The organism is Cryobacterium sp. TMT4-10, from assembly GCF_004403275.1.
Classification (GTDB): Bacteria; Actinomycetota; Actinomycetes; order Actinomycetales; family Microbacteriaceae; genus Cryobacterium; species Cryobacterium shii.
In genome coordinates, this window is record NZ_SOGU01000043.1 from 1 (window position 1) to 53,696 (window position 53,696).

General features: G+C 68.3%; 52 protein-coding genes and 1 tRNA gene. 21 read left to right on the forward strand and 32 right to left on the reverse strand.

Going from position 1 to position 53,696, the window contains the following annotated elements; all coding sequences use genetic code 11:
• Positions 1-310: 310 nt before the first annotated feature.
• The 10 genes from E3T42_RS06575 to E3T42_RS06615 all read right to left on the reverse strand — a co-directional run bounded on the left by E3T42_RS06575 (position 311) and on the right by E3T42_RS06615 (position 8,473).
• The gene (locus tag E3T42_RS06575; protein ID WP_134366005.1) at positions 311-1,195 is read right to left on the reverse strand and encodes a DMT family transporter; all 885 of its coding nucleotides are present in this window, start codon (positions 1,193-1,195) and stop codon (positions 311-313) included.
• A 109-nt stretch (positions 1,196-1,304) separates the two neighbouring features.
• Positions 1,305-1,766 carry a pilus assembly protein TadG-related protein gene (locus tag E3T42_RS06580; protein WP_241975888.1) on the reverse strand — a complete coding sequence of 154 codons (462 nt, stop codon included), beginning with the start codon at positions 1,764-1,766 and terminating at the stop codon, positions 1,305-1,307.
• 26 nt (positions 1,767-1,792) lie between these two features.
• The gene (locus tag E3T42_RS06585) at positions 1,793-2,257 is read right to left on the reverse strand and encodes a hypothetical protein (RefSeq protein ID WP_134366007.1); all 465 of its coding nucleotides are present in this window, start codon (positions 2,255-2,257) and stop codon (positions 1,793-1,795) included.
• Positions 2,232-2,642: a TadE/TadG family type IV pilus assembly protein gene (locus E3T42_RS06590; protein WP_134366008.1), complete on the reverse strand. Its 411-nt coding sequence runs from the start codon at positions 2,640-2,642 to the stop codon at positions 2,232-2,234. Before E3T42_RS06590 ends, E3T42_RS06585 begins: the two co-directional genes overlap by 26 nt.
• A 52-nt stretch (positions 2,643-2,694) precedes the next feature.
• Positions 2,695-2,871, reverse strand: coding sequence for a hypothetical protein (locus E3T42_RS16690; protein WP_166787107.1), 177 nt, complete (start codon positions 2,869-2,871; stop codon positions 2,695-2,697).
• A gap of 78 nt (positions 2,872-2,949) precedes the next feature.
• The gene (locus E3T42_RS06595; RefSeq protein WP_134366009.1) at positions 2,950-3,888 is read right to left on the reverse strand and encodes a type II secretion system F family protein; all 939 of its coding nucleotides are present in this window, start codon (positions 3,886-3,888) and stop codon (positions 2,950-2,952) included.
• Complete coding sequence (locus tag E3T42_RS06600) at positions 3,885-4,745, reverse strand: type II secretion system F family protein (RefSeq protein ID WP_134366010.1); 861 nt, start codon at positions 4,743-4,745, stop codon at positions 3,885-3,887. Before E3T42_RS06600 ends, E3T42_RS06595 begins: the two co-directional genes overlap by 4 nt.
• Positions 4,742-5,974, reverse strand: a complete 1,233-nt coding sequence (locus E3T42_RS06605) for a CpaF family protein (RefSeq protein WP_134366011.1) — start codon at positions 5,972-5,974, stop codon at positions 4,742-4,744. The genes E3T42_RS06600 and E3T42_RS06605 overlap by 4 nt, the downstream gene beginning before the upstream one ends.
• Positions 5,975-6,216: 242 nt before the next feature.
• Positions 6,217-7,023 (reverse strand): 3-hydroxybutyrate dehydrogenase, encoded by an 807-nt coding sequence (locus E3T42_RS06610; RefSeq protein WP_134366012.1) that lies wholly within the window; start codon positions 7,021-7,023, stop codon positions 6,217-6,219.
• 58 nt (positions 7,024-7,081) lie between these two features.
• Complete coding sequence (locus tag E3T42_RS06615; RefSeq protein ID WP_134366013.1) at positions 7,082-8,473, reverse strand: MFS transporter; 1,392 nt, start codon at positions 8,471-8,473, stop codon at positions 7,082-7,084.
• 147 nt (positions 8,474-8,620) lie between these two features.
• On the opposite strand from E3T42_RS06615, the gene E3T42_RS06620 reads away from it, so the two are divergent.
• The 4 genes from E3T42_RS06620 to E3T42_RS06635 all read left to right on the forward strand — a co-directional run bounded on the left by E3T42_RS06620 (position 8,621) and on the right by E3T42_RS06635 (position 11,292).
• A complete protein-coding gene (locus tag E3T42_RS06620) occupies positions 8,621-9,550 on the forward strand; it encodes a LysR family transcriptional regulator (protein WP_241975889.1) in 930 nt (309 codons plus the stop codon).
• Between the two features lie 85 nt (positions 9,551-9,635).
• Positions 9,636-9,717, forward strand: a tRNA-Leu gene (locus tag E3T42_RS06625).
• A gap of 1 nt (position 9,718) precedes the next feature.
• A complete protein-coding gene (locus tag E3T42_RS06630) occupies positions 9,719-10,408 on the forward strand; it encodes a DedA family protein (RefSeq protein WP_241975890.1) in 690 nt (229 codons plus the stop codon).
• 101 nt (positions 10,409-10,509) lie between these two features.
• The gene (locus tag E3T42_RS06635) at positions 10,510-11,292 is read left to right on the forward strand and encodes a DedA family protein (RefSeq protein WP_370261904.1); all 783 of its coding nucleotides are present in this window, start codon (positions 10,510-10,512) and stop codon (positions 11,290-11,292) included.
• Positions 11,293-11,341: 49 nt separating this feature from the next.
• On the opposite strand, the gene E3T42_RS06640 is transcribed toward E3T42_RS06635, so the two are convergent.
• The 4 genes from E3T42_RS06640 to murI all read right to left on the reverse strand — a co-directional run bounded on the left by E3T42_RS06640 (position 11,342) and on the right by murI (position 14,684).
• On the reverse strand, positions 11,342-12,253 hold the full coding sequence (locus tag E3T42_RS06640) for a cation diffusion facilitator family transporter (RefSeq protein WP_134402695.1): 912 nt from the start codon (positions 12,251-12,253) through the stop codon (positions 11,342-11,344).
• Between the two features lie 238 nt (positions 12,254-12,491).
• Positions 12,492-13,082 carry an RdgB/HAM1 family non-canonical purine NTP pyrophosphatase gene (gene rdgB, locus E3T42_RS06645; protein WP_134366016.1) on the reverse strand — a complete coding sequence of 197 codons (591 nt, stop codon included), beginning with the start codon at positions 13,080-13,082 and terminating at the stop codon, positions 12,492-12,494.
• A gap of 4 nt (positions 13,083-13,086) precedes the next feature.
• Positions 13,087-13,821, reverse strand: coding sequence for a ribonuclease PH (gene rph, locus E3T42_RS06650; protein ID WP_134366017.1), 735 nt, complete (start codon positions 13,819-13,821; stop codon positions 13,087-13,089).
• On the reverse strand, positions 13,818-14,684 hold the full coding sequence (gene murI / locus E3T42_RS06655; RefSeq protein WP_134366018.1) for a glutamate racemase: 867 nt from the start codon (positions 14,682-14,684) through the stop codon (positions 13,818-13,820). Before murI ends, rph begins: the two co-directional genes overlap by 4 nt.
• A gap of 231 nt (positions 14,685-14,915) precedes the next feature.
• Between murI and E3T42_RS06660 the strand changes: the two genes are divergently transcribed.
• The gene (locus E3T42_RS06660) at positions 14,916-16,148 is read left to right on the forward strand and encodes a beta-ketoacyl synthase (RefSeq protein ID WP_198415990.1); all 1,233 of its coding nucleotides are present in this window, start codon (positions 14,916-14,918) and stop codon (positions 16,146-16,148) included.
• A 49-nt stretch (positions 16,149-16,197) separates the two neighbouring features.
• Positions 16,198-17,520: a nicotinate phosphoribosyltransferase gene (locus E3T42_RS06665; protein WP_134366019.1), complete on the forward strand. Its 1,323-nt coding sequence runs from the start codon at positions 16,198-16,200 to the stop codon at positions 17,518-17,520.
• A gap of 65 nt (positions 17,521-17,585) precedes the next feature.
• Here the strand turns inward: E3T42_RS06665 and E3T42_RS06670 are convergent, their stop codons facing one another.
• Genes E3T42_RS06670 through E3T42_RS17270 form a run of 3 tightly spaced genes read right to left on the reverse strand, consistent with a single transcriptional unit; the run spans position 17,586 to position 21,055 of the window.
• The gene (locus E3T42_RS06670; RefSeq protein ID WP_134366020.1) at positions 17,586-17,879 is read right to left on the reverse strand and encodes a DUF3039 domain-containing protein; all 294 of its coding nucleotides are present in this window, start codon (positions 17,877-17,879) and stop codon (positions 17,586-17,588) included.
• 48 nt (positions 17,880-17,927) lie between these two features.
• Positions 17,928-19,502 carry a hypothetical protein gene (locus E3T42_RS06675; RefSeq protein WP_241975891.1) on the reverse strand — a complete coding sequence of 525 codons (1,575 nt, stop codon included), beginning with the start codon at positions 19,500-19,502 and terminating at the stop codon, positions 17,928-17,930.
• Positions 19,478-21,055, reverse strand: a complete 1,578-nt coding sequence (locus E3T42_RS17270) for an ABC transporter ATP-binding protein (protein WP_134366021.1) — start codon at positions 21,053-21,055, stop codon at positions 19,478-19,480. Before E3T42_RS17270 ends, E3T42_RS06675 begins: the two co-directional genes overlap by 25 nt.
• A 363-nt stretch (positions 21,056-21,418) precedes the next feature.
• On the opposite strand from E3T42_RS17270, the gene E3T42_RS06685 reads away from it, so the two are divergent.
• Genes E3T42_RS06685 through E3T42_RS06695 form a run of 3 tightly spaced genes read left to right on the forward strand, consistent with a single transcriptional unit; the run spans position 21,419 to position 23,717 of the window.
• Positions 21,419-22,111 carry an NTP transferase domain-containing protein gene (locus E3T42_RS06685; RefSeq protein WP_134366022.1) on the forward strand — a complete coding sequence of 231 codons (693 nt, stop codon included), beginning with the start codon at positions 21,419-21,421 and terminating at the stop codon, positions 22,109-22,111.
• Positions 22,112-22,170: 59 nt separating this feature from the next.
• Positions 22,171-22,971 carry an ABC transporter permease gene (locus E3T42_RS06690; RefSeq protein ID WP_241975892.1) on the forward strand — a complete coding sequence of 267 codons (801 nt, stop codon included), beginning with the start codon at positions 22,171-22,173 and terminating at the stop codon, positions 22,969-22,971.
• Positions 22,971-23,717 (forward strand): ABC transporter ATP-binding protein, encoded by a 747-nt coding sequence (locus E3T42_RS06695; RefSeq protein ID WP_134366023.1) that lies wholly within the window; start codon positions 22,971-22,973, stop codon positions 23,715-23,717. Before E3T42_RS06690 ends, E3T42_RS06695 begins: the two co-directional genes overlap by 1 nt.
• On the opposite strand, the gene E3T42_RS16695 is transcribed toward E3T42_RS06695, so the two are convergent.
• The gene (locus E3T42_RS16695; RefSeq protein WP_160141025.1) at positions 23,704-24,009 is read right to left on the reverse strand and encodes a helix-turn-helix domain-containing protein; all 306 of its coding nucleotides are present in this window, start codon (positions 24,007-24,009) and stop codon (positions 23,704-23,706) included. The genes E3T42_RS06695 and E3T42_RS16695 overlap by 14 nt on opposite strands.
• Before the next feature lie 88 nt (positions 24,010-24,097).
• Here E3T42_RS16695 and E3T42_RS06705 point away from each other — a divergent pair, with 88 nt between their 5' ends.
• Positions 24,098-25,006 (forward strand): hypothetical protein, encoded by a 909-nt coding sequence (locus tag E3T42_RS06705; protein ID WP_241975893.1) that lies wholly within the window; start codon positions 24,098-24,100, stop codon positions 25,004-25,006.
• A gap of 42 nt (positions 25,007-25,048) precedes the next feature.
• Here E3T42_RS06705 and E3T42_RS06710 read toward each other — a convergent pair whose 3' ends face one another.
• From E3T42_RS06710 to E3T42_RS16885, 10 genes are all read right to left on the reverse strand, one after another.
• Entirely contained in the window at positions 25,049-26,266 is a 1,218-nt protein-coding gene (locus tag E3T42_RS06710; protein ID WP_174776681.1) for an acetyl-CoA C-acetyltransferase, read from the reverse strand.
• Positions 26,263-26,943 carry a 3-oxoacid CoA-transferase subunit B gene (locus E3T42_RS06715; RefSeq protein ID WP_134366025.1) on the reverse strand — a complete coding sequence of 227 codons (681 nt, stop codon included), beginning with the start codon at positions 26,941-26,943 and terminating at the stop codon, positions 26,263-26,265. The genes E3T42_RS06710 and E3T42_RS06715 overlap by 4 nt, the downstream gene beginning before the upstream one ends.
• Positions 26,943-27,650 carry a CoA-transferase gene (locus tag E3T42_RS06720; protein WP_134366026.1) on the reverse strand — a complete coding sequence of 236 codons (708 nt, stop codon included), beginning with the start codon at positions 27,648-27,650 and terminating at the stop codon, positions 26,943-26,945. Before E3T42_RS06720 ends, E3T42_RS06715 begins: the two co-directional genes overlap by 1 nt.
• A gap of 72 nt (positions 27,651-27,722) precedes the next feature.
• Positions 27,723-29,024 (reverse strand): hypothetical protein, encoded by a 1,302-nt coding sequence (locus E3T42_RS06725; protein WP_174776150.1) that lies wholly within the window; start codon positions 29,022-29,024, stop codon positions 27,723-27,725.
• Positions 29,025-29,099: 75 nt separating this feature from the next.
• The gene (locus E3T42_RS06730; RefSeq protein WP_134366027.1) at positions 29,100-29,999 is read right to left on the reverse strand and encodes a glycosyltransferase family 2 protein; all 900 of its coding nucleotides are present in this window, start codon (positions 29,997-29,999) and stop codon (positions 29,100-29,102) included.
• The gene (locus E3T42_RS06735) at positions 29,986-30,798 is read right to left on the reverse strand and encodes a CDP-alcohol phosphatidyltransferase family protein (RefSeq protein ID WP_134366028.1); all 813 of its coding nucleotides are present in this window, start codon (positions 30,796-30,798) and stop codon (positions 29,986-29,988) included. The genes E3T42_RS06730 and E3T42_RS06735 overlap by 14 nt, the downstream gene beginning before the upstream one ends.
• Positions 30,795-31,856 carry a glycosyltransferase family 2 protein gene (locus E3T42_RS06740; RefSeq protein ID WP_241975894.1) on the reverse strand — a complete coding sequence of 354 codons (1,062 nt, stop codon included), beginning with the start codon at positions 31,854-31,856 and terminating at the stop codon, positions 30,795-30,797. The genes E3T42_RS06735 and E3T42_RS06740 overlap by 4 nt, the downstream gene beginning before the upstream one ends.
• Before the next feature lie 197 nt (positions 31,857-32,053).
• Complete coding sequence (locus E3T42_RS06745) at positions 32,054-33,724, reverse strand: S1C family serine protease (RefSeq protein ID WP_134402696.1); 1,671 nt, start codon at positions 33,722-33,724, stop codon at positions 32,054-32,056.
• Between the two features lie 120 nt (positions 33,725-33,844).
• Complete coding sequence (locus E3T42_RS06750) at positions 33,845-34,393, reverse strand: hypothetical protein (RefSeq protein WP_134366030.1); 549 nt, start codon at positions 34,391-34,393, stop codon at positions 33,845-33,847.
• Between the two features lie 302 nt (positions 34,394-34,695).
• Entirely contained in the window at positions 34,696-35,271 is a 576-nt protein-coding gene (locus tag E3T42_RS16885; RefSeq protein WP_174776149.1) for a hypothetical protein, read from the reverse strand.
• A gap of 92 nt (positions 35,272-35,363) precedes the next feature.
• Here E3T42_RS16885 and E3T42_RS06760 point away from each other — a divergent pair, with 92 nt between their 5' ends.
• Positions 35,364-36,563, forward strand: a complete 1,200-nt coding sequence (locus E3T42_RS06760; RefSeq protein ID WP_134366031.1) for a pyridoxal phosphate-dependent aminotransferase — start codon at positions 35,364-35,366, stop codon at positions 36,561-36,563.
• A gap of 560 nt (positions 36,564-37,123) precedes the next feature.
• On the opposite strand, the gene E3T42_RS06765 is transcribed toward E3T42_RS06760, so the two are convergent.
• A complete protein-coding gene (locus E3T42_RS06765) occupies positions 37,124-38,197 on the reverse strand; it encodes an alkene reductase (protein WP_134366032.1) in 1,074 nt (357 codons plus the stop codon).
• Between the two features lie 211 nt (positions 38,198-38,408).
• On the opposite strand from E3T42_RS06765, the gene E3T42_RS06770 reads away from it, so the two are divergent.
• Positions 38,409-39,416, forward strand: a complete 1,008-nt coding sequence (locus E3T42_RS06770) for an alpha/beta fold hydrolase (protein ID WP_134366033.1) — start codon at positions 38,409-38,411, stop codon at positions 39,414-39,416.
• A 41-nt stretch (positions 39,417-39,457) separates the two neighbouring features.
• On the opposite strand, the gene E3T42_RS06775 is transcribed toward E3T42_RS06770, so the two are convergent.
• Entirely contained in the window at positions 39,458-39,676 is a 219-nt protein-coding gene (locus E3T42_RS06775; RefSeq protein ID WP_134366034.1) for a hypothetical protein, read from the reverse strand.
• A gap of 271 nt (positions 39,677-39,947) precedes the next feature.
• On the opposite strand from E3T42_RS06775, the gene E3T42_RS06780 reads away from it, so the two are divergent.
• Positions 39,948-40,352 (forward strand): ATP-dependent DNA ligase, encoded by a 405-nt coding sequence (locus E3T42_RS06780; protein WP_241975895.1) that lies wholly within the window; start codon positions 39,948-39,950, stop codon positions 40,350-40,352.
• On the opposite strand, the gene E3T42_RS06785 is transcribed toward E3T42_RS06780, so the two are convergent.
• On the reverse strand, positions 40,349-41,176 hold the full coding sequence (locus E3T42_RS06785; protein WP_134366035.1) for a carbon-nitrogen hydrolase family protein: 828 nt from the start codon (positions 41,174-41,176) through the stop codon (positions 40,349-40,351). The two genes, E3T42_RS06780 and E3T42_RS06785, sit on opposite strands and share 4 nt — an antisense overlap.
• 252 nt (positions 41,177-41,428) lie before the next feature.
• Here E3T42_RS06785 and E3T42_RS06790 point away from each other — a divergent pair, with 252 nt between their 5' ends.
• From E3T42_RS06790 to adhE, 8 genes are all read left to right on the forward strand, one after another.
• Positions 41,429-42,895: a glycosyltransferase family 39 protein gene (locus tag E3T42_RS06790; RefSeq protein ID WP_134366036.1), complete on the forward strand. Its 1,467-nt coding sequence runs from the start codon at positions 41,429-41,431 to the stop codon at positions 42,893-42,895.
• 4 nt (positions 42,896-42,899) lie between these two features.
• On the forward strand, positions 42,900-43,667 hold the full coding sequence (locus E3T42_RS06795) for a polyprenol monophosphomannose synthase (protein WP_134366037.1): 768 nt from the start codon (positions 42,900-42,902) through the stop codon (positions 43,665-43,667).
• A gap of 82 nt (positions 43,668-43,749) precedes the next feature.
• The gene (locus tag E3T42_RS06800; RefSeq protein WP_134402697.1) at positions 43,750-44,442 is read left to right on the forward strand and encodes an NUDIX domain-containing protein; all 693 of its coding nucleotides are present in this window, start codon (positions 43,750-43,752) and stop codon (positions 44,440-44,442) included.
• A gap of 65 nt (positions 44,443-44,507) precedes the next feature.
• A complete protein-coding gene (gene nadA / locus E3T42_RS06805) occupies positions 44,508-45,848 on the forward strand; it encodes a quinolinate synthase NadA (protein ID WP_134366039.1) in 1,341 nt (446 codons plus the stop codon).
• Between the two features lies 1 nt (position 45,849).
• Complete coding sequence (gene nadB / locus E3T42_RS06810) at positions 45,850-47,562, forward strand: L-aspartate oxidase (RefSeq protein WP_134366040.1); 1,713 nt, start codon at positions 45,850-45,852, stop codon at positions 47,560-47,562.
• Positions 47,556-48,416 carry a carboxylating nicotinate-nucleotide diphosphorylase gene (nadC, locus tag E3T42_RS06815; RefSeq protein WP_134402698.1) on the forward strand — a complete coding sequence of 287 codons (861 nt, stop codon included), beginning with the start codon at positions 47,556-47,558 and terminating at the stop codon, positions 48,414-48,416. Before nadB ends, nadC begins: the two co-directional genes overlap by 7 nt.
• Before the next feature lie 11 nt (positions 48,417-48,427).
• The gene (locus E3T42_RS06820) at positions 48,428-49,573 is read left to right on the forward strand and encodes a cysteine desulfurase family protein (protein WP_134402699.1); all 1,146 of its coding nucleotides are present in this window, start codon (positions 48,428-48,430) and stop codon (positions 49,571-49,573) included.
• 244 nt (positions 49,574-49,817) lie between these two features.
• On the forward strand, positions 49,818-52,538 hold the full coding sequence (adhE, locus tag E3T42_RS06825) for a bifunctional acetaldehyde-CoA/alcohol dehydrogenase (RefSeq protein ID WP_134366043.1): 2,721 nt from the start codon (positions 49,818-49,820) through the stop codon (positions 52,536-52,538).
• A 102-nt stretch (positions 52,539-52,640) separates the two neighbouring features.
• Here the strand turns inward: adhE and E3T42_RS06830 are convergent, their stop codons facing one another.
• Positions 52,641-53,438 carry a maleylpyruvate isomerase family mycothiol-dependent enzyme gene (locus E3T42_RS06830; protein ID WP_134402700.1) on the reverse strand — a complete coding sequence of 266 codons (798 nt, stop codon included), beginning with the start codon at positions 53,436-53,438 and terminating at the stop codon, positions 52,641-52,643.
• Positions 53,439-53,696: the final 258 nt, after the last annotated feature.

A 53,696-nucleotide genomic window follows, 5' to 3' on the forward strand; every position in this document is an offset into this window, starting at 1 on the left:
ACCCCGTCATCCACGACCAAGTCAACGTGCTCAAGTTCCGTCGCGGGGAACAGGCCATCAGAATCGCTCATAAGCAATTTTCCCAGACCCCACGGCCAAAGACGGGAAATCCGGCGGCGTTTTAAACTTTGCCGTTACTGACCCACGCCCCTAGACGGTCAAGTCACAGGAGCCGGCTTCGTCCTGAACGAATTCGACGGAGATTCTGCCGGAATCGGCCCCAAACCGGCCGAAAGCGTGATTCTACAGCAGAATCTCCGTCGAATTGGTTAGCTGCCGAGGAGCGGGCGACGGATGCCCGGGGGCCCGGTCAGGGGACCGCGCCCCCGACGATCTCGAGCTCGGATTTAGGTGTCTCGCGCTGGCCGGCGATCGCGGCCCCGGCCGCGACGCACACCACGACGATGGCGATCTGTTGCTGTAACAGGAACGTCTCCCCCAGCACCAGCGCACCGAACAACGCGGCGATCACCGGCCCGAAGCTGGTGATGATCGCGTAGAGACGCGGGGTGATCCGGCGCAGGATGAAGGTGTCCAGCGTGTACGGGAAGGCCGACGAGAGCACCCCGATCGCCAGCAGAAGCCCGAGCACGCCCCAGTCGAGGCTGGACCAGTCGACCGTGATCAGCGCGAACGGCACCAGCAGAGTCAGGCTGACGACGCTGGCCACGGAGATGCCCTCCAGGCCAGGGAAGGCGGTGGCGACCCGCCGGGTCAGCAGGATGTACGCCGCCCAAGCCGCCGCCGCCGTCAGCGCATAGAGAACGCCGAGCACGTTCAGAGTGCCGTCTGACCAGGTCAGCAGAAACACCCCGCCCGCGGCCGCGGTGGCGTACACGAAGTCGAGGGGGCGGCGCGACGAGGCCAGGGCCAGGGCGAAGGGCCCCAGGAACTCGATGGTGGCGGCGATGCCGAGCCCGAGCAGGTCGACGGCCTCGTAGAAGGTCAGGTTCATCACCGCGAGCACGACGCCCAGGGCCAGGGCGGGCCAGAGGCGCCGCCAGCTGAGGCCGGCCAGTTTCGGCCGGTAGAACGGCAGCACGGCCGCCGCCATCACCAGCTGCCGCACCGCGACCACGACGGGCGAGCCGACGAGCGGGATGGCGAGGCCGGCGAGGGACGAGCCGAAGTTAATGCTGACCTCTGTGACGACCTGGGCGCCCGCACCGGTCAGGCGGTCGCGTTTCGCGGTCACAGCGCTCCTCCCCGCGGCCGGGGCAGGCGCGCTTTTCGAGAGTACCGGTTCGGCCGGGCACGGATGTTCCGCGCCGCGGGGTCATCTGCCCTACCGGAACACCGTCGCCCTACCGGAACACCGAGCGCGCCACCGCCGTGACCTCCATCGGCACCCCGGCCGGCAGCACGACGGCGAGCACCGGGGGCCGCCAGTAGGCAGTCAGCGTCACGGTGGCGCTCTTCCCGTCGACGGATGCCGCCCCGGCCAGCTCCAGCCCCGCGATGCCGCCGTGCGGGGCGGTGTCCAGATACTCCGCGGCGGCCGCGTGAACGTCGGCAGACACCAGGGCGGCCCGCAGCACCGGGCCGGAGCTGTCCGTCGTGACGGCCACCGCGCTGAGGTCGAAGGCCTCCGCCCCGGCCAGTGCTGCGCCGTCGGCGAGGGTCAGCAGCCGCTTCCGTTCGAGGTACAGGGACGTGGCCGCCACGGTGACGAGGATCAGCACCAGGGCCAGGAAACCGTAGAACATGGTCAGCAACAGGATCGAGCCGTCCTCGTCGCCGGGCCGCGCCGACGCTCGCCGGACCACCGCCCGCCGCCCCGGTCCCCCGCCGCTCATCCGGACCGCCAGAACCGGGACACCGTCTGCGTCGCCGAGGCCTCGAGCGGCACGCTGGAACCGTTCCGCAGCGACAGCACATCCGGCACCAGCGGCAGGGGCACCCGGATGCGCACCGTGACCGTGACCGTGCCCCGGCGGGTCAGGCATCCGTCGGTGTCGGCCCGGCAGTCGACGCTCATCTCGGCGTCCGCTGCGTCGATGCCGTAGTCCGCGAGCCCGAACTGCACCGCGCGTTCGGCCCGGGCGGTCGCCGTGGCCTCGTCGGGAGCCTGCACGTAGACGCGGGCGGCCTGGCGCGCGGCCCCCTCGACGGCGAGCGCGCCGCCCTGCAGCGCCGCCATCGCCAGGACCAGGTAGACCAGCGGCACGAGCAGGATCAGGCCCGCCGTGATGAATTCGAGGGAGGCCGAGCCGCGCTCCGACTCGGCGGGACTAGCGCAGGTCCTCGACGGCAGCATGCCCCACCACCTCCAGCCCGCGGCCCGGACCGAACAGTGCGATCAGCGGCAGAGGCGTGATCACCCGCACCTCCACGCTGGGAAAGCCCTCGTAATCGCCGTACCCGGCCTGCACGTCGGTCGCGAACGACGGACCGATCGCCGTGGTGATCAGTTCCCGGGTGCGGGCGGCGCCGTCGGAGAGGCCGCTGTCCGCGAGCGCGGCGTACCGGGCCCCCTCCGCCGCCGCGTCGAGCACGGTGTTGCGTACGTGCAGGGCGAGCCCCAGCTGCATCACGGCCAGCGTCAGCCCGGTGAGCAGCGCCCCGACCATCACGAACTCGGCGACCGCCGAACCGCTCTCGCCGGCGAGCGCGCCCGTCCGGCGTCGCCACGCCACAGTCATCCGGGGCCAAATCATCCGGGGTCCGGTCATCCGCGGCCAAGTCATCCGGGGCCTACATTCCACTGACCCTGTCGATGGCCTGTTGGAACACGCCGCTGAGGGCGGGGCCGGCGAGGCCCCAGATGATCATGACCAGGCCGGCCGTCATCAGGGTGATCAGCACCCAGCCCGGAACGTCGCCCCGCTCATCTGACCATCGCACCGGGAAACGCCGTCTCAGTGTGTTCATGATTGCTCTCCTTCTCGATGGGGCAGCTTCCTTGATCGGGCGGTCGCCCGGTGGGCACTTCGTTGAAGGGACGGCACGTCAGAACCCGCTCTGCAGGATGAACAGGCCGGGAAAGATCGCGAACAGGATCGTCATCGGCAGGATCAGGAACACCAGCGGCACGAGCATGGCGACCTCCTTCTTCCCGGCCACCTCGATCAGTCCCCGCCTGGCCTCGTCCCTCGCGTCCTGCGCCTGGGCGCGCAGCACGTCCGCCAGCGGGGTGCCGCGTTCCAGCGCTCCGACGACCTGGTCGACGAGGCGAGTCACCGACGGCAGCGCAATCCGGCGAGCGAGATTCTGCAGCGCGGCGGACAGCGGCACACCCGTGCGCACGTCGGCCACGACCCCCGCCAGCTCGCGGGACAGCTCGCCGGTGCTCGTGCGGGACACCCGGCCCAGGGCATCCAGAATCCCCTCGCCGGCCGAGAGCGACAGCGTCATGAACTCCAGCACCGTGGGGAACTCGCTCTGCATCCGGGCCAGGCGGGCGGTGGCCGCCCGCTTCAGCGCCCAGTCCCGGGCGAGGGCGCCGCACACCCCCGCGATGGCCGGCAGGCCGACCTGCATGAGCACGGGCAGGGTGCGGAGGGTCGGCACCGTGGTGACCGCGGCCGCCCCGGCGGCCAGGGCGATGAGTGACCAGACGACCTGCTCCGAACGGAAGGCATCGGCCGTGCGGCTGGATCCCGACTGCCGCAGGCGCCGTTCGATCGTGTCCGTACCGCCGAGAACGGCCGCGAACCCGCGTTTCAGGCCGCCGAAGGTCGGCGCGAACAGGGTGCCGAGTACGGGGATCGGGTGCACCGTGGTGCGCCCGACGAACGCCCGGGCCTCGGCCGAGACGTCGAGGATGTACGGCGCCAGTCGCTGCACCAGGCGCGGGCGGCTGAGCCGGGGCACCAGGCTCGCCAGCGACCACAGGCCGACGCCCAGCGCCGTGCCGCAGAAAAGTGCCCAGGCCAATGGAGCGCTCACCGGAACCACCGTCGTTCTTCCGGCAGCCGCCCCAGGGCCACCATCACCTGGTAGGCCACGACGGAGACCACCAGGCCGCCGACGATCACCACCACCCCGGAGGCGGTGTTGTAGGCGATTGCCGCCTCAGGCCGGGAGGCCAGGAGCAGCAGGATGATCCAGGGTGCTGCCACCCCGAGCCTCGCCGCGCTCACGATCCAGGACTGTCGGGCCTCGATTTCCGACCGGATGGCAGAATCCTGCCGCAGCCAGGCGGCCAGGCTCCGCAGCACGACCGTGAGGTCGGAACCGCCGACCTCCCTGGCCATCCGCAGGGTCTCGAGGATGCGATCGGCCACCGGGTCGGCCAGGGACGCCTTCAGCTCGTCCACCGCCGCGGAGAAATTGCCGCTCGCCCGGTACTCACGCGCGAACGCGGCGAACGACGACCGGGTCGACAGCGGTCCGGCCCCGGCCAGGCTGCCCACGCTGTCGGGCAGCGCCAGCCCCGATCGCACCGCGGACACGAGGTGGTCGACGACGTCGGGCCACACCGCCCGGTTCGCACGAAGGCGGGCCCGCGCCCGCCGGGACGCCGTCACCAGCGGCAGCGCCAGCCCGGAGAGCCCCGCGACAACCGACAGAGCAGCGATGCCGAGAATCGCCTGCGCCAGGGCGGCCACGGCCAGCCCCAGCACCAGCGAGATGGCGACGAAGGCCGCCAGCGGAAGCGAACCGAGTCCCGCCTGGGCGAGGATGCCCCGCAACCGGCCCCGCGCCGGGCTCCGCTCTGCCGCCTGGTCGGCCCGGGGCCAGAGTAACGGCGCCGCTACCAGGAGGAGCCCGGCGCCGAGCAGGCATCCGATCACCAGGATCATGCTGCCCCCGGCCGCAGCACGATTGCCGGGTCCAGCCCGGCCGCGCGGAACTTGGCGAGTTTGGTGGGGTGGCCGCCCGTGGGTTCCAGGGCGCCCTCGCGCATCAGGAAGATGGGGCTGGCCTCGATCACGGAACCGGTCAGCCCGCCGCTCGGGGCGATGACCTCGGTCACCCGACGGCGGCCGTGCCGGTCGATCGCGCAGTGCACGACGATGTCGATGCAACCGGCCACGGTCGGCAGCACAAATGCCGAATCGATGTTGCGACCGGCCAGCAGCGGCAGCGTGGACAGCTTGCCGAGGGCGTCCCTGGCGCTGTTGGCGTGGATCGAGCACATTCCGGGCAACCCGCTGTTGAGGGCGATCAGCAGGTCGAGGCTCTCCGCCTCGCGCACCTCGCCGACGATCAAACGGTCGGGGCGCATCCGCAACGATTCCTTGATCAGGCGCCGCAGGGTGATCTCCCCGGTGCCCTCCAGACTGGGCTGGCGGCACTGCATCGCCACCACGTCACGCGCGGCCAGGTCGAGTTCGAAGGTCTCCTCCACGGTCACGATCCGCTCGGTGGTGCGGGTGGCGGAGAGCAGGGCGTTGAGCATGGTGGTCTTGCCGGTCTGGGTGGCTCCGGAGACCAGGATGTTCTGGCCGGCCAGCACGCACATCCGGAGGAACTCCGCGGACTGCTGGGTCAGCGACCCGAGGCCGACGAGCTGCTGCAGATCACGGATGCGCCGGGTGAACTTGCGGATGTTCACGGCCCAATGCCGGCGAGTGATGTCGGGGATGACGACGTGAAGCCGGGACCCGTCGGGCAGGGAGGCGTCGACGAACGGCGAACTGAGGTCGACACGGCGGCCGGATGCCTGCAGCATCCGTTCGACCAGGTCCCGCACCTCGGTCTCGGTCAGCACCATCGTGGTCAACTCCGGCACGCCGTCGCGGGCCACGAACACCCGGGAGGGCGCGTTGATCCAGATCTCTTCGATGCCCGGGTCGTCGAGGAACGGCTGCAGCGCCCCGAACCCGGTCAGGGAGGCCACCACCTCCCGCGCCGCCTGGCGCTCGTCACCGATCAGCGGGAGCGAGCTGCCCAGGGCCCGCTCGCTGTATCGCTGAAGTTCGTCACGCACGTACTGCTCGGTGAGCCGGTTGTCGGAGGCCAGGTCCACGCCGTCGCGGCGCACCCGGGACCGAACCTGCTCGGTGATGATACGGACGGCTTCGCTCATTCCTGCATGATCGCCCACCTGGGGCAGGCGCCGCCGGACTTATCCACAGCCCCGTCCATCGCGCGCCTGTTCCGCACCCGGCGTCTTCAGTCGAGGCGGCCAGTGTCCCCCGCCGAATGTGGCTAACTCAGGAGATGCCGGGCACCCGAGCAGCCGGACCGCGGAAACACGCGCGGCATGCCGCCACTCGACACGCATCTCCTGAATTGGCCACACGGGCAGCGCCGCAGGTAATACCGCGCTCAGCGGGCCGACCAGCCGCCGTCCATCGTGTAGCTGGCCCCGGTGACCATGGCGGCGTCGGTCGATGCCAGCCAGGCAACGAGCGAGCCGACCTCTGCCGGTTCGACCAGGCGTTTGATGGCGCTCTCGGTCAGCATGATGCTGCTGAGCACCTCCGCTTCCGGGATGCCGTGAACGGCCGCCTGGTCCACGATCTGCTTCTCCACCAGGGGCGTGCGCACGTAGCCGGGGCTGACGCAGTTGCTCGTCACCCCGTGCTCGCCGCCCTCGAGAGCGGTGACCTTCGACAGGCCCTCGAGGCCGTGCTTGGCGGCCACGTAGGCGCTCTTGAACGGCGAGGCGCGGATGCCGTGCACCGAGGTGATGTTGATGATGCGCCCGAACCCGGTCGCGTACATGTGCGGCAGGGCGGCCCGGACCAGGAGGAACGGGGCCTCGAGCATCAGGGCGAGGATGAGACGGAAGTCGGCCGGGGCGAAGTCCTGGATCGGGTTGATCCGCTGGATTCCGGCGTTGTTGACGAGGATGTCCACCCCGGCGAGCGCTTCCGCCAGCACCCCGTCGGTCAGTGCGTGCGTGTCGGCCAGGTCGACGGCCCAGCTGGATCCGCCGACCTCCGCGGCGAGCGCCTCCGCGGCCGCCCGATCGATGTCGGCGACGATGACCCGGGCACCCCGTTCGGCAAGGGAGCGCACCACGGCGGCCCCGATCCCGCTGGCTCCCCCGGTGACTAGGGCTGTGCGGCCGGCGAGCGGCCGAGGCCGCTCCCACCCTGCGATGGAAGCGGCCTCGAATGCATCAGTCATTGCGTTGTCCTCTGTACTGCGTGTATCGCGCTCGTGCGTGCGGGTCGGGGGCGGCTGGTCAGGCGCCGTTCGCGACCGGCTCCAGACCGTGCTTGCGGGCGTCGACGGCGTCGACCTCTCGCAGCGAGATCCCCTTCGTCTCCTTCAGCGTCACGACTGCGACGACCGTGATGGCGCAGGCGATCACGAGGTAGAAGGCAACGGGAACCCAGGACTGGTATTCCTTCAGCAGGGCCGTGGCGATGATCGGAGCCATCGAGCCGGCCAGGATCGACGTGACCTGGTAGCCGAGGGACACACCCGAATAGCGCATCCGGGTCGGGAACATCTCGGACATGATGGCCGGCTGCCCCGCGTACATCAGGGCGTGGAAGCACAGTCCGATGGTGATGGCCACCACGATGATGACGGGATTCTGGGTGTCGAACATTGGGAAGGCGAAGAAGGCCCAGGTCGAACCGAGGATGGCCCCGGCCAGGTACACGGGCTTGCGACCGAAGCGGTCGGACATCCGTCCCACCTGCGGGATCACCAGGAAGTGCACGATGTGGGCGATCAACAGGGCGAGCAGCAGCTTGCTGGTGTCGTACTGGTGCACCGTGACCAGGTAGACGATGGAGAAGCTGACGATCGTGTAATAGAGGATGTTCTCGGCGAACCGAAGGCCCATGGCTCCCAGGATGCCCTTCGGGTACTTGCGCACGACCTCCATGACGCCGTAGCTGACCGCCTTCTCGGCCTCGACCTGAGCCCGGGCCTCCAGGAAGATCGGCGCCTCGCTGACGTGGGTGCGGATGTAATAGCCGATGACCACGATCACCGCGGAGAGCCAGAATGCGACGCGCCAGCCCCAGCTCATGAACTGTTCGGCGGGCAGGATCCAGGACATGGTCAGCAGGACGAGCGTGGCGAGGAGGTTGCCGACCGGAACGGCGGCCTGGGGCCAGCTGGACCAGAAGCCACGGGACTTGTCGGGGCTGTGCTCGGCGACCAGAAGCACGGCGCCGCCCCACTCACCGCCGACGGCGAAGCCCTGCACGAAGCGAAGGGCCACCAGCAGGGCCGGAGCCCAGTAGCCGATGGTGTTGTAACCCGGCAGGCAGCCCATCAGGAAGGTGGCCACGCCGACCAGGATGATCGTGACCTGCAGGGTGTGCTTGCGGCCCAGCCGGTCGCCGATCTGGCCGAAGACGATGCCGCCCAGCGGCCGGGCGATGAACCCGACGGCGTAGGTGAGGAACGCGGCGATGATGCCGTCCAGTTCGCTGCCGGCGTTCGGGAAGAAGAATTTGCCGAAGACGAGGCTCGCTGCCGTGGCATAGAGGAAGAATTCATACCACTCGACGACTGTGCCCACCATCGACGCGGCCACGATCTTTCTCAGGCCCGATGTCTCTTCGCTGGCACTCCGTCCGGATGATCCGGCTTCGACGCGCTGATTGACGCTCATGTCTGACTCCTTCGGTGTCGTCGCTGACACTTCGTGGTGAATTACGGATGGGCCCCGTTCTACCCGGAACGGATCCCTTGAGTATTCCCGCCACACCGATCTGCATCAATGACCACATCTACACACACTATGTGCATACTTGCAGATATGAGCTTCCAGCCCACCCCGGCCTCCTCGCCCAACCCGGACGACCTGTTAATTCTCCTCGGCGTCGCGCGCACCGGTCGCTTCACCACGGCCGCGGAGAGCCTCGGCCTGAACCACACCACCGTCTCCCGCCGGATCGCCGCACTGGAGAGGGCTCTGGACGGGCGGGTGCTCTCCCGCACGGTCGGCGGGTGGGAGCTGACCGAACTGGGCAAACGTGCTTTCAACGCCGCCGAGAACGTCGAGTCAGCGGTCGCGATCCTGAACGGCCCAACGGACCGGCCGCACCAACTGTCCGGCGTCGTGCGCATGTCGGCAACGGATGGCTTCAGCGCCTACATCGCCGCCCCGGCCATCGCCGCGCTGCAGCGAACCCACCCGGCGCTACGGGTGGAGATCGTCACCGTGACCCGCCGTGCCCTCCAGCACCGCTCGGGCCTGGACATCGAGGTCGTGGTGGGCGAGCCCCAGGCGCACCGGGCCGAGGCGTTTCGGCTGGGCTACTACCTGCTGGGCATGTACGCGTCGAGAGACTACCTCGCCGAGAAGGGCACGCCGACGACCGTGGCGGAGCTGACGACGCATCCGCTCGTCTACTTCGTCGATTCGATGCTGCTGGTCGATGATCTGGATGCGCCGCGACGCCTCGTGCCCTCGATGCGGGCGTCGCTGAGCTCCACCAACGTCTTCGTGCACGTCGAGGCGACCCGCGCCGGGGCCGGAATCGGGTTCCTGCCGTGCTTCATGGGCGACCGGCATGCCGACCTGGTGCGCCTGCTGCCGGAGCAGTTCCACGAGCGGTTGCAGTACTGGATGGTGCTCAGGCAGGATTCCCTGCACCAGCCGGCCGTGGCCGCCGTCGTCGCCGCCCTCCGGGCCCAGACGTCCGCCTTCTCGCAGTCTCTGCTCGGAGTCGCATCCGCCCCCTGAGCCGGCTCGCTGGTGACGGGGGCACCCGCGGGCCCGCGCGCTCACGGGCAGGCCGGGCGCACGAAGTACACTGGAACCGCACTTCGCGGGAGTGGTGAAATTGGCAGACACGCAGGATTTAGGTTCCTGTGCTTTCGAGCGTGGGGGTTCAAGTCCCCTCTCCCGCACATGAGTCACATGTCGGCCCTGGACGGCCAATTGAACGACCTGCTGGCGAACACCGGCGTCGTGGTCTTCTATCTGCTTGTCTGGGCGCTGGTCTTCGCGGGCACGGCGGTCTTCCTGGGGGTGTTCATCCCCTTCATCACCGGCGACTCGCTCCTGTTCGGGTCGGGCCTGGTGGCGGCGTCGACACCGAACCTGAGCATCGCGGTGCTGGCCGCGGGAACCGGGGTGGCCGCCTTCCTCGGCGACCAAGTCGGCTTCCTGCTCGGGCGCCACTTCGGCCGCTCGTACCTCGATCGGCACGGCGGGCGCCGCACCCGCGCGGCCATCGTCAAGACCGAGTCCTTCTACCGCAAGTTCGGCTGGTGGTCGGTGGTCGTCGCCCGGTTCATGCCCTGGGCGCGGGTCTTCGTGCCGGTGATCGCCGGTGTCGGCCGCATGAATTACTACAAGTTCCTCAGCAGCAACCTCGTCGGAGCGCTGGCCTGGGGTGTCGGGCTCACCCTGACCGGCTACTACGCGGCGGCCATCCCCGGCGTCAAGAGCGCGGCATACGTGATTGCCGGTGTCTTCATCGCCGCCTCGATCGTGTTCGGACTGCGAACCTGGTTCGCCGACCGCGCCCAGACCAGGCAGGATGCCGCATCGGCGGAGGGCGGCGACGGGCTCCTCGATGGCCCGGCAACCTCATAGTGCCCCACGGCGTTCTATCGAGAATACGGGCTAGCCTGTAACACAGCATCCCGTGATCCCGCCGCCCGGCCGATCTGACCGACGCCAACAGGAGTTTTTACGTGATTCACACTGCTCTGGCCCCTGCGGCCGTCATCCCCTGGCTCGATCCGGAGGTGCTCATCAACGGCTTCGGCCCGTGGGCGCTGCTGGGCGTGTGTGCGATCGTGTTCGCGGAGACGGGGCTCCTCGTCGGCTTCCTACTCCCCGGCGACACCCTGCTGGTCATCACCGGCCTCCTCACCTTCGCCGGCGTGATCCAGATGGACATCTGGTGGGTGGCCCTGGCGATCGGGTTCGCGGCATTCCTCGGCGGCGAAGCCGGTTACCTGATCGGGCATAAATTCGGACCGAAAGTGTTCGAACGCAAGGAATCGGGTTTGTTCAGCGTCAAGAACGTCGAGCGCACGAACGCGTTCTTCGTGCGCTTCGGCGGGGTCGCCGTGATTGTGGCGCGGTTCGTGCCCATCGTGCGCACGTTCGCCCCGGTCGCCGCGGGCGTGGGCCACATGGACTACCGCAAGTACTCGCTCTACAACCTGATCGGGGCCCTCCTCTGGGGCGCCGGCCTCACCTACTTCGGCTTCTTCCTGGGCTATATCCCGCCCGTCGCAGAGTTCGTGCAGAATTACATCGACCTGATCCTTCTGGGAGCGGTGTTCATCACGCTCATTCCCACCGTCTATCACTACCTGCAGTCCGTGCTGAAGGCCCGGCGCGCCACGCGCACCGGCGGGGTTGCCACCCACACCGGCACTCTGGTCCTCGACTCCGACGCTTTCGACGGCGGACACGAGCCCAAGGACCCCGAGCAGCGGAACGACGAGCACACGCGCGACAGCTGACCCGGCGCCGGCGCCCCGGACCCGCGCTGACCGCCTTGCGGCTCGCCGGTCAGAGGTGCGGGTTGTCCTCGTGCTCGGCGTGCCCGGCCGGTTCGAGCTGGAACGTGGAGTGGTCCACGTCGAAATGCTCCGCCAGGCAGGACGACAGCGCGTCGAGCAGAGCCCCGGAGCCTCCCCCGCTGAGCACGCTCGCTTCGACCACGACGTGGGCGCTGAAGACGTGGGCGCCGGACGTGATCGCCCAGACGTGCACGTCGTGCACGGCCACGACGCCTGATGTGGCGAGCAGATGCCGCCGGATCTCCGCGACATCCGTGTCGACCGGAACGGATTCACTGAACACGCGCACCACGTCGCGCAGCAGCACGAACGCCCGGGGCGCGATCATGCCCGCGATGAGCAGCGACGCGATCGCGTCGGCCTGTTCGAAACCGGTGAACAGGATGACCGCGGCCGCCACGATGACGGCCACCGATCCGAGCGTGTCGCCGAGCACCTCCAGGTAGGCACCGCGCATGTTGATCGACGTGCTCGCCGCCGGCCGCAGCAGCAGCAGCGCCGCGAGGTTGGCGACCAGTCCGATGGCGGCCACGACCAGCATGGGCGCGGCACGTACCTCTCCCCCGTCCGCACCGAGGAGCCGGGTGAGAGCACCCACCGTGACGGAGATCGCCACGCCGACCAGGATCAGCCCGTTCAGGAGCGCTCCGAACACCTCGGCCCGCCGATAGCCGAAGGTCTGCCGGTCCGTGGCCGGCCTGGCCGCCACCACGGTCGCCGCGAACGCGATGAGCAGTCCGGCGAGGTCGGAGAACATGTGTCCGGCATCCGCCAGCAGGGCCAGCGAGCCGGTCAGCCAGGCACCGATGATTTCGACCACGAGCACGGTCGCGACGATGCCGATCGCCAACGACAGCCGCGCGCGGTTCGTCTGCGAGGTGTGCGCGTGATCGTGTCCCATGCGTCCACGGTATGGCGAGCGACGCCGCCCCGCCAGTTGGCCCCTCTCCGGGATCGAGCACCGCGCCTGCTCCCGCCGGGTCCGAGCCCACCGGGTCCGAGCCCACCCGTCAGGGCCCGGCCCCGAACCAATTCGACGGAGAATCTGCCCGAAACGGCCCCGAAAGCCTCGAAACCGCCTGTTTAGAGCAATATCTCCGTCGAATTGGTTCAGGGGCGGGGCGGTGGGACGGGGAAGGTCACACCGCGAGCAGGGTCTGCAACACCGGGATCAGCTTGTCGAAGGCACGGGCCCGGTGGCTGTGCTCGTTCTTCACGTTGGGCGTCAGCTCGGCGGCGGAGATGGCGTAGCCGTCGGGCAGGAAGATCGGGTCGTAGCCAAAACCGCCGGAGCCGCTCGGCGCGGTCAGGATCTGCCCCGGCCATTCACCGGTCACGTGCCATTCCGTGCCGTCGGGCAGCGCGAGCGCGGCCACGCAGGTGAAGTGGCCCCCGCGGTGTTCGGCGCCCATGTCACCGAGCTGCCAGAGCAGCAACCGCAGGTTCTCGTCCGAGTCCCTTGCGGGACCGGCCCACCGGGCGGAGAAGATCCCGGGCGACCCGCCCAGCACGTCTACGCAGATCCCCGAGTCGTCGGCGATCGCCGGCAGCCCGGTGTGCGCGGCGGCGGCGCGCGCCTTGATCAGGGCGTTCTCGGCGAAGGTGGCGCCGTCCTCGACCGGCTCCGGGCCGTCATAGGCGAGAACCTCGAGTGCGGGGAGCTTCGGGGCGAGGATGCGACGCAGCTCCTCGACCTTGTGCGGATTGTGGGTGGCGAGAACGACCTGCACGGCCCTAACGCCCCAGTGCCGTCTTCTGGAACTCGGTCAGGGACACCGTGCCCGCCAGTGCCAGGTCGAGTAGCGAGTTCAGCTCCTGCCGGTCGAAGGGAGCACCCTCGGCCGTTCCCTGAACCTCGACGAAGAGGCCGCGGCCCGTGACGACGACGTTCATGTCGGTTTCGGCCTTGGAGTCCTCGACGTAGGCGAGGTCGAGCATGGGCACGCCGCCGACGATGCCGACGGAGATGGCCGAGACGCTGTCGATGAGCGGCTGAGCCTTCTGGCTGAGAAACTTCTTCTCCCGGCCCCACTCGAGCGCGTCCGCGAGGGCGACGTAGGCACCCGTGATGGCCGCCGTGCGGGTGCCGCCGTCGGCCTGCAGCACGTCGCAGTCCAGCACGATGGTGTTCTCGCCGAGGGCCTTCATGTCGACGACGGCGCGCAGGCTCCGCCCGACCAGACGGCTGATCTCGTGGGTGCGGCCGCCGATCCGGCCCTTGACCGACTCGCGGTCCATCCGGGAATCGGTGGAACGCGGCAGCATGGAGTACTCTGCCGTGACCCAGCCTTTGCCCTTGCCGGCCATCCAGCGCGGAACGCCGTTGGTGAAGGAGGCTGTGCAGAGAACCTTCGTGCGTCCGAACGAGATCAGTGCGGAGCCCTCGGCCTGGTCGCTCCAGCCTCGCTCGATCGTGACGGGGCGCAGCTGGTCAGTGGTTCGTCCGTCTACGCGCACAATATCGGTCACGAGATCTCCTTGGTGATGGTGGGGTGCGAAGCGGCGAACTCGGCAAGTTCGCTCAGGCTGAATGAGCCGGTCTCGACCAGGTCGACCCGGGAGATTTCCGGTCCGATCAGGCGATGGGCCAGGCGAAGGAAATCCTCGGCGCTGTCGCCGGTGGCCTCATACCGGTAGCTGGGGGGCGCAGCCTCGGTGCGCGCCAGGCCCTGGCTGACGAGCAGCCGGTACACGTCGTTGGCGGTTTCGGTGTCGCTGGAGACGAGGGTGACCGCGTCGCCCATCACGTACGAAATGGCGCCGCGCAGGAACGGGTAGTGGGTGCAGCCGAGGACGAGGGTGTCGACCTCCGCGGCCTGCAACGGGGCGAGGTACTCCTCGGCGACGGCGAGCAGCTCGTCACCGGTGGTCACGCCCGCCTCGACGAATTCCACGAATCGGGGGCAGGCCTGGGTGAAGAGCCGGATGTTCGTGGCCGCGGCGAACGCGTCGTCGTAGGCGAGGGAGTTGACGGTGCCGAGGGTGCCGACCACGCCGACACGGTTGTTGCGGGTGGCGCGGACGGCGCTCCGCACCGCCGGCTGGATGACCTCCACCACGGGAACGCTGTAGCGCTCGCGGGCGTCCCGCAGCACGGCAGCCGACGCGGTGTTGCAGGCGATCACCAGCATCTTCACGTCCTGCGCGACCAGGTCGTCGAGCACCTTCAGGGCGAAGCCGCGCACATCTGCGATCTTCTTCGGACCATACGGGGAGTGCTCCGTGTCGCCGATATAGAGGATCGATTCGTTGGGCAGCTGATCCTTGATCGCCCGGGCGACGGTCAGGCCGCCCACTCCGGAATCGAAGATTCCTATCGGTGCATCCGTCACGACAGACGAGCCTACCCGGATTCCCTGACAGCTCGCCCGACAGCGCGGTCGCCTGCAGTCCGGGCCGCGGAACTGAGTGCTTTCAGGGCGCATTCCCAGACTCACGGCACGGATGCCGGCACGTACCGAGAAGGGAATATGGCCGTAACTACACTCGAAATACGGGTGCCGCCAACCGACGAGATCCGCACAAAGATGGCGTCACATTCGCCGTTTGAGGAGATGATCACCGTGAATGATCGAGTTGTAATCACCGGGCTGGGCGCCTTGACGCCGCTGGGGAACAATTGGCGCGACACGTGGTCAGGCCTCACCAACGGGCGCAGCGGTGTCGCCCGGATCACCCAGTTCGATCCCACCGGTCTGCCGACGCAGATCGCCGGCGAGGTGAAGAACTTCATTCCGGCCGACCATATGGCCGTAAAGCAGGTCAAGCGCGCCTCCCGGTCCTCGCAGCTCGCGATCGCCGCGGCCCGTGAGGCGGTGGCGGATGCCGGCTTCGGCACCTCGATGGAAGGGATCGACACGGCTGTCGTCGTCAACAGCGCCGTCAGCGGTTTCGCGGAGATCCAGGAAGCAACCGAGCTCGTCAACTCCGGAGACTCCCGGCGCATCCCGCCGCGCTTCGTGCCCTCGGCCCTGCTGAACATGGCCGCCTGCGAGGTCGCGATCGACCTCGGCATCCACGGCCCGGTCAACGCGAGCGCCCTGGCCTGCGCCAGCGGGGCCTATGCGCTCCTCGAAGCCCGCACCATGCTCATCATGGGCGACGCCGACGTCGTCATCGCCGGCGGTGTCGAGGCCGCCATCACGCCCGTCATGTTCGCCGGACTGAACGCCATGCACGCGGCCTCCACGAACAACGACTCGCCGGCCGAGGCCTCCCGCCCATTCGACGCCGACCGCAACGGACTCGTCTTCGGGGAGGGAGCGGTCGTCTTCGTGATGGAGCTGCTCTCCCACGCCCGCGCCCGCGGTGCCCAGATCTACGCCGAGGTGCTGGGCGGCGCCCTCACCAGCGACGGCCACAGCATCGTCGCGCCCGAACCCACCGGCAAATTCGCGAGCCTGGCCATGACCCGCGCCCTCATCAAGTCGAAGCTGAACCCGAGCGACATCGACATGATCTGCGCCCACGGCACCTCCACCCAGGCCAACGACCGGGCCGAGACCTCGGCGATCCGCCAGGCGCTCGGTCAGGCTGCCGATTCCATCGCCGTCACCGCACCCAAATCGATGACCGGCCACATGATCGGGGCCGCGGGCGCCCTCTCCGGCCTGCTCTGCGCGCTATCGATCCGCACCGGAATCATCCCACCCACGATCAACTACACGACCCCCGACCCGGACTGCACGCTCGACTACGTGCCCAGGGTGGCCCGGGAGAAGCCGGTGAAGTTCGCGCTGGCCAACGCCTTCGGCTTCGGCGGCCAGAACTGCATCGTCGCCTTCGGGGCGCTGTAAGCCGAACTCTTTGACGAGGCCGAGTCAGGCCGAGGGATAGGCTTTCCGAGTGACCGAATCCTCAGCGTTCCGCACCGACCGTTACGAGCTCACGATGGTGGATGCCGCGATCCAGAGCGGCACCGCCGATAGGGAGTGCCAGTTCGAGGCCTTCGCACGCCGACTGCCCTCCGGCCGCCGCTACGGCATCGTGGCCGGCACCGGCAGGTTGCTCGAACTGATCCGTTCGTTCCGGTTCGAGGATGCCGAGCTCACCTGGCTGCGTGACAATAAGGTGGTTCGCGAGCCCACCCTCGACTGGCTCGCGAACTACGCCTTCCGAGGCAACATCTGGGGCTACCAGGAGGGCGAGGCGTACTTTCCCGGCTCCCCCCTGGTCACGGTCGACGGCAGCTTCGCCGAGTGCGTGATCCTCGAGACCCTCATCCTCAGCGTGCTCAACTACGACAGTTCCGTGGCCAGCGCGGCCGCGCGGATGGTGTCGGTGAGTCTGGGCAGGCCCCTGGCCGAGATGGGATCGAGGCGCACGGGCGAGTACTCCGCCGTGGCCGCCGCCCGTGCCGCCTACATCGCCGGGTTCGCCTCGACCAGCAACCTCGAAGCCGGACGCAGCTGGGGTGTGCCCACGATGGGCACGGCCGCCCACTCCTTCACCCTCCTCCACGACAGCGAGGAAGACGCCTTCCGCGCGCAAGTGGCCGCTTTCGGCCCGGCGACGACGCTGCTGGTGGACACCTTCGACGTCGAGAAGGGCATCCGGCTGGCGGTCGACGTGGCCGGCCCGGAGCTCGGGTCCATCCGCATCGATTCCGGCGACCTGCCGACCGTGGCCGCGAGCGCCCGCGCCCGGCTGGACTCGCTCGGCGCCGTCAACACCCGCATCACGGTCACCAGCGACCTCGACGAGTACTCCATCGCGGCGCTGTCCGCATCGCCCGTCGACGCTTTCGGGGTGGGCACCTCGGTCGTGACCGGATCCGGGTCCCCCGCGGCGGGCATGGTCTACAAGCTGGTGGCCCACCGGGACGACGCCGGTGAATGGGTCTCGGTCGCCAAGACGTCTCCCGCGAAGATCTCGGTCGGCGGGCGCAAGCGGTCCGTGCGGCAACTCGACGCGGCGGGGATCGCCCGCGCCGAGGTCGTCCTGATCGGCGAGGATCCGGCGGATGCCGCCCCGCCCGCCGAGCCGGAGGGGCGGGACCGCGTACTGCTCGTGCCGCTGGTGACCGCCGGCGTGTTCGACGACCGCTACCTCGGAACGGCCGGAACGTTGCTCGCCCGCGCCCACCACGCATCCGTCATGCAGGAACTGCCGATGGAAGCGTTCCGCCTGGGGCGCGGAGACCCCGTTCTGCCGACCCTGTACCGCTAGAACCGTACCGCTAGGGCCCTACCGCTCCGCCAGGGCCGTACCGCCGCACGGTCAGCGCTTGGGGGTCAGGAGGCCTTCATCTTCTCGTAGATCGCCTTGCAGGTCGGGCAGACCGGGAACTTCTCCGGGTCGCGTCCCGGCAGCCACTTCTTGCCGCACAGTGCCTTCACCGGCTTGCCGGAGATGGCGGACTCGAGGATCTTGTCCTTGGGCACGTAGTGCGAGAAACGTTCGTGGTCGCCCGGCTCGATTTGCTCCCGGTTGAGGAGTTCTTCGAGTTCGCGGTCCAGCGTGGATGTGCCGCCGCCGGCGCCGGGGCTGCCGGGTTCTGCGATGCTCGCACGGAAGTCTTCAGTCATGCCTGACATTCTAGGCAACCCCGCTCGGAAACGGCAGGGAGCACCGGGTCAGGCGCGGATTGCTGAGGCGAGCATCTCCGGGCCCCGTCGATCAAACGCCCGCGAGCCCAGCCAGACCCCGAGAGTCAGGGTCAGGATGCCCACGCCCACGCCCAGCAGGAGGGCCGGCAGATGCCAGATCGGGCTGACGAAGACCCCCAGCAGTCCGCAGGCGATGGCCGGGAGGGACAGGGCGATCGAGCCGGCGAACGTCAGGGACTGGATCAAGGCCGCCGGAGTATCCGATGCCTGCGGCTGGGAGAAGGGGCTGTCTCCGGGTTTCGTCGCCGGGTACGGGAACCGCGCTGAGGCGTAACTCGAGAAGCCAAGCCCGGTCAGCAGGATGCACGTGCTCACTCCCAGCACCGAAGGCAGGGCGGTCCAGTCGCCGTAGACGGAAATGCTGATCGCCGACCCGATGCCGATCAGGGGGATGCCCACCATCAGGGCCGGAACGAGGCGGCCGAGCCGGTCGGATAAACCGCGGGTGCCGGAAGCCACGTGCAGCCAGACGGCGGTGTGGTCGAGGGCCACGTCGTTGTGCAGCGTCCAGCCCAGGAAGACGCTCATCAGGGGCACCGGGAGCAGTGCGAGGTAGGACAGGGGGATCCCGGCGAAGTTCAACGGGATGATCACGAGCACCGGGATGATCGGAATCATGATCAGCGACATCCAGTACCGCGAGTCGCGGCGCCAGTAGGTGAGGCTGCGGGCGGCGATGGCGCCGACGGGCGTGTGCGGCATGCGGTCGAACCACCCGAGACCGCCGTACTGACGAGCCGGGGCTTCCCGACCCGGCGTGACCAGCATCCGGGCGACGAGGCCCTGCCACGCCTGCCACAGCACGTAGACCGTCGCCAGTGCCACGAGGAGCTTCAGGAAAGCCGTGCCCCAGGAACCCGTCGCCGCGTCTCCCGGAACGGCCCAGGCCGCGCCCAGCGGCGTCCAGCCGAGAATCGCGGACAGCCCTCCGAGCAGGTCGAGGCCGTACTGTTCCCAGTCGAAGTTGAGGGCCAGGAGCACGACGGGCGCGATCATGACCAGCACCAGCACGCCGATGATTCCGGTGAACTCGCGCGACCGGCGGGTCGCCAGCAGGAATGCGGCCAGGGACGTGCTGACCCGCGACGCCAGCATGCACGTGGCCAGCAGCACAACGGCGGACACCAGGGCCAGGAGTGTCTCGAGGATGCCCCGCGACCAGGTCACGACGGTGCCGAGAAGAACCAGAGCCAGTACGAACGCGGGCACCCCGATGACCGAGGACACCGCCAGTCCGAGCGACAGCTGCCGATTCGGAATGCCCATGATCGCGAACTTGCGCGGGTCCATCGCGTCGTCGACGCCGAACACGAGCGGGACCAGCAGGAAGCCGAGCATGACGAATGCCCCGCAGACGACCATGCCGTCGCGGATGGCCTCGACGTCACCGGTGAATCGCAGCCCCACCAGCAGAACCAGAAGGCCCAGCGCTAGGACGAGCCCGTACAAAAGCCCGATCGCGATGCCCACGATCTGCCAGGGGCTGCGCCGGAAGAGATTGGCGAGCAGACGGAGTCTCAGTCCGAGAAACTGTGCAACCACTCCATGCCCTCCGCCACTTTGCGACCGCCGGCCAGTTCGATGAACCGTTCCTCGAGCGTCGACTCACCGCGCACCTCGTCAACGGTGCCGGACGCCAGAACGGCACCCTGCACGATGATGGCCACATGGTCACAGACCCGCTGGATCATGTCCATACCGTGACTGGAGAGCACGACCGTGCCCCCGCTGGCCACGTACTTCTGCAGGATCTCGGTGACGTTGACGGCCGAGACCGGGTCCACGGATTCGAACGGTTCATCGAGTACCAGCAAGCGTGGCGAGTGGATCATGGCGCAGGCCAGGGCGATCTTCTTCGTCATACCGGCCGAGTAGTCGGCGACCAGCCGGTTGAGAGCCTCCTCCAGCCCGAAGGCCACGGCCAGGTCCGCCGAACGCTTCCGCACCGTCACGGCATCGAGCCCGCGCAGAACTCCGGAGTAGTAGATGAGCTGGGCGCCGGTCAGCCGGTCGAACAGCCGCAACCGGTCAGGAAGCACTCCGATCAGGCGCTTGGCTGCGATCGGACTCCCCCAGACGTCGATCCCGTTGATCGTCACTGAGCCTTCATCCGGCCGCAGCAGGCCGGTGATCATGGACAGCGTCGTGGTCTTGCCGGCGCCGTTGGGCCCGACGATCCCATAGAACGATCCGGTCCGCACCTCGAGGTCGACCCCCGCCACGGCGACGGTCTGGCCGAAGCTCTTCCGCAGGCCGCTCACGGCCAGGACGATCGGCGCCGCAGGGTCTGTGGGCGCGACCGGTGCGACCGCGGACTTCCGGGGCGTGCGGTTGGATGCGGGACGCTTCGGCTCCGCGACGACTGGCTCAACGACGACGGACTCAACGACGACGGACTCAACGGCATGGGGGTCGGCAACAGGTTCAACGACGGGTTCGACGCGAACGGGTGCCACCGCGACCAGCGGCACGTCCGCGGCGAGGGGCACATCCGCCACCTCGAGTGCAAGCGGCACGTCCGCGACAAACGGCACTCCGTCGACGACGGATGCCGCGGCCCCGGCCGACGAGTCGTCGCCGCTTCCGGCAGGCTCCGGAACCAGCCGACCGGTCGACGCCTGGAGCGCAGCCGCGCGAACGGCTGCAGCCTTCGCCGCACTGGCCTTGGCGGCGCTGGCTTTGGCTGCGCTGGCCTTCGCCGAGCTGGTCTTGGTGGCCGTGGCCTTGGCCGCGCCGGCCCGTGCCACGCCCGATTTCACGGCGGACTCCGACTTCGCCGCCGCCGTGCGGGCGGCGGTCGCCCTTGCCGCGGCCGTCCGGGCGGACGGTGTCCGGGGAGTGGCCGCCGGGGCGGAGGAGACGGCTTCGCCCGCCGCCGACTCGCGGGCGGGAGTCGACGCCCCGACGGCCTTCGTGGGCCTGGCCCTGGCCACCGGCTTCTTCGGCGCGGTGAGCGCGGAAGCGGGAGCGGAATCGGCACCGAGATCCGCCGCGGCTGCCCTGGCGGAGGCGGTGGTGGGGCGCGCTGTGGCCGGACGGGGGGTACCCGGCGTGCGCGCCGGGGCCGTTCTGACCGTGGATTTACGCACCGGCATCTTGCGCACAGGCAGGGTCGCCGTGGCCTCTGATTCAGCGGAAACCTGCCTCGGTACTGCAGTCCTCGGCTCGCGGGGCTCGGAATTGGGGGGCACGTCAGTCACCTCGCTAACCTACCAAGGACCGTCTGACACCGCAGGTTTGGGGGGTCAGCCAAAGACACATTCTGCGGTGCCCGGGACACCGGTCGGGTCACGAAAGCAACACGTTACGAGCATGCTCTTCCCCCGGATATGGCCCTTAAGGTATTCTGAAGCGGGCATAACGGTGTGTCTATACGTGACCTTATGGGTGAACCCTAGACAAACTCTGTCCCACTACGAGTGTTGTCTCGGTCCCAAAACTTTTTGAAGGAGACAATCGTGACCACTCAGGTAGTCATTCTGGCAGCAGGCATGGGCAGCAGACTCGGCCGTTCGCTCCCGAAGCCGCTCACCGAACTCAACGACGGTCGAACGATCATGCAGCAGCAGTTCGACAACATCGGGCACGCCTTCGGCAAGAAGGCCAAGGTCACCATCGTCGTCGGCTACAAGCTCGAGCACATCATCGAGGCCTTCCCGCAGGCATCCTTCGTCTACAACGAAGAATACGACCAGACGAACACGTCGAAGAGCCTGATGCGTGCCCTGCAGGCCTCCACCACCGGCGGAGTGCTGTGGATGAACGGCGACGTCGTCTTCGACCCCGCCATCCTCGATCGCGCCGCCGCCATGGTGGCTCGCGACCAGTCCTTCGTGACCGTCAACACCTCCAAGGTGTCCGACGAAGAGGTCAAGTACACGACCAGCGCCGAGGGCTACATCAAGGAACTGTCGAAGACCGTCAAGGGCGGCCTCGGCGAAGCCGTCGGCATCAACTACATCTCCAGCGCCTACAAGGCCGTTCTGCTTCACCACCTGACGAAGGTGGGCGACCAGGACTACTTCGAGCGCGGCATCGAACTTGCCATCGAGAAGAACAACCTGCTGGTCGAACCGCTCGACATCTCCGACTTCTATGCCGTCGAGGTCGACTTCGCCGAGGATCTCGAGCGGGCCAACCTGTTCGTCTAGGCCTGTTCCTCCAGGCGTTGGCACCTGGGGCCGCGTCTTGCGGCCCTACGATAGAGCGCGTGAGTAGTTACGCGGAAGTGCGCCCTGAGCAGCGCACGTCTTCCGCCCGATATCGTCATTCCCTCTGGTTGCTCACTCAGCGGGACCTGCGCGTGCGGTATTCGACGTCGCTGCTCGGCTACTTCTGGTCAATCCTCGACCCGCTCGTGATGGCCGGGATCTACTGGTTCGTTTTCACGCAGGTCTTCCAGCGCGGCGTGGGCAACGAGCCGTACATCGTGTTCCTCCTCGCCGCCCTGCTGCCCTGGATGTGGTTCAACGGCACGGTCTCCGACTGCACCCGGGCGTTCCTTCGGGAAGCAAAGCTCATCCGGTCGACGAGGATCCCCCGCACGATCTGGGTCAACCGGCTGGTTCTCTCCAAGGGGATCGAGTTCCTGGCGTCCATTCCGGTACTGGTGCTGTTCGCGGTCTTCTCCGGCGCGCAGATCAACCTCGACGCCGTCTTCTTCCCGCTGGCCATCCTGATCCAGGCGGTGCTGACTGTCGGGGTGGGCCTCATCGTCGCTCCGCTGGTGGTCTTCTTCCGCGATCTGGAGCGCGCCGTCAAGCTCGTGCTGCGTTTCCTCTTCTACGCCTCCCCGATCATCTACGGCACCACCGACCTACCGGAACAACTGCAGTTCTGGGCGGCATTCAACCCGCTCAGCGGCATCTTCAGCCTGTATCGCGCAGCGTTCTTCCCTGGGCAGCTCAACTGGGCCGTCGTCGGTGTCAGCGCCGCAATGTCGCTTGCGCTGCTCCTGGGCGGGCTCGTTGTCTTCACGCGCACGGAGCGCGCAGTCTTGAAGGAGATCTAGTGCCGGCACCGGTGATCACCCTGACGGGGGTCGGCATCCGTTTTCGACGCAATCGGCGCGGCCGCCGCACGTTCAAGGACATGTTCGCCGGCAGCAAGCGGCGGATCCGCCCAGGCGAGTTCTGGGCGCTGCGGAACGTGTCCTTCTCCGTGCAGCGCGGCGAGGCGATCGGCGTGGTCGGTCGCAACGGCCAGGGCAAGTCCACCCTCCTGAAACTCGTCACCGGCGTCGTGCTGCCCGACGAGGGCACCGTGCACGTGACGGAGGGCGTCGCCCCGCTGATCGAGATCACCGGCGGGTTCGTCGACGACCTGAGCGTGCGCGACAATGTGTACCTCACAGCGGGCCTGCACGGCATGACGAAAAAGCAGATCAACGTGCGCTTTGACGAGATCATCGAATTCGCCGAGATCGCCGATTTCGTCGACACGCCCTATAAGCACCTGTCCAGCGGGATGAAGGTGCGCATCGCTTTCGCCGTCATTTCCCGCCTCGAGGAACCGATCCTCCTCGTCGACGAGGTACTCGCCGTGGGCGACAAGGCCTTCCGGGAGAAATGCTACCGGCGCATCGAGGAGCTCCTCGCGGGCGGACGGACACTGTTTTTCGTCTCGCACAACGAACGGGACCTACGCCGGTTCTGCACCCGGGGTCTGTACCTGGACAAGGGCAAGCTGGTACTGGATGCGCCCATCGACGAGGTCCTGGCGCTGTACAACACCCAGTACGGCATCAAGTCGGCCTGATCTGGCCCGTCCACGTCGAGCCGGTCGACCGCGTGAGACTGTCGCGTGTGGGCGGCAACTGCTCGGCGCTGAACCCGGTCATCAAATCGCCTGGCTCCAGGCCGAGCACCGTTGCGAGCCGAATCAGCGTGTGAAACGTCGGATTGCCGTGACCGCGGTCGATACGCGCATAATTCGACACGTTGAGCCCGGCCAGGAGCGCCACGGCCTCCTGATTGAGGGCGAGCTGGCGTCGCCGGCGCCGTAACCTCAGTCCGAGGATGCGCGATGCTTCCGATTTCGGGTCAGACATCCTCCCTGTATAGGCGCGCCCGGCGATTCCCACCAGTGGCCCATCTGAGACACGTAAACTCATCGAGAATTCGAAGGAGCGTGCTCTGATGGCCAGAAAGCCACAACCAATGGTGTCGACAACGGGCGGTCTGCCCCAGGGCGGGCAACTGCCGTCCGGAGTCATCGCGGGCTTCGACCGTGTGATGGCGATCCACCGCCCGGCCGTGCTGGCGCACATCCGCGCGATCCGCCGGCGGTCCCCTCACGCGACCCCGGTCGAGATCATCGTCATCCTCGAACGGCGCTATGTCGCCGCCGTCACCACCGGCGGCGCGGCCGTCGGCGCGACAGCGGTCATCCCGGGCGTGACCACCGGCATCACCCTGGCCCTGTCCGGGGTGGAAACGGCCGGCTTCCTCGAAGCGACGGCTCTGTTCACCCAATCGGTGAGCGAGGTGCACGGCATCGCCGTCGCCGACCCGGAACGCGCCCGCGCCCTGGTGATGACGATGATGCTCGGACACGAAGGATCGGAACTCGTGCGCCAGCTGGCCGGCCAGGCCACGGGCAATGGGGCCGCGCGCAACGTCTACTGGGGCGAACTCGTCACCACCAGCCTCCCCCGAGCCATCATGGGGCCGCTGACGGACCGATTGAAGAGCAGCTTCCTCCGGCAGTTCGCGGCCAGGGGCGGGGCCAGCTTCATCGGAAAGGCCCTCCCGTTCGGTGTCGGCGCGATCGTCGGCGGTGCCGGCAACAACATCCTCGGCAAGCGGGTGGTGCAGACCTCGCGGATGGCATTCGGCCTGCCGCCGGCCGGCTTCAGCCCCGACCTCGACCCGAAAATGCCGGATCTCGTCGTGGGCGAAGGCACCGCGGCGCGCCGGATCGCCGTCTTCAACCGCAGGACCCTGTCCGGGCTGTCCGGCCGGCTGTCCCCGCGGCGACGGATGCAGCCCGCGCGAGGTCCACAGGAACCGGCCGGCAATCCCGCGTCCGGCCCAGCCCCCGTGTAGCGAAATCGAAAGGCCTGGCCTGGTCCCGGTCGTGCGCCCCGGTCACACCCGTTCGAAGACGGCGGCCAGGCCCTGGCCACCGCCGATGCACATGGTTTCGAGCAGGAAACGGCCCTCCGTGCGCTGCAGCTGCCGGGTGGCCGTTGCGAGGATCCGCGCGCCGGTGGCGCCCACCGGGTGGCCGAGGGAGATGCCGGAGCCGTTCACGTTGGTGCGGTCCCAGTCGGCGTCGGTGAAGTTCCATTCGCGCGAGACGGCGAGAACCTGCGCGGCGAAGGCCTCGTTGAGCTCGATCAGGTCGATGTCGGCGAGTACGAGCCCGGCGCGTTCAAGTGCCTTCGCGGTGGCGGGCACCGGGCCGAGGCCCATCCGCGACGGGTCGACGCCGGCCCGGGCCCACGACCGGAGACTCACGAGCGGTGTGAGTCCGAGTTCGGCGGCGCGCTCGGGCGTGGTCACGATGCAGGCGGCGGCCGCGTCGTTCTGCCCGCTGGCATTTCCGGCGGTGACAGTGGATGCCGCATCCGTGGTCAGCAGGATGGGGCGCAGGCCGGCGAGGGCCTCACGGCTGGTCGCGCGGGGGGTCTCGTCGGCCGAAACCACAACAGCGCCCTTGCGACCGGGCACGATGACCGGGACGATTTCGTCGAGGAAACGACCGTTTGCGACGGCGGCCAGCGCACGCTGCTGGGAGCGCACGGCGAGTTCGTCCTGTTCGACGCGGTCGATTCCGTAGTCGCGGCGCAGGTTCTCGGCAGTTTCGAGCATGCCGCCGGGAACCGGGAAACGCCGACCGCCGGCGGTCTCTCGGCCGCGGCCGAGTGCGTCGCGCAGCAGCATTCCGGCGGTGCCACCCACGCCCCAGCGGGAATCGACCGTGTAGAACGGGGCCTGGCTCATCACGTCGACGCCGCCGGCGATGGCGAGGTCGCTGGCGCCGGTCTGCACCTGCATGGCGGCGTCGAGGACGGCCTGCAGACCGGAGCCGCAGCGGCGGTCGACCTGCACGCCGCCCACAGTCACCGGCAGGCCCGCGTTGAGGGCAGCGACCCGGGCGACCGGTGCGGCCTCGGCGGACGGGTAGGCCTGGCCGAAGATGACGTCGTCGACGAGCGCGCCGTCGAGGTGGGTGCGTTCGAGCAGCGCGGCGATCACCGCCGCGGCGAGGTCGGCGGGCGCCACGGTCTTGAAAGCTCCGCCGAAACGACCGATGGGGGTGCGGAGCGGTTCGCAGATGACGACCTCGCGCAGCGCGGTCATCCGGCGACCATTTCGGTGAGCAAGGTGCGAATCGTGAGCGGCGGCCCTGGCACGAGCAGCGTCGCCTCGGTGGCGGCCTGGACCTCGGCCACGGTGACGCCCGGCGCGAGTTCGCGCAGCACGAGTCCGGCCGGGCTGACATCGATCACGGCGAGGTCGGTGATGATGCGGGTCGCGACGGCCTTGCCGGTGAGCGGCAGGTCGCAGGCCTTTTTGATCTTGAATTCTCCGGTCTTGGTCAGGTGTTCCATGACGACGAGCACCGTGTCGGCACCGTGCACGAGGTCCATCGCGCCGCCCATGCCCTTGATCATCTTGCCGGGCACGGCCCAGTTTGCGATGTCGCCGACGACAGACACCTGCATGGCGCCGAGCACGGCGACGTCGATCAGGCCGCCGCGGATCATGCCGAAGCTCTGTGCCGAGTCGAAGTAGGCGGCGCCGGGGTTGACGGTGACGGTTTCCTTCCCGGCGTTGATGAGTTTCGGGTCTTCCTCGCCCTCCCAGGGGTACGGGCCGACGCCGAGCACACCGTTTTCGGAGTGCAGAACCACGTGCACACCGTCCGGCAGAAAGTTGGGGATGAGTGTCGGCAGGCCGATACCGAGATTGACGTAGGAGTCGGGGGCAAGTTCCTGGGCGGCCCGGGCCGCCATCTCGTTGCGGGTGAGGGCCATCAGTTCGCTCCGGTCTCGTCCGGGGGTGAATGCGCCACGGCGGATGCCGACGGCCGTGGCCGCGTCGTCGTCTTCTCGATCGGCAGATCGGCGGCGTCCACCGCGCCGAGCTGCACGATGCGGTTCACATAAATCCCGGCGAGGTGCACCTGGTCGGGGTCGATCTCACCCGGTTCGACCAGTTCGTCGACCTCGGCAATGGTGATGCGACCGGCCATGCCGGCGACCGGGTTGAAGTTGCGGGCCGATTTCTCGAACACGAGGTTGCCGTGCCGGTCGCCCTTGGCCGCGCGCCCGAGGGTGTAGTCGGTGACGATGGCCTCTTCGAGCACGTACTCCTTCTCCCCGCCGCGCAGGGAGGAGAAGGTGCGGGTCTGCTTGGGCGGGGACGACACCGTCACCTCGCCATCCGGCCCGTAGCGCCAGGGCAGGCCCCACAGCTTCATGCCGAGCGAGTACTGTCCGTTGTCGTGCTTGGTCAGGCCGCCCCAACCAACCCACTCCGCGACCAGCCGGTGCGTGGTCGAAAGCGGCAGGCCGGCCCGCTGGGCGATGGCCGTCAGCGTCAGGGTGAGAGAGGTCGCCCCGGCGGGCGCGGTGAACGCGTCGAGAATGGCGAAGAGTCGGGCCGCGACGGAACGATTGTCGACGGCGACCGGGGCCGACAGCCCGTCCGCCGCCGTTGTGTGCGCTGGTTTTCCGCTCATACCCCGACACGCTAGCGCGATCCACCGACAACTTCCACTGGATGGAAGTCCAGGGTGCTGCCGGCACGCAGACTAGAGAAGCTCGATGTCCGGGCCGTCGTCCGCTGACAGAGATCCCTGCGCCGACGACGCCTCGATGTGGTCGGTGCGCGGGTTGGCCGTGTCGAAACGATCCCACTCGTTCATCAGGTGTTGCACGGCGACGTGGAAGCGCTCCGTCGCGACCCCGGGATTCGTGTCGCCGAAGTAGCGCTGCACCCAGACCGTGAGCCTGGCTTCCGCCGCATCGTCGTGGGTGAGCTCGTCCAGGACCGCAACGATATTCCCGGTCTGGCCGTCGAACAGCCACTCGCAGTCCGAGAGATAGCCGCTCGAGTCGATCTGCGCGCTCGGGTCTGCCGGGCGGGTCACCATCAGAGCCTTGCCCGTGGCAAGCCGGTCGTAGACCATGGCGGAGATGTCGACGATCGCGATATCCGCTGCCGACAATTGCCAGCCCAGTTCGGGGCCCGAATCGTAGATGTGTCCGGCGGACGCGTCTCGCTCGTTCGCGGCCGCGATGGCAGCAATGATCTGCTTGTTGGCCGCGCCGTATGCGCTGTCCACGACGCCGCTACGCGGGTGAGGACGGTAGATGACCCGGTGACGCCCGGAGGCGAGGAGAGCCGCGACGAGGTCGACACCGTGCGTGGCGATGGAGCCGTATGCGGCGGACGGGCGGTCCCCCTCCCAGGTCGGTGCGTACAACACGACCTGGCGCTCGTCGGGGGCGATGGCCGTGGTCCCGGAGTAGTGGTCGGCCTGCGGACGCCCGATCCTGATGGCCCGCTTGTCGAAGTCGTAGTCCCAGAGCACCTTGCCGAGACGGGCGAGGGCGGCCTCCCCCGCGACGAAGGCGTAGTCGTAGGCCTTGATCTGGTTGGTCACCATGTACATCTTGTCGCTCTCACCATGGTTGATGAAAACGTGCCAGCAGCGACCGTAACGCATCATCTGGAAGTTGCGTGAGTTCTGGTTGACGTAGAACACGATGCGGATATCCTGCTCGGCCAGCACACGCTCAAGGTCGGCGACCCGCCTCACGTAGGCCACCGGCACCGGGGATTCGTCGATCAGGGGAAGGGCTCCCGCTCCGTTGCGACTGAGCACGAGCACCGGCCAGGTCTCGGCGAGCTTCGCGAGGGGTTTGTACCACTGGCGCATCTGGTAGAGGTTGACCGGGCCGTCGGCGAAGTAGACGGCGATCTTGAAGTGCCGCCCCGGCAGCGGCTCCCGCGTGGCCAGGCGGCCGTTCAGCAGTCGCTGTGCCCTGCGGGACGCCGTGACGTCCTTGACCAGCTTGAATCCAAGCCTGACGTCTCGTTGTATACCCACGGGTCAAGAGTACCTTTCGATGCCGATTCGACGATGCCGCCTGGCCCCCGAACGGGACCGATAGCAGGCGGATCGTTAGACGACGGGAGGGCGCCCGGCCAGGGACATCCGCCATACCGTGCGTGCGCGGAGGGGGCGTCGCCCGCCCGGGGATGTGGCCCAGCCTTCGCGGAATCCACCCAGCCAGGCCCGGAGGGCGGTGGGGTTGCGGGCCCAGCGGACCAGTTGGATCAGCAGCCAGGACCCGGCGTACACGGGGATCAGGGGCGCCGGAAGATTGCGGCGGGCGAGCCACACGCGGTTGCGCGCGTTGAGGCGGTAGTAGTCGGCATGCCGGGTCGGCTGGATCACCGGGTGGTTCGCCACGAGGTTCCCGGCGTACCAGGCGCGGAAGCCCTGGTCCCAGACCCGCCACGCCAGTTCGATGCCCTCGTGCGCGTAGAAGTAGGGTTCCCCCCAGCCGCCCGTGGCGTCGAAGACGGCCCGAGGAAGGAGCACGGCGCCTTCCCAGACCGAGAAGACGTTGCTCGACGCGGTGGCCTCGCCCTTGCGAATGCGCGGAATCCACCGCCTCGGTGACGCGATCCCGGCGGGATCGACGACCCGGGGCTGCAGCAGGCCGATGGTGCGGTCTGCCCTCAGCATCCCGATGGCGTCGACCAGGAATAGGGGGTCGGGAATGCTCGCATCGTCGTCGAGGAAGAAGAGGTACTCCCCCGCGACCTGCGAAACCCCGCGATTGCGCCCCGCCGGAATGCCCAGGTTCGTGGGCAGCCCCAGAGCCTTGACTCCGGAGGGCAGCCCGGTCGGCTGCCATCCGTTGCCGACGCACACGATGTCGAGGCGAACGTCCTGCTGCAGGAGCAGGCTCCGGATGCCGCGCTCGAGATCGTCCGGCCGGGTGCCCTGGGTGAGCACCACCACTCCGACCGTCGGCAGGGTGGAGTCGACGGGCGAGGCGCTAGGACCGGACACGCTTGGACGCCATGATGGCCACGAAATGGCCCACCAGCGAAATGAAGGCCAGCGGGACCAGGGTGGCCAGCAGCACGCGGTCGACCACGGGCTCGCCGATGAGTGTGCCGATGACCGCGGAGGCGAATATCAGGATGGTGAGTTCGACCGAATGGTAGAGGCGGTGGAACGGCAGGAACCGGGCCAGCCTGCGGGCCTTGGCGATCAGGCTCGAGGTGGGGGTCTGCTCGTGTTTCCGGTCGGCGAGCTTGGTGAGTCCGGCGTTCGCGCGAGCCACATGCACCATGTCGTTGAGCGCCTTGTTCAGCACGATGATCAGCGCGAGAAGCAGTGCGAGGGTGGTCCACAGGAAGTCGGCCGGGGCCTCGAACGGGTAGAACGCGGCCCGGATGCCCAGGGCGATGGGGATGAGCGCCTCGGTCGTGTAGTGCCCGACCTTGTCCAGGAACACTCCGGCCGGTGAAGACTGCCGGCGCCAGCGGGCGACCTCCCCGTCGGAGCAGTCGACCAGCATCTGCAACTGGCCGAGGAGGAGCGCCAGCAGCGCGCCCCAGATGCCGGGGATGAGCAGTGCGGCAGCGGTGGACCAGCCGACCAGGATCATCAGCCCGGTGACGCCGTTCGCCGAGATGCTGGTCTTCAGCAGCATCCAGGTCAAATACGGGGAGATATCGCGCAGATAGAGCGATGCCGTCCAGTGCTCGGCATTCGCGCGCAACCTCACCTCGGGCGGCTGCGCCACCTCACGCAACTCCGCGATCGAGGAGGGTCGAGTCGCCGCTGGCGTCCCTGACGTCATAGTTGCCTCCCGGTGTGGGCCGTGATGTTGGTGGTGAGTTTCAGGTATCCGAGCAGGAATCCGATGCCCCAGCAGAAGTGAATGCACGGCAAGACTACGAGAAACCACAGCGCGGCACGAAACCCGTCCGGTCGCGTGACGGCAACCGTGGCCGCTGCGACGATGAGCAGGTAGGCGACGGGCACGAGCAATCCGAGGAGCAGCCACGGCGCCCCTCCGGTCAGGAGCTGCACCAGGCCACCCAGACCGGCGAGCAGGGCGAGCACGACGCCCAGCACCATCACGGGCGGGGCGAAGTAGCGGATGCCGTTGGATTCCGGGTACCGCCGGGCGAGCTCTCCACGCCACAGGCCGGTGGACACCATCTGCCGGGCCAGGCGGGACAGGCTCGGGCGCGGGCGGTAGACCACCCGGAGCCGGGGCGTGAACCAGACCGTGCCGCCCTGCTCCCGCAGGCGCCGGTTGAGCTCCCAGTCCTGACCCCGTTTGATGCCCTCGTCGAAGAGGCCGACGCGCACGATGCTGTCCATTCGGAAACAGCCCAGGTACACGGTTTCGGCGGGCCCTTCGGGGCCGCCGACGTGGAGCGGCGTTCCCCCAAGGCCGATCTTCGTGCCGTAGGCCCGTGCGACGGCCTTTTGGAACGGGCTCTCGCCCTGGGCGTCCATGACGCCGCCCACATTGTCGGCGCCGGTGCGCTCGAGCGTCTCGACGGCGATCCGGGCGTAGTCCGGGGGCAGGACTGAGTGGGCGTCCACGCGGATCACGACGGGATAGCTCGAGGCCCGGATGGCGATGTTGAGGCCGGCCGGGGTCGACCCGATTTCATTCGCCACGATCCGGATGCGCGGATCGACAGCGACCATTTCCTCGACCAGTTCGGTGGTGCCGTCGATGCTCGGACCGAGGGCTACGGTGACCTCGAACGGCCCCGTGTAGTCCTGGCGGAGGAGGCTGGTCACGGCGGCCCGAACGTGCGTCACATCGTTCAGCACCGGCATCACATAGGAAACCCCGAGCAGGGACGTGCCTCCGGCAGAGGGCTCCTGGCTGATCATATTTCCATTCTTCTGGAGGGATGTCCGAGCCTACCAGCCGTGCCTTTCCGGCCCGCATCGGGCCGATTCCCGCCCGTCCGGGTGCGCGTCAGACGCGGCGCGGGGCCCGGCGCGGGCGCGGCGCGGACAGCAAAAAGAGCTGCGCCGCCGGTGCATGACCGGCGGCGCAGCTCTTCGTTCGCTGGAAGGAGCGGGGGCTAGCTGGAGAGGGCACCCACCGTGACGGAGACGGTGACGGACTTGCCGTCACGCACGTAGGTCAGTTTGGCTTCGTCGCCAGCCGCGAGGGCGCGCACCTGGGCGGTGAGGTCGTTCGCGTCGGTGATGGGCACGCCGTTGAAGTTCGTGACGACGTCACCCTTCTGGAGGCCGGCCTTCTGCGCCGCCCCACCGGAGGACACCTCACTGATCAGGGCCCCCACGGTGTCGCTCTGGCCGGTTCCGGCCGCGCTGGTGACACTCGCGCCGAGCAGGCCGTGCGTGGCCGTGCCGTTCTTGATCAGTTCCTCGGACACGCGCTTGGCGAGGTTGGACGGGATCGAGAACCCGACTCCGATGTTGCCGGCGGCGGACGAGGACGATCCGCCCGCGTTGGCGATGGCCACGTTGATGCCGATGAGCTCGCCCTTGGCGTTGAGGAGGGCTCCACCGGAGTTGCCGGGGTTGATGGCGGCATCCGTCTGGATGACCGACAACGAGATGCTGCCGCTGGTGGTGGGCGCCTGCTCCTGGCTGCCGTTCTTGTCGGGCAGATCGAAGAAGAAGGGGCTCTGCTGGTCGTTGGGGGCGGTGTTGTCCTGCGTATCCGGTGCGGCCGAGGAGGCGATCGAGATGCTCCGGTTGAGCGCGCTGACGATTCCGTCGGTGACTGTGCCGGACAGGCCGAGCGGGGCTCCGATGGCGATGGTCGTGTCGCCGACGTTGAGCTTGCTGGAGTCGGCCCAGTCGATCGGAGTGAGGCCTTTCGCGTCGGTGAGCTTCACCACGGCGAGGTCGGAAACCGGGTCGGTGCCGACAATGGTGGCCGCGTAGAGCTTGCCGTCGTTGCCGGTGACCTGGAGGGTCGCGTCGGCGGCCGCGCCGTCGAGGGTGACGACGTGCGTGTTCGTGAGCACGTAGCCGTCCTGGGTCAGCACCACACCTGAACCGGTTCCCCCGGAGCTGCCGCTGCTCGCGTCGATGGTCACGACGCTGGGCGAGGCCTTGGCCGCGACCGCGGTGATCTGGTTGACGCTGTCGGTGTTGTTGACCACGACGCTCTGCGGGCCCGTGGCCTGGTCGGCCGGGATGCCGCTGCTCTGGTTGGTGAGCACGAACGCGGTGACTCCGGCGCCGGAGGCGCCGCCGAGGAGCGCGCCGATGGCGAGGGCGGCGATCAGGGCGATGCTGCCCTTGCTTCGCTGCTGGTCCTTCTGGGGAATCCCCCCGGCCTGCTGGTTCGGGTAGCCGTTTTCGTGGGCGTAGGTCTGCGGAGCCCCGTTCGGCGCGTAGTTCGGGGTGGAACCGGCCCCACCTGGCAGCGGACGCCCGAACGCATCGGTGGCGTAGGCGAGGGTGGGCTGGGCGACAGTCGCTGCGCCGGCAGGCGCGGCGGCTGGCCCTGCTGCGGCAGGCGCTGCGGCAGGCGCTGCGGCAGGCGCTGCGGCAGGCGTGGATGCGGGCTGGATGACCTCGGTCGACTGGTCATCGGCGGCTCGGCCCGGCGTCGAGGCCGGAACAGTGGGGCCGGCGGCGGGTTCTGCGGAGGACGAAGAAGTCGTGGAGGCATCCGTCGCCGACGTTGTTTCGCCGACGGAGTTCACTTCGAACGGAACTGAGCCATGCGGGTGATCGGGCGTCTTGCCGGGTTCCTGGGTGTTGTCGGTCATTGGGTGCTCCTTCCAAGCGATGTCAGCTTCGCTCCCGAACCTGAGCGAAAGGTATGTGGAGGCTGGGAGCATTCAATGATGAGGCCGTGACCTTGCCCTGCTTCTCGGCACCGCACGCGCTCAGCAGCCCGGTCCCGCGGGAGTGCGGCTGCATTCGCGATCGACGAGCACGGTTCTGGCGTCGCCGATTACCACGCTGATCGGGCTTCCCGCTACCGGGAGCGTCCCCTGCACCCCGCGCCAGTCTCGGCCGGCAAACCGGTACTCGGCGGAGTAGACAACAACCACGCTCACGGAGTGAACCCCGGATTTTCGGAATTCGTGACTGGTGGGCGTGTCGGAGAATTCGGGCTGGCCCAGGTCCGCCCAGGTGGCTCCACCGGAGGGCGAATCCAAGGTCGAGCCGTCACCGAAGTTCCAGCGGTAGCCGACCGGGGTGAAACGCACCTCGGCCGGAAAATCGAGCAGCAGTCCTGACCGACCGTGCACGGATGCCGCGGCGATGAAGTTCGCCGGAAGCCCGATCACGCTCCACCCGTCCGGCTCCATGCTCTGGGTGGGTTCCGCCGGCTTGAAGTTGACCAGGTCGCTGAATCGAACGACGAGGTTCGGATCGCAGGGAGCTCCCGGATCGCAGACAACCGTGAAACCGTCCCGCACGACGACCACAGAGGGGGAGGTCGGCGCTGCCCCCGGTTGGCCGCCGGGGCCTGTGCCGGGGCCTGTGCCGGGGCCTGTGCCGGATTCGGCGTCAGATCCGCTGTCTGATCCGGCGTCGCCGCCGGCTCCGTTCGCGCTGCCGGATTGATCTCCCCCGCCGCCGCTGTCATAACCGGCAGACAGGTCGACCCCGCCGTCGTTGATGGCGCCGGTTGCCGAAACATCACAACCACCACCAAACCTGTCGATGCTCGAACAGGCAATGGCTGGAAATATTCCAAGCGATGAGAATACGATTCCAAGTGCGAGGCCTATTGCAAACAGAAATCTCGTCCTGACCATACCTTTTCCTCACTGATCAGGAGCGCTGATGGGTTTGATGCCCGCGAGAGAAGAACAATCTGGAGTGGGATTCTGTTTGGTCGCACCGCCGGCGTGACGTCCGCGCCCGAAATGTCATGCAGCCGAACATTCGTTACATCTGAACAGAGGTAGACCTCAACGCGAGCCATCCCGGGACCGAGAGTCTCGTGGCCAACAAGCGACACCGTGTCGAAGCTCGCATTGCCCTGGCTGACTTGTCCTGATTCGTGGAATTTCTGGAATCCATTCTCAAGAGCTGGGTAGTAATCGACTGTTACGAAAGGCTCGATCCGCTCTGGATTAGTTCCTCCCGTTGCAGCGATCTCCGCCGTCATACTGTCATAGGCCGCATAGGCCTCCGTTGCCGCGGCGAGAGCGTCGGCGTCGGAGGCGAAGACGGGGGCATCCGTTGTGGCGGTTGCGGATGGTTTCGGGGTGGGCGTCGGCGCGCAACCGGCGAGCGCCGGGCCTCCGAGGAGCACCAGGGCGCTGAGGGTGAGCAGTGCGCGCGTCACGGTCCGCATGCGGCCACGTTAGGGCACCGAGCGCGTTCCCGCTCGAACTGTCCACAGGGAGCGCGGGGCATGTCGTAGCTTGTAGGGATGCAGGTGACTCGATGACGATTACCGGCGCCTGGCGGCGAACCGCCGACGGAGCGGGGCTGCTCGGCGCGGACGGTACCGTCGCGGCCAGTATCTTCGCGGAGATGAGCGCGCTCGCGATGCGCACGGGTGCGATCAACCTGGGCCAGGGGTTCCCCGACGAGGATGGCCCGCCCGAGGTACTCGAGGCGGCACGCCAGGCGATTTCCGACGGCGTCAACCAGTACCCGCCGGGAAGGGGACTGCCCGTGCTCCGCGAGGCCATCTCGCGCCACCAACAGCGCTTCTACGGCCTGTCGGCCGATCCGGAGACCGAGGTCCTCGTGACCGCGGGCGCCACCGAAGCCCTCGCCGCCACGATCCTCGCCCTGATCGAGCCCGGCGACGAGGTCGTCACCCTGGAGCCTTTCTATGACGCATACGGTGGCCTGATCGCCCTGGGCGGCGGCGTCCATCGCACCGTGCGGCTGCGCTCCCCCGAGTTCCAGCCCGACCTGGACGAGCTCCGCGCCGCGATCACCGACAAGACGCGACTGATCATCGTCAACAACCCGCACAACCCCACCGGAACCGTACTTCCTATCGAAACGCTGGCGCTCATCGTCGAGCTGGCGCACCGGCACGACGCGCTCATCGTGACCGACGAGGTCTACGAGCACCTCACGTTCGGGGTCGCGCACGTTCCGGTCGCGACACTGCCCGGAGCGAGCGAACGCACCATCACGATATCCTCCGGGGGTAAGACGTTCAACACGACCGGCTGGAAGATCGGCTGGCTGAGCGCACCGGCGCCTCTGGTGACCGCAATCCTCGCCGTGAAACAGTTCCTCACCTACGTCAACGGGGCGCCGTTCCAGCCGGCGATCGCGCGGGGCCTGGACCTGCCCGACAGCTTCTTCACCGGCATCGCCGCCGACCTCGAAGCCAAGCGGGACGTGCTCGAGGTCGGGCTGACGACCGCCGGCTTCACCGTCAGCCGCCCGCAGGGCTCGTATTTCATCGTGGCGGATGCCGCACCGCTCGGCTACCCGGACGGCGCCGAGTTCTGCCGGATCCTACCGGCGCTCGCCGGCGTCGTCGCGGTGCCGATCGCCGCCTTCTGTTCACCCGCGAACCGGGCAGATTACGCCTCCCTGGTGCGGTTCGCTTACTGCAAGAAGGTGGACGTGCTCGAGCGCGCGGCCGGCCGGCTGGCGGGCATCAGCAGCCGGTAGCGAACGGGTCGCGGGCAGATGCCTCGCCCGGCCCTTGCATAACTCCTGCAGATCGTGAGGGCGCAGCATCCGCCGCCCCGGGATTCCGGGGCTGGACGGCGAGCGTCTCAGAAATTGCAGGAGTTATGCGCGACTGGGCCGCGACAGTGGACCCGAATGTTGTGGCCGCGGGGACACCCCCCGGCCCATTGCCCGCCACCCCTCGTGGCCAACTCAGGAAAAACCCGAGCTCCGGGCACCCGTCGCCCCGCGTTTCCGGGGGCGTGCCCGGCATCCGACCCGAATCTCCTGAGTTAACCACCGCGGCGGCACGATTCACAACCGGGGAGGCCGGTGCCGGGAGGGGCAGGTGGCATAACTCCTGCAGATCGTGGGGGCGCAGCATCCGCCGCCCCGGGAATCCGGGGCTGGACGGCGAGCGTCTCAGAAATTGCAGGAGTTATGCACGATCAGACCCGGGGTGGGGGAAGCACCGGGCAGCACCGGGCAGCACCGGGCGGGGAAGCACCGGGCAGCACCGGGCGGGGAAGCACCGGGCGGGGAAGGCTAGTGCTGGAGGGCTAGTGATGGAGGGCCGGGTAGTCCGTGTAGCCGGCGGCGCCCGCACCGTAGAAGGTGAGCGGGTCCGGGGCGTTCAGGGGCAGGTCGTTCAGCCAACGCCGCACCAGATCCGGGTTGGCGATGACGGCGCGGCCGACGACGACGGCATCCGCCTGGTCATCCGCGATGACCGCCATGGCCTCCTCGCGGGTGGTGATTCCGCCGAAGCCGCTGTTGACGAGGAGCGGTCCGCCGAAGCGGGTGCGAAGTTCCCGCACCAGCTGGCCGGCCGGCTCCTTGTGCAGCACGCTCAGGTAGGCGAGGTTCAGCGGCGCGAGGCCGTCGACCAGTGCGCCGTAGGTGGCCAGGACATCCGCCGGGTCGGTTTCGAGGGCATCCTGGATGTTGTGCTCCGGGGACACGCGGATGCCCACCCGACCCGCTCCGATCGCTTCGGCAACCGCGGTGACGACCTCGATCACGAAGCGGACCCGGTTGGCCGGGGAGCCGCCGTAGACGTCGTCGCGCTGGTTCGAGGCCGGCGACAGGAATTCGTGCAGCAGGTAGCCGTTGGCGGAGTGGATCTCGACGCCGTCGAGGCCGGCGGCGATCGCGTTCCGGGAGGCCTGGACGAAGTCGGCGACCACGCCGGCGAGCTCGTCGGCGGTCAGGGCGTGCGGCACGGGATACGGGTGCTTGCCGTCGTAGGTGCGCGTCTCCCCCTCGATCGCGATCGCGCTGGGGGCGACGACCTCGCGGCCGCCGTTGGTGCCCTCATGGGTGACCCGCCCGGCGTGCATGACCTGGGCGACCAGGCGGCCGCCGGCGGAATGCACCGCGTCGGCCACGTTCTTCCAGCCCTCGATCTGCTCCGGGGTGACCAGGCCGGGCTGACCGGGGAAACCCTGGCCGGCATGGCTGGGGTAGGTGCCCTCGGTCACGATCAGGCCGAGGGTCGCGCGCTGCCGGTAGTGCTCCACGACGAGCGGGCCGGGCACGCCCTCGATGCCCGAACGCACCCGGGTCAGGGGCGCCATGACGAGGCGGTTGGGCAGTTCCAGGTCACCGAGGGTGAGCGGGGAGAAAAGATTCACGTGAATAGCTCTTTCTGTCGGACAAGTGCCGTCGGGCGGCGCGTGCGCGGCCGTGGACATCGGGAAGCAGGTTCCCTCTTCGCGCAACGGCACGCACCGACGGGGTATTCCGGCGAGGACGGATGGTCTGTCAATACACAGCCTCGGATCGGGCCAGCCCACGGCGGGAGAGCGCCCAATCCGCCGGCCCGGTCCGCACCGAACCACCGTCATGAGCCTCCTGGAGCGGTCCGCGCCGACATCCACCGCACCTGCCCGGCACAGCCCGGACGGATACTTCCCGTTCCCCCTCAGCCGGGACGCACGCGCATTCGGGCTGACGACGAGCGCGATGCGGCTGGGATCGGGAACGGTGTCGGTCAGGCACGGACGCCGCACCGACAGCGACACGGCCACCATCCTGCTGCACGGCGCGGCGGGTTCCTGGACCACCTGGACGCCGCTCCTGGCCGCAGCGGATTCGGCGAATCCGGCACATCCTGCGAGCGCCGCTCTGACGGACCTGATCATCCCCGACCTGCCCGGCTGGGGCGACTCAGCACTGCCGGCCGGCGTGTCCGCCACCGGTAAGTCCGCCACCATCGAGTCGGCCGCGGCCGCGGTCGCCGAGGTCGCTCGGGCGCTCGGCTACCGGTCCTGGACCGTGATCGGCCACTCCCTGGGTGGATTCGTCGCCCTCGAACTCGCGGCGAGCGAGCCACGCTCGACGAGTTTTGTCGGCCTGGTCTCCCCGGCGTCCTTCTCCGTCATCGACACCGTTCGGCATCCGGTGAGCTCGGCCGCGGTGCTGCCCGGATTCGGAGCGCTGCTCCCGGTCATGCGCGGGCTCGCCCGGCTCGGCCGGGCCGGGTCAGATCCGGTCGGCGCTCTGCACCGCCGGGGCCTGCTCCGCCCGCTCGCGGCGCCCCTGTTCCGTCACCCGGGGCGTGTGCCCGAGAGCGTCATCGACGCCCTCGCGACGGAACTGCGCCCGAACGCCTTCGCGGCGGCATCCGCTCGGGCCGGCCGCTACGACGCCTCGATCTGGTCCCGGATCGAGTGCCCCGTGCGCGCCAGCCAGGGTGACGCCGATGTGTTCGTGGGTGAGACGGATGCCGACCGGCTGCGGGCCGTCATCCGTGACTTCAGCCTCTGCACGGAGCCCGACACCGGCCATTTCGGGCACATGGAGCGTCCGTTCCAGACCCTTGCCCACGTGTTCACCTCGCACCGCGACTGATGGGAGCGCGACTGAACCGAGCGCGACTGAACCGTTCTCGTTCAGGCGTGTTCTCGAAGAGACTTCTCGACCGCCGCCAGCCGGGCGTCGATGGAGTCCAGCCGGTCCAGGACCTGCCGGTTGAGGGCCGCGTTCTCGAGCCCGGCCGTGCCCTCCTCACCACCATGCTTGTTCTTGAGATAAATCGCGTACATGGCCACGGTGATCCCGCCGATTATCGCAATCAGCGGGATGGAGTAGACCCAGTTGAACGTGTCCATTGCGTTTTCCGCCTTCCCTGACTCGGTGCAGATCACTGCCGGTCAGGACGGTACGACGGACCAGCGCGCCTGTCCCTGGCATTGTGCGGCGAAACGGGCAGAAGGAACATGTCCCACCGGAGTCGAGGACGGCCCCCGTTTCGACCCCACCGGCAATTCTCTTGTCAAGAGGAGGCAAAGCGGCCAAACTGAAGTCACTACCCGGGGCTGCGAAACGGATCCTTCACGCTCCAGGGTCCGGGGCAAGCGCAACCGATTGAGAGCGAAATCCATGGGCTCCTTGACGTATGACAGAGTCACGGTCGAATTCGACGACCGGATTTTGGCGCATCTCCAAATCGTGATCGTGCAGAAGCTCCGCCGCGGTGAGAGCTTCCTGCTCTCCTGGCGGAACGCCGCCGAGGCGGGAGACGGGCGAAGCTCCGCGTGGCTGCACCCCGCCATCCCCCTGTATTTCAAGTTCTCGGGTGGCCAGCCGCCCAGCATCAACCCGCTCTGGCTCGCCCAGCTCACCCGGTCAGCGAACAGCTCGCAGGGACTCGTCGCCACCGGCGAGGAGAGGGCCATGGCCGACCCGGAGCGACCAGACCGCCCCGAACGCACCCACCGCCCGGATCAGAAATTCACCGTGCGGGCCGCTCCGGCCTCCCAGGACACGATCGCCACCGAAAGCTAACGCGGCACCACCGCGAAGCGGCGCAGCTCGACCGCGGGGTTGAGGGCGCGAACGGCCCGAACCCGCCCCGGCGCCGCCCAGGCGACCGCGACATCCGTCGTCTCGCCGATCGTGACCAGTTCCACTCCCATGGGATCCACGACCATGCTGTTGCCGGCCCCCACCGGCGGCGCGTGGTCGGCCGCAGCCACGTAGACCGTGTTTTCCAGGGCGCGCGCGGTGACCAGGGTGCGCCAGTGCGCCTCCTTGAGCGGCCCCCGCACCCACTCGGCCGGCACCAGCACCAGGTCGGCCCCGGCGTCCACCAGGCGCCGGGTGACCTCAGGGAAACGGATGTCGTAACACGTCTGCAGTCCCGCGCGGAGCCCGCCCACGTCGAAGGTTTCGGGCTCCTCCACCGTGCCGGGCAGCACCCAGCGCGATTCCTGGTCGCCGAACGCATCGTAGAGGTGGAGCTTGCGGTACTTAGCGACCAGGGCACCGGCCGGATCCAGGGCCACGATGGTGTTGGAGAAACGACTGGTGTCGGTGGTCGATTCCAGCATCCCGGCCACGACATGAATGCCGAGCTCCCGGGCGATCCCGGCCAGTTGCATCACGAACGGCCCGTCCAGCGGCTGGGCTGCCGCCACGAACGAGGGCCCCATGACGGGTTCGAAGAACGCGGAGTATTCGGGGAACACGATCAGGCGGGCACCGCGGGCGACCGCCGTCCTCGCCAGCTCACGCATCGCGGCGACGTTGATGCCCGAGTCGGGGCCGGGGGCGAACTGGGCGACGGCCACACCGAAAGCCGCACCGCTCGACACGTCAGGATCGATCATGGCGCCAGCCTAGCGGTCAGGCTCCGCCGCATCACGTCTGTCCGGGGGTCTGCACAGTCGGGGAGTCTGCACAGTCGGGGAGTCGGCACAGTCTGGGAGTCAGCACAGACCGGCGTGCCCCGACTGGTGAGGTCGAAAAAGCTGGCCTAACGTGAACGCGTGTCCTTCCTGTCTGTTGTCCCCCGGCTGCTTCGCCCAAACCAATCAGCCCTGGCACTGCGGCGAACCCGGAGTCCTTGGCTGAGATACGGCTTGCCCGCGCTGCTCGGGACGCTCGGTTTCCTCGTGCCCTTCGCCGGATCCTGGCGACCTTCGTACTGGGGTGACGAAGCGGCCAGCGTGATGTCGGCCGAGCGATCGATCCCGAAACTGGTGGCGATGCTGGGCAACGTCGACGCCGTGCACGGCGCCTACTACCTGGGCCTGCATTTCTGGATCGAGCTGTTCGGGGCATCCGAGCTGTCCACCCGGCTACCCAGCGCCATCGCCGTCGGCGTTGCGACCGCCGGAACCTTCGTTCTGGCGCGTCGCCTCGTCTCCACCTCGGTCGCGACGGTTTCGGCTCTGGTCTTCCTGATGCTCCCCCGCGTGACGAACATGGGTGCCGAGGCCCGATCCGCGGCCATCGCCACGGCCGTTGTGGTCTGGCTGGCGGTCCTGCTGCTGCACATCCTGCGCACGAGCAGAACCAGCACCACGGCCACGCGCATCGGGCTGTGGGCCGGCTACTCCGCGCTGCTCGCCCTGGGGATCTACCTGTTCCTCTACGTCCTGCTCCTGATCCCGGTGTTCGCCCTCTTCGTCTGGCTGTGGACGCCCTGGCGGCCGGACCGCCGGGCGCGCATCAGGTCCTGGGCGCTGGCCAGCACCGCCGGCGTCGCCCTGGCCACCCCCGTGATCATCGAGGCGCTGAACCAGCGGGAGCAGATCGCCTTCATCGGCCGCCGGCCGCCGACCTCGGTGCTGACGGCGGCGGTGAACCAGTGGTTCGGCAATCCGTCGCTGGCGATCGCCGCGTGGGCTCTGGTCCTGCTGGCGGTCGTTCTGGTGTACGCCGGTCGCGGGCGGCTGGCCGCCACTGCGCAAGACCGCGCCGCCCTCTCGGTGGCCCTGGCCTGGATGCTCGTTCCGAGCGCCACCCTGCTCATCGGCACGCAACTGATCTCCCCGATGTACTCGATGCGCTACCTGTCGATCTGCACGCCGGCCGTCGCGATCGCCGTGGGTCTCGGCATCGCACGGCTCCGGCCCTTCTGGGCTCAGACCGGGGTGCTGATGCTGATCGCACTGCTCATGGCGCCGACCTATGTCGCCCAGCGCGGCCCGTTCGGCAAGAACGAGGGCAGCGACTGGCGCCAGGCCGCCGCCGTCGTGCAGGCGGGCGCCCTGCCCGGAGACGCGGTCGTGTTCGACGAGAGCGTGCGGCCCTCCCGCAAGCCCCGCCTGGCCCTGCACCTCTACCCCGCAGCCTTCCAGGGCCTGCGCGACATCACCCTGTCCCGCCCGTTCGACGCGACTCCGGGGCTCTGGGACCTGACGGTGCCGCTGGACTGGGTCACCGAAAGACTCACCGGCACCGACCGGGTCTGGGTGCTGCAGTACCTGGGCAGCGGCCAGAACACGTCGGGGACCGACATCCGCACCCTGCAGAGTCTTGGCTTCACGGTCATGGCGACCACGACCGTCAACCGCACCCTCATCATCGAACTGGCAAGGTAGCAACATGCCCCACACCCTGGTCGTCATCCCGACCTACAACGAACGCGACAACATCCTCTCGATCGTCGGCCGCGTTCGAGCGAGCGTTCCCGACGCGGACGTGCTCGTCGTCGACGATGCGTCGCCGGACGGGACCGGACAGCTGGCCGATTCCCTGGCCGTCGGCGACATCCAGGTGCACGTGTTGCACCGATCCAGCAAGGACGGTCTGGGCGCCGCGTATCTGGAGGCTTTCACCTGGGGGCTGTCCCGCGGCTATGACCAGCTGGTGCAGCTCGACGCGGACGGATCGCACCTGCCCGAACAACTGCCCGCACTGCTTGAGGCCGCGAAGTCGGCCGACGTGGTGATGGGCTCCCGCTGGATTCCCGGCGGGAAGGTTCAGAACTGGCCCTGGCACCGGCGGCTGCTGTCCCGCGGAGGGTCCGTCTATTCGCGGATCCTGCTGCGGCTGAAGCAGAGTGACGTGACCGGCGGATATCGCGTCTACAGCGCCCGCGCACTCGAACGGATGAAGCTCTCGAGCGTGGAGAGCCTGGGGTACTGCTTCCAGATCGACATGCTGTTGCACGCCGTCCGGGCCCGGTTGAAGGTGACGGAGGTTCCCATCACTTTTGTCGAACGCACTCTCGGCGCATCGAAAATGAGCGGCCCTATCGTGATCGAAGCGATGTTCCGGGTCACCATCTGGGGTTTCACCGGCAAGAGCGCCGGGCACCTTACGGCTCCGGCGACGTCCGCCCCGCACCTCGGCGGCGGCCCCACTGGGTAAAGGTTGTGAGTTCTGGTCAGGATGACTATAAGATGGTCCCACCAGTTAGAGTCAGATTGACTTTTACTGAGGGGAAGACGCGATGACCGGACAGCTTCAGGCGGCACTTGCCGTGTCAACGGTCATCTTCACGCTCAGGCCGGATCCCGCGTCCGACCTTTCGACGCTGTGGCTTCCTCTGGTGCGTCGCACCCGCGAGCCGCACCTCGGCCAGTGGGCACTGCCCGGCGGGGACCTTCCGGCCGACGAGGAACTGGCCGCCGCCGCCGCCCGAACCCTGCGCGAGACCACGGGACTGACTCCCAAGTACCTGGAGCAGCTGTACACCTTCGGCGACCCGGGTCGCTCCCCCGGAGGCCGGGTCGTCTCGGTCGTCTATTGGGCGCTGGTGGAGACCGGCGAGGCCGCCCTTGCGGTCGTGGACGAGAACGTGCAGTGGTTCCCGGCCGACCGGCTCCCGCCCCTCGCGTTCGACCACAACCGCATCGTGGAATATGCCCTCTGGCGCCTCCGCACCAAAGTCGAGTACTCCCGGATCGCGCACGCCTTCCTCGGCGAGACCTTCACCCTGGCGCAGCTGCGCGATGTGCACGAAGCCGTGCTGCAGAAGGCCCTCGACCCGGCCAACTTCCGCCGCACCATCGAGTCGTCCGGCACCGTCGTCGACACCGGCCAGCGTGTGGCGGGAGTGCCGCACCGCCCGCCGCGGCTCTACCGCTACAACGATTCCGTCAACGCGACCGACCTGGGGCCGTTCGGGCCCGCGATCGGCTGAACCGTGACCCCTGCCGAGTTTTGTTTTTCCGAGTACCGCTTTTCTGAACACCGAGGAGTAACAGCATGACCATTGCATCGGTTGACCGCACCATCCGGCTCATCAAAACGGGGGCGGCCGCCGGCAGCACCTGCAGCCCCGACCTCGCCGCCGGCCCGTGGGAGTTCGATTCCGGAACGCCGGGCTACGGTCCGGGGTCATCCATGGGTGACGTGCTTCCGACCGGGTCACCGCGCCAGGGTGCCCTGCCGGAGCGGTACCGACTCGCGACGACCGAGGAACTGGGCGAGCGCATCCGTGCCGCCAAGGAGACGCTCGGCGACCGGGTCGTCGTGCTCGGGCACTTCTATCAGCGGGACGAGGTGCTCCAGCACGCCGACTTCGTGGGCGACTCCTTCCAGCTGGCCCAGGCCACGAAGAGCCGGCCGGACGCCGAGGCGATCATCTTCTGCGGCGTTCACTTCATGGCGGAGACCGCCGACCTGCTCTCCACGCCCGATCAGGCCGTCATCCTGCCCAACCTCGCCGCCGGCTGCTCGATGGCCGACATGGCCGACATCGACTCCGTCACGGACTGCTGGGAACAGCTCGAGGACCTGTACGGCACCGAGCCGGATGCCGACGGCCGGGTGCCGGTGATCCCGGTCACCTACATGAATTCCTCCGCCGCGCTCAAGGCCTTCTGCGGTGAGCACGGCGGCATCGTCTGCACCTCCTCCAACGCGGAGACCGTGCTGGAGTGGGCGTTCGCGCGAGGCCGCCGCGTCTTGTTCTTCCCCGACCAGCACCTCGGCCGGAACACCGCCAAAGCGATGGGCATCCCTCTCGAGCACATGCCGATGTGGAATCCGCGCAAGCCCCTCGGCGGCAGCACCGCCGACGAACTGGGCGACGCGGAGGTCATCCTGTGGCACGGTTTCTGCAGCGTGCACAAACGCTTCACGGTTGACCAGATCACCGCCGCACGGCTGGAGCACCCCGACGTGCGCGTGATCGTGCATCCGGAGTGCCCGATGGCCGTCGTCGACGCAGCGGACGAATACGGCTCCACCGACTACATCAAGAAGGCCATCGAGGCCGCCCCGGCCGGCTCGACCTTCGCCATCGGCACCGAGATCAACCTGGTGCAGCGCCTGGCCGCAGAGCACCCCGAGCACACGATCTTCTGCCTCGACCCGGTGATCTGCCCCTGCTCCACGATGTACCGCATCCACTCCGGCTACCTCGCCTGGGTGCTCGAGGCTCTCGTCGGCACCGCGGAGCAGCCGGCGGAGGTGGTCAACCGCATCACGGTCGACCAGAAGGTCGCCGGCCACGCCCGTGTGGCACTCGAACGGATGCTCGCGGCCAGGCCGCCCGCCGCTCTCCCCGCCGGCTCGACCAGCTCCACCGGCACAGGCGCCTGACATGACCCGCGTGCTCGTGGTCGGCAGCGGACTGGCAGGGCTGATCGCCGCGGTCCGGGCGACGGATGCCGGCCACCGGGTGACACTCGTCACCAAGGCCGGGCTGCCCGAGAGCAACACCCGCTACGCCCAGGGCGGGATCGCCGCCGCCATGTTCTCCGACGACTCCGTCGACTCGCACTACCTCGACACGATCAGGGCCGGGGCCGGCCTGTGCGACCCGGTCGCCGTGCGCGTGCTCTGCTCGGAGGGACCGGCCCGCGTGCGCGACCTGATCAGGTTCGGGGTGGACTTCGACCGCGACGAGTCCGGCGTCACGCGCGGGCTGGAGGCGGCCCACTCGCGGTCCCGCGTGCTGCATGCCGGCGGAGACGCCACCGGCGCCGCCATCCAGGCCGCCCTCGTGGCGACCGTGCACGAGCGCGCGGCTCGGACCCGCTCCCTCCGGGAGTCCGGCGCCGCGACACAGGGCGGCCTGAGCATCCGGGAACACACCATGCTCACCGACCTGACGGTGCAGGACGGCCGGGTCACCGGAGCCGTGCTGCTCGGACCGGACGGGGACCTGCGCACCACGCGGGCCGACAACGTGATCCTGGCCACCGGCGGCGCCGGCGCGCTGTATCCGCACACCACCAACCCGTCCGTGGCCACCGGCGACGGCGTGGCGGCAGCCTGGCGGGCCGGAGCCGTCGTCGCCGACCTGGAGTTCTACCAGTTCCATCCCACGGCTCTGGCCGTGCCGGGCACTCCCCTGGTCTCCGAGGCGGTTCGGGGCGAGGGCGCCGTGCTGCGCAACATCCACGGCCACCGATTCATGCAGGGCGTCCACCCCGGCGCCGAACTGGCCCCACGCGACATCGTGGCCCGCGGCATCGCCCGTGAAATGGCGCGCCAGAACGGCGCACCCGTGCTGCTGGACGCCACCGCCCTCGGCCGTGACCTGCTTGAACGGCGCTTCCCGACCATCACCGCGGCGTGCCGCGACGCCGGCCTGGACTGGGCCGCCCTGCCGATCCCGGTCGCCCCGGCAGCGCACTACTGGATGGGTGGCGTGCACACCGACATCTGGGGACGCAGCTCCCTGCCCGGACTCTTCGCCGTCGGCGAGGTCGCCCGCACCGGGGCCCATGGTGCCAATCGTCTGGCCTCGAATTCGCTGCTGGAGGCGGCCGTGTTCGCCGACCGCGCCGTGCGCGCCCTGCGGCTTCCCTCGGACGGGCCGGTCCACTCGGGGTGGACGGACTCACCCGGGAGGGTCCTGGCCGCCTCAACCATCACCACGAGCGCGACACCCGCGAACGCCACCGCTGTCGACCGGTCCGACGTGCAGCGCCTGATGTGGGAGAGCGCCGGAGTCCTCCGCAGCGGAGAGGGCCTCGCCGCCGCATCCGTGGCCCTGGCCGGGTGGAGAATGAAGCCCGAGCAGCCCGCCGACGTCAATATGCACGTTCGGGCATACGAGGATGCGAACCTGCTCGACCTGGCCAGGGCGACCGTGGCCGCCGCCCTCGCCCGCGAGGAATCGCGTGGCGCGCACCACCGTTCCGACTTCCCCGACAGCCGCCCCGAACTGGCGCGGACCGTGCTCTGGCGCCGAGGCGGCGGCGACCCCGGCACCGGAATGCACGCCGGGCTGCACGATGCAGGCGCGATGCAGAGCACCACGAACCTGGACCACCCCACCGAGGCCGAGGAGGCCATTGCATGCTGACCGTGAACGCCATCGAAACCGTCGTGCGGGCCGCGCTCGAGGAGGACGCCCCGTGGGGGGACCTGACTTCTCAGGTGCTCATCCCGGCCGAGGCGGACGCGGCCGCCCAGCTCGTCGCCCGGGAATCCGGGGTCTTCAGCGGCGGTGCCGTCTTCGCGGCGGCCTTCCGGCTCACCGACCCGCGCATCGTGGTGCGGCTGCTGGTCGCCGACGGCGCCGCCTTCGCTGCCGGGGACGCGCTCGCGGAGGTGTCCGGGTCCGCCCGGGCCATCCTTCAGGCCGAACGCATCGGCCTTAACTTCGTGCAGCGGATGAGCGGAATCGCCACCCTGACGGCACTCTATGTGGCCGAGACCACCGGTACCCGGGCCCGCATCGTCGACACACGCAAGACGACCCCCGGACTGCGTGCCCTGGAGCGCCACGCCGTGCGGGACGGCGGCGGCCACAACCACCGATTCAGCCTCTCCGACGCCGTCATGGCCAAGGACAACCACCTCGCCGTGCTCACCTCCGGCGGCCTCAACCTGACCGAAGCGCTCCTGCGCGTGCGCGACCGCATCTCCCACACCACGCACCTGGAGGTGGAAGTGGACCGGATCGACCAGATCGAGCCGGTTCTGGCCGCCAACGTGGACACGATCATGCTCGACAACTTCTCACCCGACGACCTTCGCGAGGGCGTGCGCATCACGGCCGGCCGCGCCCTGGTCGAGGCCAGCGGCGGCGTCAACCTGGACACCGTGCGCGGCATCGCCGAGACCGGGGTCGACATCATCTCGGTCGGCGCCATCACCCACAGCGTGCGCTCGCTCGACCTCGGCCTCGACGTCGTGATCCTGACCGAGGGCTGACCGGGACCGACGTGATCTACCTCGACAACGCCGCGACGACCCCCGTGCGCCGGGAGGTGCTCGAGGTGCTCTGGCAGCAGCTCGCGGGCAGTTTCGGCAATCCGTCGAGCCACCACCAGGTCGGCGAGGCCGCCGCAGCCGCGCTGGCCGATGCCCGTGCCCAGATCGCGAGCGTGCTCGGCTGTCGCCCGGCCGAGATCGTGTTCACGACCGGCGGCACGGAGTCGGACAACCTCGCGGTGAAGGGAATCGCCCTCGGCGCGCCGCGCGGCCGCCACATCGTCACGTCGGCCGTCGAGCACGAGGCGGTGCTCGAGTCCTGCGATTTCCTGAAGCGGGTGCACGGCTTCGAGATCACACTGCTGGCCCCGGATGCCGCCGGTCGCATCGATCCGGCCCAGCTCCACGCCGCGATCCGCGCCGACACCACCCTGGTGTCGATCCAGTACGCGAACAACGAAGTCGGCACCGTCCAGCACGTCGCCGCCCTCGCGGCCATAGCCCGGGCGGCAGGCGTGCCCTTCCACACCGACGCCGTGCAGGCGGCCGGATGGCTGGACCTCGGCGTGCGGACACTCGGAGTCGACGCACTGAGCCTCTCCGGTCACAAAATCGGCGCCCCTCCCGGAGTCGGGGCGCTCTTCCTGCGCCGAGGCCTCCCGATCGAACCCGTGCTCCACGGCGGCGGACAGGAACGCGGCCGCCGCAGCGGCACCGAGAACGTGGCCGGTGCCCTCGGCCTGGCGACGGCGCTGCGTCTGGCCGACCGGGAACGGGCGGAGGCCGCGCCGCGGGTCGCCGCCTTGCGCGACGCCTTCATCGCCACGGTGCTCACCGGCACCCCGTCCGCCCGGCTGACCGGGCACCCCACCGAGCGCCTCCCCGGGACCGCGTCCTTCGTGTTCCCGGGCACCAGCGGCGAGGCGGTGCTGCTCGAGCTCGAGCAGCGCGGGATCGTCTGTTCGAGCGGCTCGGCCTGCGCGGCGGGAAGCGACGAGGCGTCCCACGTCCTGACCGCGATGGGCCTGCCCGAGGACAAAGCCCGGACCGCCGTGCGCTTCACCCTCGCGGCCACGACCACAGCCGATGACGCACGGCGCGCCGCCGCATCCGTTCAGCCCGCCGTGGACGCAGTTCGGGACCTCGGGCGCCGCTGAGCGCGCCCGGCATCGCCCCGACCCTCTACTGCGCGTGCGTACTCGCGCGTAATGTCCTTAGCGAGGCTAAATAAACAGGATTTGCTGTTGCCCCGCAAAAAAGGCCGCGACCAGCCAAAATGATTCGGCGGCCCCGGCGGCGCAGGTCAGAATCGGCATCTCCAGCATGCGACGCAGCGTGCGGAGTCGTAGAGTTGTGTCAAGAGGCGATAAGCCCAAGTTGGGCCGCCCGAAAAGGGACACCATGACGATAACTGACAAGCCAGTAACCGAGTCGCTCGCAACTCAAATTGATTCACTGGTTAAAGCCGCACAGGTCGCGCTTTTGGATTACGCGAATTTCACGCAAGAACAAATCGATCACATCGTTAAGAAAGCATCCGTTGCAGCCCTCAGCAAGCACGCTGAGCTGGCAGTTCACGCAGTCGAAGAGACTGGACGCGGCGTCTTCGAAGACAAGGCCGTGAAGAACCTCTTCGCTTGTGAGCACGTTACGAACTCCATGCAGAACCTTAAAACAGTCGGCGTTATCAGCCACGACGAAATTAGCGGCATCACCGAAATCGCCGAGCCGGTCGGTGTTATCTGCGGGATCACCCCCGTCACCAACTGCACCTCGACCGCGATCTTCAAATCGCTGATCGCGCTTAAGACCCGCAACCCGATCATCTTCGGCTTCCACCCGGCAGCACAGCAGTCCTCCGCGGCCGCTGCGCGCGTCGTGCGTGACGCCGCGATCGCAGCCGGCGCACCCGCGAACTGTATCCAGTGGATCGAAGTTCCCTCCCTCGAGGCCAGCACCCTGCTGATGAACCACCCGGGCGTGGCAACCATCCTCGCGACCGGTGGTAACGCCATGGTCCGCGCGGCCTACTCCTGTGGCAAGCCCGCCCTCGGCGTCGGTGCCGGCAACGTCCCGGCCTTCATCGAGAAGACGGCCAAGCTCAAGCGCGCCGTGAACGACGTCGTGCTCTCCAAGGCCTTCGACTACGGCATGATCTGCGCTTCGGAGCAGGCCGTCATCATCGAAGAGCCCCTCTACAACGAGGCCATGGTGGAATTCAAGCGCCTCCACGCCTACCTCGTGACCCCCGCCGAGAAGCTGCTCCTCGAAGACTTCATCTTCGGCGTCCAGGCCAACTCGACCAACTGCGGCGAGGCCAAGTTGAACGCCGCAGTCGTCGGCAAGTCGCCGGTCTGGATTGCCCAGCAGGCCGGATTCACGGTTCCCGAAGACACCTCGATCATCATGGTCGAGGTCAGCGGAGTCGGACCGCACGAGCCGATGACCCGCGAAAAGCTCGCGCCGGTTCTCGCCGTGCTGCACGCCAAGGACGCGGAAGAGGGCATCTCGCTCTCCGAGCAGATGGTTGAATTCGACGGCCTCGGCCACTCGGGCTCAATCCACAGCGAGGACCCGGCGATCATCGAGCAGTTCGGAATCCGCGTCAAGGCGGTCCGGATCATCACGAACGCACCGAGCTCGCTCGGTGGCATCGGCGACATCTACAACGCCTTCATCCCGTCGCTCACGCTCGGCTGTGGTTCGTACGGGCACAACTCCGTCTCGAACAACGTCTCGGCGATCAACCTCATCAACGTCAAGCGCATCGGCAGAAGGAACAACAACTTGCAGTGGTTCAAGGTTCCCGCGAAGACCTACTTCGAGCCGAACGCCATCCGTTACCTGTCGGACATGCGCAACGTGGAGCGCGTCACCATCGTGACCGACGCCACCATGACCAAGCTCGGCTTCGTCGACAAGATCCTTGACGTGCTCAACCGTCGCGAGAACCGCGTCTCCCTGCAGATCATCGACAACGTGCTCCCGGAGCCGACCGTCGCCGCCGTCACCAAGGGCGCAGAGGAAATGCGCGCCTTCAAGCCGGACACGATCATCGCCCTCGGCGGAGGTTCGCCGATGGACGCCGCCAAGGTGATGTGGCTGCTGTACGAACACCCCGAAATCGAATTCTCGGACATGAAGGAAAAGTTCTTCGACGTGCGCAAGCGCGCGTTCAAGTTCCCCGACCTGGGCGAACTGGCCAAGCTCGTCTGCATCCCGACTACCTCGGGTACCGGTTCTGAAATGACCCCCTTCGCCGTGATCACGGACGAGGTCAGCGGAGTGAAGTACCCGCTCGCCGACTACGCGCTCCTGCCGACCGTCGCCATCATCGACCCGTCGCTCACCGCAGCGATGCCGTCGTTCCTGGTCGCCGACTCGGGCTTCGACGCTCTGACGCACGCGACCGAGGCTTACGTCTCCGTCTACGCGAACGACTTCACCGACGGCCTGTGCCTGCACGCGATCAAGCTCATCTTCGAGAACATCGTCACGAGCGCCACCGGCACCTCGAACAGCACGGATGCCGCCGTGATCAAGTCGCGCGAGAAGATGCACAACGCCTCCTCGATCGCCGGTATGGCGTTCGGTAACGCGTTCCTGGGTATTTGCCACGCGATGGCTCACGTCACCGGTGCGCAGCTCCACCTCATCCACGGTCGGGTGAACGCAACGTACCTGCCGCACGTGATCCGTTACAACGGTCTCATCCCGACGAAGCTGACCAGCTGGCCCAAGTACGAGAGCTACATTGCTCCCGAGCGTTTCCAGCAGATCGCCAAGCACCTCGGCCTCCCGGCCTCGACGCCTGAAGAGGGCATCGAGTCCTACGCCCAGGCCGTCGAGAAGCTGCGCGACCAGGTCGGCATCAAGCCCTCCTTCCAGGCTCAGGGCGTCGATGAGCAGGACTTCATCGGTCGCCTCGATGCCCTCGCGATGGGCGCCTACGGCGACCAGTGTGCACCCGCCAACCCGCGGATGCCCATGCTCGCGGACATGAAGACGATCATGGAAGCCGCGTACTACGGCACCTCGTTCAACGAGGTCCGCGCCAACCGCGCGGCCGTCGCCGCCGCACCGGAGGAATCGAAGAAGCCGGCCCGCAAGGCAGGCAAGTAGTCTTCACCGCCTGATCGCACCACAAAGAACGGCCCCGCACCTGAACAGGTGCGGGGCCGTTCTTTAGGTGGCGTGTGCCGCCAGAGGATCAGTGCCAGCGGATCAGAGCTGGCGGATCAGAGCTGGCGGATCGAGCCAGCGGGCCGCGATCGGGGTCTCCCCCGTGCTCGAGGTGACTCCGGCCGACCCTCGACCGGAGGCCCAGGCCGTCAGGTCGACCAGGGTGCCCGACACGATTTCGGGAGCGGCGGCATCCGTCGGGCCCATGCCTGTCGGGAGCATATCCGCCGGGCCTACCGACGAGTCCGGGGCATCGGTCACGACCAGGCGCCGGTTCGCGTCCTCGCCCCAGCCGGCCCACGTGCGCTGGATGTCGCCGAGCAGGCGGTTGAGGACGGCTGCGGGCACATCACGGAACGAGCCTCCCTCGTTCAGGTCGACCGCGTGCACCCACAATTCGCGGGTGCGCATCCAGACCGTGTCCGAGACCAGGATCATGGCCCCCTGGCCGTTACGCACCGGGTACATCCGGCGATCCTTCGGCAGATCCCGCCAGGCCCGCTCGAGGAGGCCCGCCGACTCGCTGAAGGAGACACAGAGTTCATCGGGGCGGAGCTTGCTGTCCTTCTCAATCTCATCGTTCCGCACGTCTGCGGACGCGTACATCACGGTCTCGACGCCGGTCTCGGCCCAGAGCAGTAATCGGGTCATGGCGCGGGCGTTGGATGCCAGGTGCGCGACGACATGGCGCCTCGACCAGCCCGGAAGCAGCGAGTCGCCATCGAGTTCTGCGTCGGTGAGCCGGCCCAGTATGCGGGCTACGGCGGCCGTGCCGTGCCCGGCGAGCTGCAACTGCGCCCCCCAGCCGGAGATCTCGGCCGAATCGTGTACTGCGCCCATGGGACTCCCATCGGTGGTGCGATGCTGTGCTATCCACGATAAGCGAGCCCGCATCGGCACCCAAGTCGTGTTCGGCCAGGTCGAGGTTCCCCAACGACCAGGCCAGACGAACGCATATCTCAGGCCGCGGCACCACGCCTCCCCGCGGGACGGCGAACCAATTCGACGGAGATTTTGGCTCTCCTGCTGCATCTGTGGGTCTTTCGGAGCGCCTTAACGGCCGCACGCCGCTTCCTGTCTAGGTTTCTGACTGTCAAG

What these genes read in the sequence shown, in the direction of transcription:
- E3T42_RS06585 (WP_134366007.1), bottom strand. Translation starts at nt 2,257, where the DNA reads ATGCTGCCGTCGAGGACCTGCGCTAGTCCCGCCGAGTCGGAGCGCGGC.
- E3T42_RS06590 (WP_134366008.1), bottom strand. Translation starts at nt 2,642, where the DNA reads ATGACTGTGGCGTGGCGACGCCGGACGGGCGCGCTCGCCGGCGAGAGC.
- E3T42_RS16690 (WP_166787107.1), bottom strand. Translation starts at nt 2,871, where the DNA reads ATGAACACACTGAGACGGCGTTTCCCGGTGCGATGGTCAGATGAGCGG.
- E3T42_RS06600 (WP_134366010.1), bottom strand. Translation starts at nt 4,745, where the DNA reads ATGATCCTGGTGATCGGATGCCTGCTCGGCGCCGGGCTCCTCCTGGTA.
- E3T42_RS06605 (WP_134366011.1), bottom strand. Translation starts at nt 5,974, where the DNA reads ATGAGCGAAGCCGTCCGTATCATCACCGAGCAGGTTCGGTCCCGGGTG.
- E3T42_RS06610 (WP_134366012.1), bottom strand. Translation starts at nt 7,023, where the DNA reads ATGACTGATGCATTCGAGGCCGCTTCCATCGCAGGGTGGGAGCGGCCT.
- E3T42_RS06615 (WP_134366013.1), bottom strand. Translation starts at nt 8,473, where the DNA reads ATGAGCGTCAATCAGCGCGTCGAAGCCGGATCATCCGGACGGAGTGCC.
- E3T42_RS06620 (WP_241975889.1), top strand. Translation starts at nt 8,621, where the DNA reads ATGAGCTTCCAGCCCACCCCGGCCTCCTCGCCCAACCCGGACGACCTG.
- E3T42_RS06630 (WP_241975890.1), top strand. Translation starts at nt 9,719, where the DNA reads ATGAGTCACATGTCGGCCCTGGACGGCCAATTGAACGACCTGCTGGCG.
- E3T42_RS06640 (WP_134402695.1), bottom strand. Translation starts at nt 12,253, where the DNA reads ATGGGACACGATCACGCGCACACCTCGCAGACGAACCGCGCGCGGCTG.
- E3T42_RS06670 (WP_134366020.1), bottom strand. Translation starts at nt 17,879, where the DNA reads ATGACTGAAGACTTCCGTGCGAGCATCGCAGAACCCGGCAGCCCCGGC.
- E3T42_RS17270 (WP_134366021.1), bottom strand. Translation starts at nt 21,055, where the DNA reads ATGCCGGTGCGTAAATCCACGGTCAGAACGGCCCCGGCGCGCACGCCG.
- E3T42_RS16695 (WP_160141025.1), bottom strand. Translation starts at nt 24,009, where the DNA reads ATGTCTGACCCGAAATCGGAAGCATCGCGCATCCTCGGACTGAGGTTA.
- E3T42_RS06705 (WP_241975893.1), top strand. Translation starts at nt 24,098, where the DNA reads ATGGCCAGAAAGCCACAACCAATGGTGTCGACAACGGGCGGTCTGCCC.
- E3T42_RS06710 (WP_174776681.1), bottom strand. Translation starts at nt 26,266, where the DNA reads ATGACCGCGCTGCGCGAGGTCGTCATCTGCGAACCGCTCCGCACCCCC.
- E3T42_RS06715 (WP_134366025.1), bottom strand. Translation starts at nt 26,943, where the DNA reads ATGGCCCTCACCCGCAACGAGATGGCGGCCCGGGCCGCCCAGGAACTT.
- E3T42_RS06720 (WP_134366026.1), bottom strand. Translation starts at nt 27,650, where the DNA reads ATGAGCGGAAAACCAGCGCACACAACGGCGGCGGACGGGCTGTCGGCC.
- E3T42_RS06735 (WP_134366028.1), bottom strand. Translation starts at nt 30,798, where the DNA reads ATGACGTCAGGGACGCCAGCGGCGACTCGACCCTCCTCGATCGCGGAG.
- E3T42_RS06740 (WP_241975894.1), bottom strand. Translation starts at nt 31,856, where the DNA reads ATGATCAGCCAGGAGCCCTCTGCCGGAGGCACGTCCCTGCTCGGGGTT.
- E3T42_RS06745 (WP_134402696.1), bottom strand. Translation starts at nt 33,724, where the DNA reads ATGACCGACAACACCCAGGAACCCGGCAAGACGCCCGATCACCCGCAT.
- E3T42_RS16885 (WP_174776149.1), bottom strand. Translation starts at nt 35,271, where the DNA reads ATGCGGACCGTGACGCGCGCACTGCTCACCCTCAGCGCCCTGGTGCTC.
- E3T42_RS06760 (WP_134366031.1), top strand. Translation starts at nt 35,364, where the DNA reads ATGACGATTACCGGCGCCTGGCGGCGAACCGCCGACGGAGCGGGGCTG.
- E3T42_RS06770 (WP_134366033.1), top strand. Translation starts at nt 38,409, where the DNA reads ATGAGCCTCCTGGAGCGGTCCGCGCCGACATCCACCGCACCTGCCCGG.
- E3T42_RS06775 (WP_134366034.1), bottom strand. Translation starts at nt 39,676, where the DNA reads ATGGACACGTTCAACTGGGTCTACTCCATCCCGCTGATTGCGATAATC.
- E3T42_RS06780 (WP_241975895.1), top strand. Translation starts at nt 39,948, where the DNA reads ATGGGCTCCTTGACGTATGACAGAGTCACGGTCGAATTCGACGACCGG.
- E3T42_RS06785 (WP_134366035.1), bottom strand. Translation starts at nt 41,176, where the DNA reads ATGATCGATCCTGACGTGTCGAGCGGTGCGGCTTTCGGTGTGGCCGTC.
- E3T42_RS06795 (WP_134366037.1), top strand. Translation starts at nt 42,900, where the DNA reads ATGCCCCACACCCTGGTCGTCATCCCGACCTACAACGAACGCGACAAC.
- E3T42_RS06800 (WP_134402697.1), top strand. Translation starts at nt 43,750, where the DNA reads ATGACCGGACAGCTTCAGGCGGCACTTGCCGTGTCAACGGTCATCTTC.
- nadA (WP_134366039.1), top strand. Translation starts at nt 44,508, where the DNA reads ATGACCATTGCATCGGTTGACCGCACCATCCGGCTCATCAAAACGGGG.
- nadB (WP_134366040.1), top strand. Translation starts at nt 45,850, where the DNA reads ATGACCCGCGTGCTCGTGGTCGGCAGCGGACTGGCAGGGCTGATCGCC.
- nadC (WP_134402698.1), top strand. Translation starts at nt 47,556, where the DNA reads ATGCTGACCGTGAACGCCATCGAAACCGTCGTGCGGGCCGCGCTCGAG.
- adhE (WP_134366043.1), top strand. Translation starts at nt 49,818, where the DNA reads ATGACGATAACTGACAAGCCAGTAACCGAGTCGCTCGCAACTCAAATT.
- E3T42_RS06830 (WP_134402700.1), bottom strand. Translation starts at nt 53,438, where the DNA reads ATGGGCGCAGTACACGATTCGGCCGAGATCTCCGGCTGGGGGGCGCAG.